This window comes from Tessaracoccus sp., assembly GCF_016714275.1.
In the GTDB taxonomy this organism is placed as follows: Bacteria; Actinomycetota; Actinomycetes; order Propionibacteriales; family Propionibacteriaceae; genus Arachnia.
Genome location: NZ_JADJNP010000001.1, coordinates 338,483 through 395,019, shown reverse-complemented (window position 1 = coordinate 395,019; position 56,537 = coordinate 338,483). Strand labels below are relative to the sequence as shown.

The 56,537-nt window shown below is 67.2% G+C and carries 54 protein-coding genes, 1 tRNA gene and 3 pseudogenes (2 of these 58 running past the window's edge); 33 read left to right on the top strand and 25 right to left on the bottom strand.

Annotated features, from left to right (window positions below; genetic code table 11):
* The 6 genes in view from IPJ61_RS01900 to IPJ61_RS01875 are tightly spaced (at most 25 nt apart) and all read left to right on the top strand, a layout consistent with a single transcriptional unit that may run on beyond the window.
* Positions 1-237 carry the 3' end of a hypothetical protein gene (locus IPJ61_RS01900; protein ID WP_297102450.1) on the top strand. The gene continues 1,164 nt to the left of window position 1, outside the view, so 237 of the gene's 1,401 nt are visible here — the last part of the coding sequence; its start codon lies beyond the left edge, outside the window; its stop codon occupies positions 235-237.
* 25 nt (positions 238-262) lie between these two features.
* Positions 263-1,120, top strand: a complete 858-nt coding sequence (locus IPJ61_RS01895; RefSeq protein ID WP_297102447.1) for a hypothetical protein — start codon at positions 263-265, stop codon at positions 1,118-1,120.
* A 22-nt stretch (positions 1,121-1,142) separates the two neighbouring features.
* Positions 1,143-1,988, top strand: coding sequence for a hypothetical protein (locus IPJ61_RS01890; protein WP_297102446.1), 846 nt, complete (start codon positions 1,143-1,145; stop codon positions 1,986-1,988).
* Positions 1,985-3,037 carry a FecCD family ABC transporter permease gene (locus tag IPJ61_RS01885; protein ID WP_297102444.1) on the top strand — a complete coding sequence of 351 codons (1,053 nt, stop codon included), beginning with the start codon at positions 1,985-1,987 and terminating at the stop codon, positions 3,035-3,037. Before IPJ61_RS01890 ends, IPJ61_RS01885 begins: the two co-directional genes overlap by 4 nt.
* Positions 3,034-4,098 carry a FecCD family ABC transporter permease gene (locus IPJ61_RS01880; protein WP_297102442.1) on the top strand — a complete coding sequence of 355 codons (1,065 nt, stop codon included), beginning with the start codon at positions 3,034-3,036 and terminating at the stop codon, positions 4,096-4,098. The genes IPJ61_RS01885 and IPJ61_RS01880 overlap by 4 nt, the downstream gene beginning before the upstream one ends.
* The gene (locus IPJ61_RS01875; RefSeq protein ID WP_297102440.1) at positions 4,098-4,889 is read left to right on the top strand and encodes an ABC transporter ATP-binding protein; all 792 of its coding nucleotides are present in this window, start codon (positions 4,098-4,100) and stop codon (positions 4,887-4,889) included. Before IPJ61_RS01880 ends, IPJ61_RS01875 begins: the two co-directional genes overlap by 1 nt.
* 59 nt (positions 4,890-4,948) lie before the next feature.
* On the opposite strand, the gene IPJ61_RS01870 is transcribed toward IPJ61_RS01875, so the two are convergent.
* The 4 genes from IPJ61_RS01870 to IPJ61_RS01855 form a co-directional block, all read right to left on the bottom strand.
* A complete protein-coding gene (locus IPJ61_RS01870) occupies positions 4,949-6,742 on the bottom strand; it encodes a hypothetical protein (protein WP_297102439.1) in 1,794 nt (597 codons plus the stop codon).
* 197 nt (positions 6,743-6,939) lie between these two features.
* Positions 6,940-9,033: a hypothetical protein gene (locus tag IPJ61_RS01865; protein ID WP_297102437.1), complete on the bottom strand. Its 2,094-nt coding sequence runs from the start codon at positions 9,031-9,033 to the stop codon at positions 6,940-6,942.
* Positions 9,033-9,896, bottom strand: coding sequence for an Ig-like domain-containing protein (locus IPJ61_RS01860; protein WP_297102436.1), 864 nt, complete (start codon positions 9,894-9,896; stop codon positions 9,033-9,035). The genes IPJ61_RS01865 and IPJ61_RS01860 overlap by 1 nt, the downstream gene beginning before the upstream one ends.
* A gap of 23 nt (positions 9,897-9,919) precedes the next feature.
* On the bottom strand, positions 9,920-11,311 hold the full coding sequence (locus IPJ61_RS01855; protein ID WP_297102434.1) for a hypothetical protein: 1,392 nt from the start codon (positions 11,309-11,311) through the stop codon (positions 9,920-9,922).
* 229 nt (positions 11,312-11,540) lie between these two features.
* Between IPJ61_RS01855 and IPJ61_RS01850 the strand changes: the two genes are divergently transcribed.
* Together IPJ61_RS01850 and IPJ61_RS01845 are read left to right on the top strand one after the other, a co-directional pair.
* On the top strand, positions 11,541-12,920 hold the full coding sequence (locus IPJ61_RS01850) for a UTP--glucose-1-phosphate uridylyltransferase (RefSeq protein WP_297102432.1): 1,380 nt from the start codon (positions 11,541-11,543) through the stop codon (positions 12,918-12,920).
* Positions 12,898-13,248, top strand: a complete 351-nt coding sequence (locus IPJ61_RS01845; RefSeq protein WP_297102430.1) for a hypothetical protein — start codon at positions 12,898-12,900, stop codon at positions 13,246-13,248. Before IPJ61_RS01850 ends, IPJ61_RS01845 begins: the two co-directional genes overlap by 23 nt.
* A 4-nt stretch (positions 13,249-13,252) precedes the next feature.
* Here IPJ61_RS01845 and mscL read toward each other — a convergent pair whose 3' ends face one another.
* From mscL to IPJ61_RS01825, 4 genes are all read right to left on the bottom strand, one after another.
* Complete coding sequence (gene mscL / locus IPJ61_RS01840) at positions 13,253-13,618, bottom strand: large conductance mechanosensitive channel protein MscL (RefSeq protein ID WP_297105462.1); 366 nt, start codon at positions 13,616-13,618, stop codon at positions 13,253-13,255.
* Positions 13,619-13,732: 114 nt separating this feature from the next.
* A complete protein-coding gene (locus IPJ61_RS01835) occupies positions 13,733-14,371 on the bottom strand; it encodes an SAF domain-containing protein (protein WP_297102429.1) in 639 nt (212 codons plus the stop codon).
* A gap of 69 nt (positions 14,372-14,440) precedes the next feature.
* Positions 14,441-14,722, bottom strand: a complete 282-nt coding sequence (locus IPJ61_RS01830; protein ID WP_297102427.1) for an FmdB family zinc ribbon protein — start codon at positions 14,720-14,722, stop codon at positions 14,441-14,443.
* A 10-nt stretch (positions 14,723-14,732) separates the two neighbouring features.
* Positions 14,733-15,335: a 5-formyltetrahydrofolate cyclo-ligase gene (locus IPJ61_RS01825; protein WP_297102425.1), complete on the bottom strand. Its 603-nt coding sequence runs from the start codon at positions 15,333-15,335 to the stop codon at positions 14,733-14,735.
* A gap of 18 nt (positions 15,336-15,353) precedes the next feature.
* On the opposite strand from IPJ61_RS01825, the gene IPJ61_RS01820 reads away from it, so the two are divergent.
* From IPJ61_RS01820 to IPJ61_RS01810, 3 genes are all read left to right on the top strand, one after another.
* A complete protein-coding gene (locus IPJ61_RS01820; protein WP_297102424.1) occupies positions 15,354-16,652 on the top strand; it encodes a molybdopterin molybdotransferase MoeA in 1,299 nt (432 codons plus the stop codon).
* Between the two features lie 81 nt (positions 16,653-16,733).
* A complete protein-coding gene (locus IPJ61_RS01815) occupies positions 16,734-17,510 on the top strand; it encodes a hypothetical protein (protein WP_297102422.1) in 777 nt (258 codons plus the stop codon).
* A gap of 76 nt (positions 17,511-17,586) precedes the next feature.
* Positions 17,587-17,659, top strand: a tRNA-Ala gene (locus IPJ61_RS01810).
* A gap of 565 nt (positions 17,660-18,224) precedes the next feature.
* Here IPJ61_RS01810 and IPJ61_RS01805 read toward each other — a convergent pair.
* The 9 genes and pseudogenes from IPJ61_RS01805 to IPJ61_RS01765 form a co-directional block, all read right to left on the bottom strand.
* A pseudogene (locus IPJ61_RS01805) lies at positions 18,225-18,821 on the bottom strand (recombinase family protein); the annotation flags it as partial.
* Between the two features lie 606 nt (positions 18,822-19,427).
* Positions 19,428-20,120, bottom strand: a complete 693-nt coding sequence (locus tag IPJ61_RS01800) for a hypothetical protein (RefSeq protein WP_297102420.1) — start codon at positions 20,118-20,120, stop codon at positions 19,428-19,430.
* A gap of 48 nt (positions 20,121-20,168) precedes the next feature.
* A complete protein-coding gene (locus IPJ61_RS01795) occupies positions 20,169-21,032 on the bottom strand; it encodes a ParB N-terminal domain-containing protein (RefSeq protein WP_297102418.1) in 864 nt (287 codons plus the stop codon).
* Entirely contained in the window at positions 21,029-21,166 is a 138-nt protein-coding gene (locus IPJ61_RS01790) for a ParB N-terminal domain-containing protein (RefSeq protein WP_297102416.1), read from the bottom strand. The genes IPJ61_RS01795 and IPJ61_RS01790 overlap by 4 nt, the downstream gene beginning before the upstream one ends.
* Positions 21,163-22,122: a hypothetical protein gene (locus tag IPJ61_RS01785; protein WP_297102414.1), complete on the bottom strand. Its 960-nt coding sequence runs from the start codon at positions 22,120-22,122 to the stop codon at positions 21,163-21,165. Before IPJ61_RS01785 ends, IPJ61_RS01790 begins: the two co-directional genes overlap by 4 nt.
* Before the next feature lie 12 nt (positions 22,123-22,134).
* Positions 22,135-22,566 (bottom strand): hypothetical protein, encoded by a 432-nt coding sequence (locus tag IPJ61_RS01780; RefSeq protein ID WP_297102412.1) that lies wholly within the window; start codon positions 22,564-22,566, stop codon positions 22,135-22,137.
* Positions 22,563-23,294 carry a DUF2637 domain-containing protein gene (locus IPJ61_RS01775; RefSeq protein ID WP_297102411.1) on the bottom strand — a complete coding sequence of 244 codons (732 nt, stop codon included), beginning with the start codon at positions 23,292-23,294 and terminating at the stop codon, positions 22,563-22,565. Before IPJ61_RS01775 ends, IPJ61_RS01780 begins: the two co-directional genes overlap by 4 nt.
* The gene (locus tag IPJ61_RS01770; protein WP_297102409.1) at positions 23,294-24,223 is read right to left on the bottom strand and encodes a bifunctional DNA primase/polymerase; all 930 of its coding nucleotides are present in this window, start codon (positions 24,221-24,223) and stop codon (positions 23,294-23,296) included. Before IPJ61_RS01770 ends, IPJ61_RS01775 begins: the two co-directional genes overlap by 1 nt.
* Entirely contained in the window at positions 24,223-25,299 is a 1,077-nt protein-coding gene (locus tag IPJ61_RS01765) for an ArdC-like ssDNA-binding domain-containing protein (protein ID WP_297102407.1), read from the bottom strand. Before IPJ61_RS01765 ends, IPJ61_RS01770 begins: the two co-directional genes overlap by 1 nt.
* Before the next feature lie 388 nt (positions 25,300-25,687).
* On the opposite strand from IPJ61_RS01765, the gene IPJ61_RS01760 reads away from it, so the two are divergent.
* The 15 genes and pseudogenes from IPJ61_RS01760 to IPJ61_RS01690 all read left to right on the top strand — a co-directional run bounded on the left by IPJ61_RS01760 (position 25,688) and on the right by IPJ61_RS01690 (position 40,765).
* Positions 25,688-26,119, top strand: a complete 432-nt coding sequence (locus IPJ61_RS01760) for a hypothetical protein (protein WP_297102405.1) — start codon at positions 25,688-25,690, stop codon at positions 26,117-26,119.
* A gap of 61 nt (positions 26,120-26,180) precedes the next feature.
* Positions 26,181-26,645, top strand: coding sequence for a hypothetical protein (locus tag IPJ61_RS01755; protein ID WP_297102403.1), 465 nt, complete (start codon positions 26,181-26,183; stop codon positions 26,643-26,645).
* Positions 26,642-27,679 (top strand): MAB_1171c family putative transporter, encoded by a 1,038-nt coding sequence (locus tag IPJ61_RS01750; protein ID WP_297102402.1) that lies wholly within the window; start codon positions 26,642-26,644, stop codon positions 27,677-27,679. The genes IPJ61_RS01755 and IPJ61_RS01750 overlap by 4 nt, the downstream gene beginning before the upstream one ends.
* Complete coding sequence (locus tag IPJ61_RS01745; protein ID WP_297102400.1) at positions 27,676-28,812, top strand: alpha/beta hydrolase family protein; 1,137 nt, start codon at positions 27,676-27,678, stop codon at positions 28,810-28,812. Before IPJ61_RS01750 ends, IPJ61_RS01745 begins: the two co-directional genes overlap by 4 nt.
* 126 nt (positions 28,813-28,938) lie before the next feature.
* Complete coding sequence (locus IPJ61_RS01740; protein WP_297102398.1) at positions 28,939-29,196, top strand: helix-turn-helix domain-containing protein; 258 nt, start codon at positions 28,939-28,941, stop codon at positions 29,194-29,196.
* Positions 29,193-29,846 carry an N-6 DNA methylase gene (locus tag IPJ61_RS01735; RefSeq protein ID WP_297102395.1) on the top strand — a complete coding sequence of 218 codons (654 nt, stop codon included), beginning with the start codon at positions 29,193-29,195 and terminating at the stop codon, positions 29,844-29,846. The genes IPJ61_RS01740 and IPJ61_RS01735 overlap by 4 nt, the downstream gene beginning before the upstream one ends.
* Positions 29,843-31,510, top strand: coding sequence for an Eco57I restriction-modification methylase domain-containing protein (locus IPJ61_RS01730; protein ID WP_297102393.1), 1,668 nt, complete (start codon positions 29,843-29,845; stop codon positions 31,508-31,510). The genes IPJ61_RS01735 and IPJ61_RS01730 overlap by 4 nt, the downstream gene beginning before the upstream one ends.
* Positions 31,503-32,297, top strand: a pseudogene (locus tag IPJ61_RS22110) (GIY-YIG nuclease family protein); the annotation flags it as partial. The gene IPJ61_RS01730 and the pseudogene IPJ61_RS22110, both read left to right, overlap by 8 nt.
* A 371-nt stretch (positions 32,298-32,668) precedes the next feature.
* A complete protein-coding gene (locus IPJ61_RS01720) occupies positions 32,669-34,066 on the top strand; it encodes a hypothetical protein (RefSeq protein WP_297102390.1) in 1,398 nt (465 codons plus the stop codon).
* A gap of 262 nt (positions 34,067-34,328) precedes the next feature.
* Positions 34,329-34,565, top strand: a complete 237-nt coding sequence (locus IPJ61_RS01715) for a heavy-metal-associated domain-containing protein (RefSeq protein ID WP_297102388.1) — start codon at positions 34,329-34,331, stop codon at positions 34,563-34,565.
* Between the two features lie 34 nt (positions 34,566-34,599).
* The gene (locus IPJ61_RS01710) at positions 34,600-36,600 is read left to right on the top strand and encodes a heavy metal translocating P-type ATPase (protein ID WP_297102386.1); all 2,001 of its coding nucleotides are present in this window, start codon (positions 34,600-34,602) and stop codon (positions 36,598-36,600) included.
* Between the two features lie 39 nt (positions 36,601-36,639).
* Positions 36,640-37,071, top strand: a complete 432-nt coding sequence (locus IPJ61_RS01705) for a cupin domain-containing protein (protein WP_297102384.1) — start codon at positions 36,640-36,642, stop codon at positions 37,069-37,071.
* 33 nt (positions 37,072-37,104) lie between these two features.
* Positions 37,105-38,010, top strand: coding sequence for an NADP-dependent oxidoreductase (locus IPJ61_RS01700; protein WP_297102382.1), 906 nt, complete (start codon positions 37,105-37,107; stop codon positions 38,008-38,010).
* An 85-nt stretch (positions 38,011-38,095) separates the two neighbouring features.
* Complete coding sequence (locus IPJ61_RS01695; protein ID WP_297102381.1) at positions 38,096-38,785, top strand: Crp/Fnr family transcriptional regulator; 690 nt, start codon at positions 38,096-38,098, stop codon at positions 38,783-38,785.
* 30 nt (positions 38,786-38,815) lie between these two features.
* Complete coding sequence (locus tag IPJ61_RS01690; protein WP_297102379.1) at positions 38,816-40,765, top strand: heavy metal translocating P-type ATPase; 1,950 nt, start codon at positions 38,816-38,818, stop codon at positions 40,763-40,765.
* A gap of 66 nt (positions 40,766-40,831) precedes the next feature.
* On the opposite strand, the gene IPJ61_RS01685 is transcribed toward IPJ61_RS01690, so the two are convergent.
* The 3 genes from IPJ61_RS01685 to chrA form a co-directional block, all read right to left on the bottom strand.
* Entirely contained in the window at positions 40,832-42,574 is a 1,743-nt protein-coding gene (locus IPJ61_RS01685; protein ID WP_297102377.1) for a heavy metal translocating P-type ATPase, read from the bottom strand.
* 167 nt (positions 42,575-42,741) lie between these two features.
* Positions 42,742-43,128 carry an ArsR/SmtB family transcription factor gene (locus tag IPJ61_RS01680; RefSeq protein ID WP_297102375.1) on the bottom strand — a complete coding sequence of 129 codons (387 nt, stop codon included), beginning with the start codon at positions 43,126-43,128 and terminating at the stop codon, positions 42,742-42,744.
* A gap of 60 nt (positions 43,129-43,188) precedes the next feature.
* The gene (gene chrA / locus IPJ61_RS01675) at positions 43,189-44,400 is read right to left on the bottom strand and encodes a chromate efflux transporter (RefSeq protein ID WP_297102373.1); all 1,212 of its coding nucleotides are present in this window, start codon (positions 44,398-44,400) and stop codon (positions 43,189-43,191) included.
* A 67-nt stretch (positions 44,401-44,467) separates the two neighbouring features.
* Here chrA and IPJ61_RS01670 point away from each other — a divergent pair, with 67 nt between their 5' ends.
* From IPJ61_RS01670 to IPJ61_RS01655, 4 genes are read left to right on the top strand one after another with little or no spacing between them, the layout of a single operon-like run.
* Positions 44,468-45,361: a metalloregulator ArsR/SmtB family transcription factor gene (locus IPJ61_RS01670; RefSeq protein ID WP_243831920.1), complete on the top strand. Its 894-nt coding sequence runs from the start codon at positions 44,468-44,470 to the stop codon at positions 45,359-45,361.
* A 48-nt stretch (positions 45,362-45,409) separates the two neighbouring features.
* A complete protein-coding gene (locus IPJ61_RS01665; protein WP_133755708.1) occupies positions 45,410-45,826 on the top strand; it encodes an arsenate reductase ArsC in 417 nt (138 codons plus the stop codon).
* On the top strand, positions 45,823-46,485 hold the full coding sequence (locus tag IPJ61_RS01660; RefSeq protein WP_297102372.1) for an arsenate reductase ArsC: 663 nt from the start codon (positions 45,823-45,825) through the stop codon (positions 46,483-46,485). Before IPJ61_RS01665 ends, IPJ61_RS01660 begins: the two co-directional genes overlap by 4 nt.
* Positions 46,482-47,099: an aquaporin gene (locus IPJ61_RS01655; RefSeq protein WP_297102371.1), complete on the top strand. Its 618-nt coding sequence runs from the start codon at positions 46,482-46,484 to the stop codon at positions 47,097-47,099. Before IPJ61_RS01660 ends, IPJ61_RS01655 begins: the two co-directional genes overlap by 4 nt.
* A gap of 41 nt (positions 47,100-47,140) precedes the next feature.
* On the opposite strand, the pseudogene IPJ61_RS01650 reads toward IPJ61_RS01655, so the two are convergent.
* Together IPJ61_RS01650 and IPJ61_RS01645 are read right to left on the bottom strand one after the other, a co-directional pair.
* A pseudogene (locus tag IPJ61_RS01650) lies at positions 47,141-47,914 on the bottom strand (PRD domain-containing protein); the annotation flags it as partial.
* Positions 47,915-47,972: 58 nt separating this feature from the next.
* Entirely contained in the window at positions 47,973-49,898 is a 1,926-nt protein-coding gene (locus IPJ61_RS01645) for a glucose PTS transporter subunit IIA (RefSeq protein WP_297102370.1), read from the bottom strand.
* A gap of 246 nt (positions 49,899-50,144) precedes the next feature.
* On the opposite strand from IPJ61_RS01645, the gene IPJ61_RS01640 reads away from it, so the two are divergent.
* Together IPJ61_RS01640 and IPJ61_RS01635 are read left to right on the top strand one after the other, a co-directional pair.
* Positions 50,145-51,545 (top strand): MATE family efflux transporter, encoded by a 1,401-nt coding sequence (locus IPJ61_RS01640; RefSeq protein ID WP_297102368.1) that lies wholly within the window; start codon positions 50,145-50,147, stop codon positions 51,543-51,545.
* Positions 51,542-52,597 carry a hypothetical protein gene (locus IPJ61_RS01635; protein WP_297102366.1) on the top strand — a complete coding sequence of 352 codons (1,056 nt, stop codon included), beginning with the start codon at positions 51,542-51,544 and terminating at the stop codon, positions 52,595-52,597. Before IPJ61_RS01640 ends, IPJ61_RS01635 begins: the two co-directional genes overlap by 4 nt.
* On the opposite strand, the gene IPJ61_RS01630 is transcribed toward IPJ61_RS01635, so the two are convergent.
* Entirely contained in the window at positions 52,587-53,864 is a 1,278-nt protein-coding gene (locus IPJ61_RS01630; RefSeq protein ID WP_297102364.1) for an MFS transporter, read from the bottom strand. The two genes, IPJ61_RS01635 and IPJ61_RS01630, sit on opposite strands and share 11 nt — an antisense overlap.
* A 150-nt stretch (positions 53,865-54,014) precedes the next feature.
* Here IPJ61_RS01630 and IPJ61_RS01625 point away from each other — a divergent pair, with 150 nt between their 5' ends.
* Entirely contained in the window at positions 54,015-55,139 is a 1,125-nt protein-coding gene (locus tag IPJ61_RS01625; protein ID WP_297102362.1) for a zinc-binding dehydrogenase, read from the top strand.
* A gap of 13 nt (positions 55,140-55,152) precedes the next feature.
* On the opposite strand, the gene IPJ61_RS01620 is transcribed toward IPJ61_RS01625, so the two are convergent.
* Together IPJ61_RS01620 and IPJ61_RS01615 are read right to left on the bottom strand one after the other, a co-directional pair.
* Positions 55,153-56,019, bottom strand: coding sequence for a formate/nitrite transporter family protein (locus tag IPJ61_RS01620; protein ID WP_297102360.1), 867 nt, complete (start codon positions 56,017-56,019; stop codon positions 55,153-55,155).
* Between the two features lie 153 nt (positions 56,020-56,172).
* Positions 56,173-56,537, bottom strand: the final stretch of a protein-coding gene (locus IPJ61_RS01615) for a transaldolase family protein (protein ID WP_297102358.1). The gene runs 715 nt beyond the window's last position; the window shows 365 of its 1,080 coding nt (coding positions 716-1,080); the start codon falls outside the window, past its right edge; the stop codon is at positions 56,173-56,175.

Below are 56,537 nucleotides of genomic sequence, written 5' to 3'. Positions count from 1 at the left end.
GAGATCCCCCTGCCGACACGGAAGAACTCCCAGCCCACCTTCGGCGAGTGGGCGTACACGCTGCAGCTGCTGACCCGCACCCTCAGCGCGGATCCGTACTACAAGGGCAAGCGGCCGGACCCCTCCCGAAGCGTCGTCACGCCCGAGTTCACCGTCGTCGCGGAGGGCAAGAAGCTGACGGGCGTCGCGCCCGGCAAAGCCGAAGGCCGCCCCGGACCCGCTCCACGCCACCGATGACCTGCCGGCTTCGAAGAAGCGCGGAGTGAAGGTCGCGCAGGGCAAGAAGGAGTGGGCCGTCACCATCCCCAAGGCCAAGAAGGGCGACTGGGTCTACCTCAACGTGTTCGACGGCGACTCCCCACGCTTCCCCTGGGGTCCGAAGTGGTTCAAGGTGGGCTCAGGCAAGAAGGTCACCGCGTCTGTCACGTCGCTGACGCTTCCTTCCGGAACGAACAAGTTGTCGGTTCAGGACAGGAACGGCAAGGTCCTCGGCTGGACGAAGGTCACGGTGGCCGCGCCCAAGAGCAACAGCACGCCCAAGCCCACCCCGCGCCCGGTGCGCTCCACGCCGACCACGACGAAGGTGGGCGCGACGAAGCCGACGGAGGCCGCCGTCGCCCCCGTCACCGCCTATGCGGACCTGAACGACGGCAATGCCGGAATGCTGCCGTCGAAGGCCGACAAGGGCACGCTCACTTTGAGCGTGCCGAAGGTGCAGGGCGGCGCGTGGGTCTCCCTCTTCCTGTACACCGAGGGCGGGAAGGTCGCGCCGGCGGACTGGGTCCAGGTGGGCTCGGACCACATCGTCACCGTGAAGTTCGGCACCCTGCCCAACGGCTCCCACAAGTTGGCGGTCGTCGACGCGAAGGGCGCGCTGGTCGGCTGGGTCGGCGTCGCCGGGCCCGCCCCGCTCGTCGATCCTGTCGCCGGCGTCGATCCCGCGGCACCCGAGGCACCGGTCGCGCAGCCCGTGGCCGCCGTCGCTGAGACGCCAGTGGCCGCCCCGCTCGCCGCCCCCGCCGATCCGACCTGGACGCTCGTCCTAATCGGCCTCGCCGTCCTGGTGCTCGCCGGGTCGGCCACCGGCGTCGTCCTGCTCCGCACCCCCGTGCGCCCCTGAGAAACCCACGAGGAACACCGATATGAACCGCATTTCCCCTGTTCTCCGCCTTGCGCGCGTGGCCGCGGCCGCGCTGCTCGCCCTAGGCCTCGCCGTCACCGTCCCGCTTGGGGCGACGGCGCTGCCGCCCGACGGTGCGGGCCCTGACACGCCCGGCACGAGCTCGTCGGTCTGGCCAAGCAAGGTCAAGTCGGGGGACCGGCTGAACTTCAAGGTCTCGGGCTACCCGGCAGGCGAGACCGTCTATATCAAGATCGACGACGGCCTTATGTGCTCCGACACGTCGCACGGCGCCTGCGTCTACCACACGCAGAAGCTCGACAAGAACGGCTCGGCGACCGGCTCGCTCGTGGTGCCGGACCTCGTGCCCGGCGAGCACTGGCTGCGCATGCTCGCCACCGGCGACGTGTTCGACAAGGAGACGGGCAAGAAGCTCGGCTACGAGGGCTACACGCGCCGCGGCGGCAACACGTTCACCGTCGAGGCTGGAGGGTCGTCGGGCAAGAGTGCCGGGGGCTCGAGCGCGGTCGAGGGGGGCGGCACCACCAAGTCGGACGGCAAGATCGAGGGTGGCTCCGTCGAGGTCGACCTCGGCGAGGAGAGCCCGGAGCCCACTCCGGCGGGGGAGGCCAGCCCGGCCGCCACCGAGTCCGCCGCCGTCGCGCCCCCCGCGCCGACGACGTCCGCACAGGCCGCGCCGGTCACGGCTCCTGCCGCACAGCCTGCCGCGGTGACGCAGTCGGGGGTCCCGGTCGTCGGGATCGCCGTCCTCGCCGGCGCCGTCCTCGTCGGCGGTGGCGCGCTCGCCTGGGCTCTCGCACGCCGCAACAAGCTGGTGAAGCAAGCCGCCGCCGGCCCGCAGGGATGACGGCGGGTGTCTCCGCCAAGCCTCCGGCGCTGCATCAGCCGCGGCTGACCCGGCCGGGAACGGTCCGCGTCGCCGCGCTCGTCGGGGCGCTCGGCCTGCTCGCCGCCGCGGTGCTGCTGTCGCTGTCGCTCGGCTCGAAGGACATCCCGGTGCTGCAGGCGTGGACGCTGCTCCTATCGCCCGACGGGTCCGCTGAGGCGACCGTGCTGCACGAGCTGCGCGTGCCGCGGACGGCGCTGGGGGTCGTCGTGGGCGCGGCGCTCGGCGTCGCTGGCGCACTCATGCAGTCGTTGACGCGCAACCCGCTGGCCGACCCCGGCATCCTCGGCGTCAACGCCGGCGCCTCCGTGGCCGTCGTCCTCGCCGTCGCGCTCACAGGCGTGAGCGGCATGGGATTCTACCTCTGGTTCGCGTTCGCGGGCGCCGCGCTGGCCTCGGTGGCCGTCTACCTGCTAGGCACTGCCCACCACCAGGCGGCGACCCCCACACGGCTCGTGCTGGCCGGCGTCGCCATCAGCGCTGCACTCCAGGCGCTCACGCAGACGATCATCCTCGCCGACCAGACGGCCTTCAACGAGTTTCGGTTCTGGGTGGCGGGCTCGCTGGAGGGCCGGCTTTTCCCGGTGCTGTGGAACGTCGCGCCGTTCATCGCACTCGGCCTCGTCGTCGCGCTGCTCCTCGCCCCCGCGCTTAACGCGCTGGCGCTCGGTACGGAGACAGGCAAGGCCCTGGGGGTCCGCGTACAGCGCACGCGCGTGGGCGCCATGGTGGCCATCACGCTGCTCTGCGGCGCCGCGACGGCCGCCGTCGGCCCCATCGGTTTCGTCGGCCTCGCCGTGCCATTCGCGGCGCGGCTGCTCGTGGGCTCGGACCAGCGCTGGGTCACGGTGTTCTGCGCCATCCTCGGCCCCGCATGGCTGCTGGGCGCCGACGTCCTGGCACGTCTCGTGCTGCGGCCGGAGGAGGCGCCCGTGGGTGTGATCGCGGCCCTGGTCGGCGCGCCGGTCTTCGTCGCCATCGTCCGACGGCGCAAGGTGGCGGCGCTGTGAGCGATCTGCAGTTGGCCCAGCGGAGCCTGTACCGGCGGCACGCCGTCGTGGCTCTCGGCCCTTTCAGCGTTCGGTTCGAGCGGCGGGCCGCCGTCGTCTACCTCGTCCTTGCCATCGCGGCCATCGTGGCGGCGGCCGTCGGCATCACGCTCGGCGACTATCCCGTGAGCCTCGGCCAGATCGTCGAGGGGCTGCGCGGCACGGCCGACGACAGGCTGGCCCAGTACTTCGTGCGCGAGGTGCGGCTGCCGCGCGCGGTCACGGCGCTGCTCGTGGGCGCGGCGCTCGGCATGTCAGGCGCGATCTTCCAGACCGTCTCCGGCAACCCGCTCGGCAGCCCCGACGTCATCGGCTTCACCACGGGCGCGGCGACGGGCGCGCTGGTGCAGATCATCGTGCTGGGCGGCGACACGTTCGCCGTCGCGATCGCCTCGGTTCTCGGCGGCCTCGTCACCGCGGCGGTCGTCTACGGGCTCGCGTGGCGCTCCGGGGTCGCGGGGTTCCGGTTGGTCCTCGTCGGGATCGGGATCGGTGCGGTGCTTGCCGCCGTCAACTCGCTGCTGGTCGTGAAGGCGCCGCTGGAGGCCGCGCAGACCGCGACGCAGTGGCTGGCCGGCTCCCTGAACAGCACGCTGTGGCCCGAGGCGTTGGCCGTCGGCGTGGCTCTCGTGGTGCTCACGCCGGTTGCCGTGGCGTGGTCTCGTCCGCTGGCACAGCTGCCCCTGGGCGACGCTGCGGCCACCGGGCTCGGCGTCCGGGTGGAGCGCTCGCGGCTGGTGCTCATCGTCGTCGGCGTCGCCCTGATGGGAGTCGCGACGGCGTCCACCGGCCCCGTCGCCTTCATCGCCCTCGCCGCGCCGCACCTCGTGCGCAAGCTCACCCGCACCCCTGGCGTTGCGCTGTTCGGCGCCGCGCTCATGGGCGCGGTCCTCGTCCTCGTCAGCGACCTGATCGCCCGCCGCCTGTTCGCTCCGACGGAGTTGGCGGTCGGCGTGATCACCGGGGCGCTCGGCGGTCTCTATCTCGTCTGGCTCCTCGCCGTGGAAAGGAAGCGGTTGTGATGCATTCACGGCTCAGCGGAAGGGGGCTGCGCGTCGCGTACCACCCCGAGCATCCGGTGCTCCGCGATGTCGACGTCGCCGTCCCCGAGGGCGAGCTGACGGTGATCGTCGGCCCCAACGCGTGCGGCAAGTCGACCCTGCTGAAGACGCTCGCCCGGATGTTGTCGGTGCAGGCCGGCGAGGTGCTGCTCGACGGGGAGCCCATCGGCAGGCTCGCGCCGAAGGCCGTGGCGCGGCGGCTGGGCCTGTTGCCGCAGTCGCCGACGGCGCCCGACGGCATCACCGTCTCCGATCTGGTCGCCCGCGGCCGGTATCCGCACCAGAACCTGCTACGGCAGTGGTCCTCGGAGGACGAGCGCGCGGTGCTCGATGCCCTCGCCGCCGCGAACGTCGTCGACCTGGCGAACCGCAGCGTCGACGAGCTCTCGGGCGGCCAGCGGCAGCGCGTCTGGGTCGCGATGGCGCTGGCGCAAGAGACGCCGCTGCTGCTGCTCGACGAGCCGACGACGTACCTGGACGTGGCGCACCAGATCGAGGTGCTGAACCTCACCCGCCGCCTGCACCGTGCGGGGCGCACCGTCGTCCTGGTGCTGCACGAGCTGCACCTCGCCTTCCGCTACGCCACGCACCTCATCGTGATGCGCGGCGGCGAGATCGTCGCCGAGGGCCGCCCCGACGACGTCGTTACCGCCGAGCTGATCGAGCGCGTCTACGACCTGCCCTGCCAGGTGATCCCCGACCCCGTCACAGGCCGCCCGCTGGTCCTCCCGCTCGACCTCGACGCGCGCTGATTGCGTTCGGTGGGAGCTTTTCGTTCAGATCTGAACGTAAAGCTCCCACCGAAGCTCCTCTAGGTGACCTTCAGGGTCTTGGTGACCGTGGCGGACTTGGCGGTCGACTTCGCCGTCGTGCCCGACGGGGTGAAGACCGTGCCGACCTTGTAGCTGCCCGCCTTCGCGATCTTCGGGAGCTTGACCGATACCTTGCCCTTCGCCGCCGCCGTCAGCTTGACGCTGACGGACTTCCCGTTCACGGTCACCTTGACCGTGCCGGTGGGGTTGGCGACAGGGGTGGTGACGGCGACCTTGACCGTGGCCTGCTTGTTCTTCGCCACCGACTTCGGGACGGTGACCTTCACCGTCGCCTTGACCTTCGCGACGGTGACGGCCTTCGAGGTCTTCGACACGCTCGGGTACCCGCTCTTCGAGCCGGTGACCTTGACCGTGATCTTCGTGCCTGCGTCGGCCTTTGCCAGCGTGTAGCTGGAGGTGGTGGCGCCCTTGATGGCCTTGCCGTCGCGCAGCCATTGATACATCAGGGTGACCTTCGACGGCTTCCACGCCTTGACGTTCGCCTTCAGGGTCTTCCCGACGGCGGCGGTCCCCGTGATCGTCGGCGTCGGGGTGCTTGTCAGCACCCGGAGCACCTTCAGTGTGTACTCCTTGCCCCAGCTCTGGTAGTCCGAGGAGCCTGCGACGCGGATGTAGCTGTCGCCCGCGGGGAGGTCGACGGTCATGCGGCGCGTCTTGCCAGGCGGCACATTCTCGAACTGAAGTGTTGCCTGGGAGCCACTCAGGACGCGGAGCTCGTAGGCGGTCGCATCCCCAGCCGTCGGTGCCGTCAGTTCGACGGCGACCTTCGCGGCCGACTCAAGGCTGACGGCGTAGTAGTCGTAGTCCCAGGAGCTGCCGGCGATGAGGCTTGACCCCTTGATGGCCTTGCCGAGGGGGAGCGTCGTGGCGAGGGTGGCGCTCCCGTTCGGTTCCTGCTCCGCGAGGCCCGCTGCGTGCGTGACCTTCAGCGTGTACACCTTGTTCCAGCTGTCCCAGTCGTCGGCAGCGCGCAGCATCAGGGAGTAGCGACCCTCCCGGAGGAAGATGGCCTGGGAGCGGAGCCAGGCGCCGTCGCGGTGGCTCGAGGTGACGGTGAACGACTGAACGGTCCCACCCTTGTCGTTGTAGAGGTACACGTAGTAGGCCGTCGACGATGTGAGCGTGGGGAACCTGAGGTCGAGCGTCACGCGGCCGGCCGCCGGGATGCTGATGCCGAAGTAGTCGTCGTCCCAACGGCTGTTCGATAGCGCCGAACCGGTGATGGTCTTGCCCAGCGGCAGCTCGGTGGCCAGTCTGATGGAGTCGTTGGGTTCGAGCTCCACGTCGCCTGGGGTGTGGGTCACGCGGAGGCCATACGGCTTTCCCCAGCTATCCCAGTCGCTGGAGCCGCGGAGGTTGAGGTAGAAGGTGCCCGGGGGGAGGAAGATCTCCCTGCCTCGGAGCCAGGAGCCGTCGCCGTCCCCGGAGGTGAGCGTGAACGACAACACAGTGCCGCCCTTGTCGTTGTAGAGGTACAGATTGTAGGCGGTCGACGACGTGGTCCTGGCGAATCGAAGGTCGATGGTGGTTCGGCCCGCGGCAGGGATGGTGATGGCGTAGTAGTCGTCGTCCCAGCGGCTGTTGGCCATCTCGGTGGTGCCCTGCATCGTGTCGCCGAGCGGCAGCGCGTTCGCGGTGCGGATGTCCCCGTTCGGTTCGGTTTCGGTACGTGTGGCTCCGGCGGCCGGGCTGAGAGTGGTGGCGACGAGGGCGAGCGCCGCCGCTGCGGCGACGATTCCTCGCGCGACGCGCGTTGTAACTGATCTGGACACGATCTGCCCCCCTGGCATCGTGGATGGTGCGATCTCGGGGGAGAGGCGGGCTCACGGACCGTCGATCTTTGGCAAACCGACGCTATCAAGGAGTTCTGCCCTGTGAACAGGGACACGGCAGGGACAATCCTGGGAAAAAGGCTGTGAGGCCGCCGGATGCGCAACCGGCGGCCTCACAGGTCTAGGAGGGATGGGGACTAGACCACCTTGAGGGTCTTGGTGACGATCTCGGACTTGGCCGTTGACTTGGCCGTCGAGCCCGAGGGGGCGAACGAGGTCTTCACGTTGTAGCTGCCCTTCTTCGAGATCTTCGGCAGCGTGATCGACACCTTGCCCTTGGCTGAGGTCTTGACGGTCTTGGCGACTTTCTTGCCGTTGACCGTGACGGTGACCTTTCCGGTGGGCTTGCTGACCGCCGAGGAGATGGTCACCTTGATGATGGCCTTCTTGTTCCTCTTGACCGACTTCGGGACGGTGACCTTGACGGTGGAGGTCACCTTGGCGATGGTGACGGTCTTGGACGTCTTGGTCGCCTTGGTGTGCTCGGCCTTCGTCCCGGTGACGGTGACGGAGATCTTGGTGCCGGCGTCGGACTTTGTGAGCTTGTAGGTCTTCTTGGTCGCCTTGCTGATCTTCTTCCCGTTGCGGAGCCACTGATAGGTGAACGTGACTCCGGAGGGCTTCCAGGCGCTCGGCTTGGCCGTGAGGGTCTTGCCGACCTTCTTGGTGCCCGTGGCGGTCACGGTGCCTGCCGTGACCTTCTTGACTACTGGAGCCGTGACGGTGAACGCGTCCGACTCAAGGGAGCGCGGGGTGTCGTCGGGCAGCAGCGATCCGGTCAGGAACCGCAGGGTGTGCGATCCCGTCGTGAGGGCGGGGCTCGACCCCTTTGCACCGCTGGTGGTGCCGTCCGGAAGGGGCATGTCGACCTCGAAGGTGCCGTCGGTCTTCGCGTCGATGACGTACCAGATGGTCGTGTTGGCGTGCACCTTGTTGCCCTCGAGGCGGGAGACGGCGCCGTCGTCGATCTTCACGGCGATCCGCGAGCCCTGCGTGGCGTTCGTCAGGTGCGTGAAACCCTCGCCGATGATCCGGATGGTGCCGCCGAGCGTGGCCGAGGCGGCCACCGTGACCGCCGGGGCCACCGGCTCGGGGGCGTCGTCGCGGACGTCGAGCGTCACGGCGATCCTCCCGATGGGCTGGTCGTTGATCACGCCCGTCGGCGGGAGCTGGCAGGAGAGGCCGACGTTGAAGCCGACGGTCACCGCCTCCGAGATGTCCGCAGGCAGCTTCACCGTTCCGCTTGCGGCACCGTTGCTCCCCACCGTCACGCACTTCAGGACCTGCTCGGCGACGACGACGGCGACCTTCTGCGGGGCGCCTCCGACGCCGATGTAGCCGGCCAGGTCGTACGTGATGGTGCCGCCCGGCCGTACGGCCGTCGTCCGGATGGTCGCGGTGGGCGGAGCTGTCACGGTGAAGGCGACGGTGGCCGCCTCGGCCCCAGTGGCCAGCCGGAGCGTGTGCGCGCCCACGGCGATGTCCGCCGGGATAGCGACGCGAGCAGAGTCCGGAAGGGCGCCCTCGGCATCAGTGGTGATCGAACTGGTGACCGGCGCGCCGTCGATTTCGACGGTGACCGGCTGCTCGGGCGCGAAGTCCGTTCCCTGGACGGTGACCTGCGCGCCGGGACGAAAGACCGTGCCGGCCTGGAAGGTGCCCGTGGGGCTGGTCAGGCCTGTGCTCGCGCTGGTGACGGCCACCTCGAACGGGACCTCGAAGGTGATCGGGTTCGTGATCCGGTCGCCCGTCGTGGTGAAGAAGGCTCCCGACAGGATCCGCAGCCAGTGCTTCCCGTTGCCGAGGGGGCCTGCGGCCGTCAAGCCCGTGGGTGCCGTGAGGGTGCCGGTGAACGTGCCGCTCTCATGGTGTGTGACGAACCAGTACTTGGCCTCGCTGGCGGGCGGTTGGGTGGGATTCCCGGGGAAGTGGGCGTCCGCGCCGCCGACGGTCCAGGCGGGCCCGTTGTCGAAGTCGTAGGGGCGCACCGCGACGAGCGGGTCACCGGTGCTGCCCTGGATCGGAGTAAAACCGGTGCCCGAGATCTGGATGGTCTCGCCGGGCTTGATCCTGGCCGAACTCAGCGTGATCGTGGCTCCGGAGACCCGGTCGGTGACGGTGACGGGTTCCGCAGCATGCGCAGGGGCGGCCCCGAGAACGAGGCCGCCCGCAACGAGGGTTGCGGCGAGCAGTGCCGCAACCCCCTTACGTAGTTGACGCAGTGAGCTCACTACTTGGTGACCTTCAGCTTGGCGGAGGTCGATGACTTCGCCACCTCGGCGCTACCGGCGTAGCTCACCTCGATGGTGTGGGTCTTTGCCGAGAGCTTCGGCAGCTTGACCTTGACGGTGCCCTTGTCGGATGCCTTCACCTTGACCGCGGCGATCTTCTTGGAGCCGTCCTTGATGGTGACCGTGCCGGTGGGGGCGTAGCCCTTAGGTGCGCCGCTCACGGTGAGCTTCACGGTGGCCGTCGCACGCTGTGAAGCCTTGATGGTCGACTTCGAGAGCTTGACCGACGTCTTCGACGAGGCCTTCGCGACCGTCACCTTCGCCTCGGCGGAGGAGCTGGACACGTCGGCGTTGCCTGCGTACGTGACCTTGATGGTGTGGGTCTTTGCCGAGAGCTTCGGCAGCTTGACCTTGACGGTGCCCTTGTCGGAGGCCTTCACGCTCGCGGTGCCGACCTTCTTGGAGCCGTCGTAGACGGTCACGGTGCCGGTCGGGGCGTAGCCCGACGGGGCGCCGGCCGCGGCGACCTTGACGGTCATGGTGGCCTGCTGCACGGCGGACGCCTTCGACACCGAGACGGCTGAGTTGGTCGACGCCTTGGTCACGGTGAAGCTCGAGCTGGCCTCGGAGCCGTCGACCCCCACGGTGCCGGAGGTCTTGGCGGCCAGCGTGTGCGAACCCGGCTTCAGGTCGCTCGGCAGGTCGACGGTCGCGGTGCCTGAGGCGTCGACAGTGACGGAGGCGAGGGCCTTGCCGTCCAGCGTCACGTCGACGGCGCCGGGGGCTGCGTCTCCGTCGACGGCCAGGGTGACGGTCGCGGTGTTCGCGGCGCCGAACGCGGCGCTCGCCTTGTCGGCCTTCACGGTGACCGCGGAAGAGGCGGGCGTCAGGTCGAGCGTGACGAGCTGGGCGTCGCCGTTGCCGTATCCGGCGGCGACGACCTGGTAGCCGTTGCCGATGGTGGTGATGCCCCACAGGTAGTCGTCGGTGCCGCCGAGGTCGACGACGTGGGAGGTGCCGGGCTGCCGTCCGGGAGTGTGATCGTCACCAGCGCGTTCGCGGTGCCGCTCGTGCCGCCGATGCCGACGACGCGGCCGTCGGGCAGGATCGCATGGTCGCGGTGACGGTCGCCGCTGTTGTTGCCGTCCTCGCCCACGTGGTAGGCGACGAGGCCCCTGTCGGCCCAGGTGGTGTTCAGGGTGCCGTTGGGCTTCAGCCCGAACAACAGCGCGTCGACGCTGTTGCCTGCGGCTGCGCCCTCCCGGCCGCCACGGTAGCCGTAGGCGCTGACGATGTAGTTGCCGTCGGCGCCCTTGTGCATGCCGTAGGCCTCGGCGAAGCCGCCCTTGCCGCCAGGGTAGGTGGTGGCGAGGCCGTCGTCACCCCACGAGGCGTCCGGCGTGCCGTCGGGCGTGAACTTCTGGATGAAGGGCTGGTTGTTCATGCCGACGTTCGCGTACGACGTGGTGAAGTACGAGCCGTCGTCCAGCAGGCCGCGGCGGAGGTTGTCGCTGAACGGGGTGGGGATGCTGGCCACGCCGCCGTCGCCGAACGAGGCATCGAGCTTCCCCGCTGCGGTCAGCTGCACGGCGGCGGCGTCGCGGCCGGTGCGGTCGGAGCCGGAGTCGGCGCCGATCGCGGCCGAGATGATCGACTTCTGGTTGGGTCGGACGAAGATGTCCCAGCCCGCCGCGTCCGTGACGAGCGCGCCGCCTGCGGGGTTCACGCCGTCGGACAACGAGATGCGCGTCCAGCCTCCGTTGGTGCCGTAGCTGCGGTCCAGCGTGCCGCTGGGGTGAACGCGTGCGACGAAGATGTCGGTGTCGATCGCGGTCGCGGCATCCGACTGGTCACCCTCGACTTCGCCCACGACGAGCAGGCGGCCGAGCTTGTCGACCGCGATGCCCTTGCCGGTCTCCTTGGCACCGGGGTTGGTTGTCACGACCTCGTTGAACTCGCTGACAAGGTCGAGCACCGCGCGACCGTCGACGCCGAAGCTGGTGTCGATCGCGCCGTCAGCGTTGCTCTTGGTGATCAACACCGCGCGGTTGGTGCTGTCGACGACCTGGTAGCCGACGTTGTAGGTGCCGCCGTCAGGTGCGCGAACGATGCCGTTGTAGGCGTCCGCGACGTCGGGTGCGCCATGGTTGATGGCGACTGGGGGAACCTCCGGGCCGGCGGCCAGGGCGCTGAGGGGCGAGGCCGTGAGTGCAAGGCAGCCGAAGGCGGCGACAGACGCCAGGCCCTTCGAACGCCGTGACGATCCGGGATACGTCATTTTCTCCTAGAGTGAGGTTAGGCTTGCCTAAATAAGACTCTGGGAAGACTAGGCAACGGGAGCACGTGAAGGCGATCCCCAAATTTAGGGACATTGCTGTTGCGTAATCTGGGGAGAGGTGCTTGGGGTCGAAAGATCCCGCATGCGACGGGCCGAGAGTGCCGTCCGGGTTTGGTCAGCACGCCCGCGTGGCTAATATCGGTCGGGAGCGCCGACGAAGGGAAGCGAAGTGTCTGAAGCTGGCCTCCAAGCCGCACGCCAGAAGATGATCGACGCCGGGGTGGCCGCCCCTGCGGTCGAGGTGTTCTCCCGGTTCTACGGGCTCCTCGAGACGGGGGAGACCGGAATCATCCGAGAGGACACCATCGAGCCGCTGCTCGATCCGCCGGCGTTGTGCGACGTCGACGTGTCGAACATGGAGGCGCGCGACGCCATCGGCAAGACGGTCATGATCAAGCTCAACGGCGGCCTCGGGACGTCCATGGGGCTCGACAAGGCGAAGTCCCTGCTCGATGTGCGGGAGGGAAAGAACTTTCTCGACCTCATCGTGCGGCAGGTTCTCGCTGCGCGCGACCGCTACGACGCGCGTCTCCCGCTGCTGCTGATGAACTCGTTCCGCACGGAGGCGGACACCCTCGCGCATCTGGCGCGGTACCCCGAGCTCCCCGTCGACGGCCTGCCGCTGAGCTTCATGCAGAACCAGGAGCCGAAGCTCCGTGCCGACGACCTCATGCCCGTCGAATGGCCCGACGATCCCACGCTGGAGTGGTGCCCGCCCGGCCACGGTGACCTGTACCCGGCGCTGGAGGGCTCCGGCGTGCTCGACAAGCTGCTCGCCCATGGCTTCCGCTACGCCTGTGTATCCAACGGCGACAACCTCGGCGCCGTGCCGAATGCGACGGTGGCAGGGTGGTTCGCCAAGTCCGGCGCACCGTATGCCGCCGAGGTGTGCCGCCGCACCGTCAACGACAAGAAGGGCGGGCACCTCGCCATCCGCAAGGCTGACCGCCAGCTGATCCTCCGTGACACCGCCCAGACCGCGCCCGAGGAGATGGTCTACTTCACCGACGAGCACCGGCACCCGTACTTCCACACCAACAACCTGTGGTTCGACCTCCTCCGGCTCCGTGAGCTGCTGACCGCGCGCAACTCAGTGCTCGGCCTTCCGCTCATCCGCAACGAGAAGACCGTCGACCCATCCGACCCGACATCGACGAAGGTGATCCAGGTCGAGTCCGCGATGGGTGCCGCCGTCGAGGTGTTCGAGGGCGCCACGGCGATCTGCGTCGGCCGCGACCGTTTCCTCCCGGTGAAGACCACCAACGAGCTGCTGCTGCTGCGCTCGGACGTGTACGAGCTGAACTCCGAGGGCAAGCTTGTTGCCCGGTCCGACAAGTGCCCCGAGGTGGACCTCGACCCGGCCTACTACAAGATGGTCGACGACTTCACCACGCGTATCCCGCACGCGCCGTCGCTGCGGCGTGCGAGGTCGCTCAAGGTGCGCGGCGACTGGACGTTCGGCGACGGCGTGGTCGTCGTCGGCGACACGGAGTTGGCCGACGGCGGAGAGCCGCAGACTGTTCCCGATGGCAGCCGGCTCGGCGAGTAGCCTCGCGCGCGCCGTCGCGCTGGCCGTGACGGGCGAGGAGCTCGACCTGCCGGGGGAGCTCCCGCTCGCGGAGGAGCTTGCCGTGCGGGGTTTCGATGGTGATCGGCTGCGAGAGATCCGGCGTGCCCGCCAAGAGGCGAGGCTGCCGTGGCCGCACGCGGTGCCGATCGACACGCGGCGGAGCCTGGGATTCGCGCGCTACGACGCCGCCCTTGCCGAGGCGCGCCAAGCCCTCGGCCTGACGGGCCTCGAACCTTCGAGGCCCGCCGAGCGGCGGCTGAACCATGACGAGGAGCGGCTCCTAGCGGACCGGCCCCCGCACTGGTGAGAGATCAGTTGTTCTTCGCGGCCAGCAGGTCGCGGATCTCGGTGAGGAGCTCCTCGGAGGAGGCGGCCGCGGGGACCTCGTCTTCCTTCTTCTCGAGCAGGCCCTTGAGCTTGTTGTACGGAGTGATGACGCCGAAGTAGATGACGGCGGCCATGATCACGAAAGCGATCAGTGCGGTGAGGAATGGGCCGACGCTGATGCCGCCGGGGTTCCATCCGGAGAAGTCCGGCGTGCCACCGAGCTTGCCGAGGATGTCCATGAACATCTTGGTGAAGGACTCGACGACGGTGCCGAAGGCCGCGCCGATGACGAACGCGACCGCCAGGTCGACGAGGTTGCCGCGCAGAAGGAATTCCTTGAAGCCCTGCAGCATATTGGGTGCCTACTTTCGTATGTCTTGGTGCCGTTGGACGAGACCCCCCGCCCGACCAACAGGAGACCTTAGTCCACGTTTCATCGATCTCCTCATCGGCCTAGTGGCGGCTCATTCGACCGTCGCGCCCAGGATCACGCTCAGCTGCCCGCCTTGACCCAGCAGTGCCACCAGCGCCGCCGACGATGCGGGCACGTCGACCAGGAGTGCGCCCTGGTCCGCGGAAGCTGCGACCCGCAGCGCGCCTGGATTTTCCGTCGCCGGAAACGCCACCACCCGCGCGTCGCCTGTGATGATTCGAGGCGACTCGCCGTGGGCGGAGACGAGCGAGATCAGGTCGCCAGGTCTGAGCAGTTCCCGCAGGGTGTCGTCGGCCACGACGATGGGCACGACTGCGCGGCCCTTCGCCGCCGTCGTCGCCCGCGCGAAGACGGCCGGCTGGAGCACGGTCCCGGCCCCGACCGGCACGGCGAGGGCTTGGCCGACGGCATCGTCGGAGGAGGAGAGGGCGCCGTCGGGAATGGCCCCGGGCGGCAGCCTGGTCAAGCGCACATCGGCGGCCGTGACCACCTCACCCGCGGCCACGGTGCGTACGAGGACGACGGCGGGCGCAGTTGGGGGAGGAGCCGTCAGCGACTCGGCGAGCAGCAGTACGGAGAGCGCGGCCAGCAGCGCGCCGACGGCGCGGCGGTGCCACGAGACGAACGAGGCGACGGCCCGGAGGCCTCCGGGAAGAGCAGAAGCGTTCATACTCTCGTTATGTCCAGCCGGACAGCAGAAATCCCGCCTGTCCACAGGCGGGATCTCAGGAATTTACGTTCAGGCCACCTTGTCGGCCTTCGCCGGGCTGCTGGAGCTGGCGTCGCTCTTGGCCGCGGGCGCCGTCGTCGCCGATTCCTTCTTCTTGGAGCCCGCGGAGCCGGAGCTGCGCGAATCGGTCTTGTAGAAACCGGAACCCTTGAACACGACGCCGACGGCGTTGAACACCTTCCGCAACTCGCCCGAGCATTCCGGGCATACGGTCAGCGACGGGTCGCTGAACTTCTGCACGACCTCGAGGTCGCCGCCGCAGCTCTTGCACTGGTACTGGTAGGTGGGCATGAACAACTTCCTAGCGATTCGGGAGACCGTCGCCCATGGTAAGTGACGGGGGAGCCCCCACCCAACCGCGTTCGCTGACGGCCCCGTCGACGGACACGTCGTGAGGGAGGGTCGGCACGGTGTCGATCACCTCGGCCGCCCGGGTGAGGGCGACGAGCGGCGTGCCGGGGCGGCGATGCGGCAGTGCCCGGTCGTACCAGCCGCCGCCCGTTCCCAAGCGCGTGAGGTCGCGCCCGACGGCCAGGCAGGGCACGAGCACGGCGTCCGCTTCGGCCAGCGCTGTCGCGGGGAGCACGGCCCCGGTTGGCTCCGGGATGCCGTACGCGCCGGCCCGCGTCGCGGCCCATCCCTCGAAGTCGGCCCACATCGGTGTCCGCCGGAGCACGGGGAGCAGGACGCGGGAACCGCGGGCCGCGAGGAGGTCGATGAGTTGCTGGGTGCCGGGCTCGCCCGGGCGAGCCGCGTACAGCGCGACCGTCGACGTCTGCCCTAGCCAGGTGGCCAACAGTCGGTTTCTGGCTGTGTCCTCCGCTGCCCAGCCATCGGGGGAGACGAGCGACCGGGCGGTCAGTATCGCGGCGCGCAGCTCCGCCTTCCGCCCGTCAACGCCCATTGGCCTATCGTATGGCGCATGGCTTGGTTCACCAGGAAACAAGAGGAGCCGATCGCACAGGAGACGGAGGCGGTCGTCGTCGATACGCCGATGCTTCCCGATCCTCCCGTCGTCGACGCCGCAGGCTTGCGCAGCGCCGCGGATCACACCGCGTATCTGCTGAGCGTCGTCGAGGCGCTGCCCGCCTTCGGCATGCCGCTGCTGGACGCCTGGAACCAGGTCATGACGGAGGACGTCGACTCGCTGGTCAATGTGCCGCCGGTGAGCACCGCGAAGGTCGCCGGGTATGCCGTGCGCGCGTTCGACCTGACCGACGACGAGGGCGCCCTCTCGACGGCGATGCGCCTCGTCGATGCGGGCGTCGAGCGACTGCCGGAGGGCGGTGCGGTCGTCGTCGCGCCCGGAGACGCGCTCCCGCCCGGTGCCAACACCGTCCTTCCCACCTCGTTTGCCACCGTCGTGGACGGTCGCCTCGACCTGATCGATCGTGTCGCGGACGGAGAGTACGTCCGTGCGGCCGGCGAGCACCTTCCTGTCGGCACTCGGCTGCTGAGCGAGGGGGATGTTCTCAGCGAGCGTGCGATCGGGCTGCTGGCGAGCGCCGGGATCGACCAGGTGCTGGTGCGCCCGCGGCCCCGCGTCGTCGTCCTCGGGTCGGGCGAGCGCTTGGCCGACCACGGCGGCGACCTCAAGCCGGGCGAGACCGTCGACGCCAACTCTTACCTGATCTCCGCCGCGGCGAAGGCTGCCGGCGCGACGGTGTTCCGCGTCACCGTGCACACCAACGACCCCGCGGCCATTCGTCAGACGCTCTCGGACCAGCTGATTCGCGCTGATCTGGTGATCTCCACGACCGGCGGCAAGCGTGAGGACTACGAGGCGGTTGCCGGCGTGCTCGCTGAGCTTGGCGTCGTCGACTCCGCCGACGTCGCGATGTCGCCCGGGCGCACCCACACGTTCGCGGTCGTCGGCGAGGACCGGGTGCCCGTGCTGATGCTGCCGGGAAATCCGGTGAGCGCGTACGTGACGTTCCAGGCGTTCGCGCGGCCGCTGATCCGGCGGCTGATGGGCGCGGGGACCGAGCCGCGGACCGTTCGGGCGATTGCGGGCTCCACCCTGCGGTCGACGAGGGGGCAGCTGCATCTGCTGCGCGGAGTGGTCCGCACGGAGGGCAGCATCCGCTACGTCGACCAGGTGACCATGCCCCACGCTCTCGGCGAGCTTGCCGCCGCCAATGCGCTGATCGTGCTCGACGAGCATGTCGAACTGGTCCGTGCCGGTGAGCAGGTGCCGGTTTGGCTCCTCGACGAGGAGTGAGTCGGCGGATTTCGTTTCCGGGGACGCGCGCCGTCGGCCTGTCGGGCTGCAAATTACACCGTTGTTGTTTACGGTAGGGGCGTGCTCGCCGGAATCCTCATCGCCATCGTCGTCGTTGCCGGTCTCGCCTTCGCTCTGCCGTGGGTGGCGTCCCAGCGCACCCCCGACGACGAGCTCGAGGGCGACCCCACCGAGCGCTTCTCGAACTCCATGCGGATCCTCCGCCACGACGTCCTCGAGTACGGCTCCGATCAGGAGAAGGCGAAGGTCTCCACGCCGCTGACCCGCCGCGCTGATCTCACCGAGCTCCGGCTCATCGCGCGTCAGGCCGCCAATCGTCGCCTTGTGGTGATGGGCACGCTGCTCGCGGCCGGGGTCACGCTCGTTGTCCTTTCGGTGCTCGGCATCACCCCGTGGTGGTCCGTTGCGATCCCGGGCGGGCTGCTCGTCGCGTTCGTCGCCGTCGCGCGGTTCTCCGTTGTCGCGATGCACCGCAGCCTCGACGCGCGCGCGGCCGCGCTGCAGGGGGGCTTCGACGACGCGGAGGACACCACTGTGATCACCCTGACCGACGGCGAGGCCACCGAGTCCGTCGAGATCTCCGTGGACCTCGCGATGCCGCCGACCATCGGCGCCCTGTGGGATCCCATCCCTGTCACGCCGTCGACCTACGTGTCGCAGCCGCTGCTGCCGCGCACGGTCCGCACGATCGACCTGTCGGCTCCGGTCGTCGCCTCGTCTCTCGTGGTGCCGACGGCGGACCACCCGTCGACGGAGGCCGAGGAGACGGGCGAGATCGCCGGCGTCCGGCCGGAGCAGTCGAACGTGCGCTCGTTCCGCCGCGCCGTCGGCGAGTAGCGGGAGCCGTCGCGCGACTGTGATGTGACCGTCCGTCGACGGCGTGGTAGAGTCTCACTCGCTGTTACGGCAACCTGGGGCTATGGCGCAGTTGGTAGCGCGTCTCGTTCGCAATGAGAAGGCCGGGGGTTCGAATCCCCCTAGCTCCACCCCACGCACAAGGCTCGAACCCTTGCCAACGTCAATGTTGGTAGCGGTTCGGGCCTTGTCGGCATCTGCGGCCCAGGTCAGCGCGTTGGCGTTGACCTGCGGGTCGAGCAGCATTTCGAAGGGCCGGTTGTGCTCGACGCGCAGCTCGTTGTCCTCGTCGATGAAGACTTTGGTGAAGAAGGCCTGGTTGCATAGCCGCCGGTTGGTGTCGTCGCAGCGGCTGTAGATGTCGGCGCAGTTCGCGAGGAGACCGAGCGCGTCGTCGAGGTGGGCGCGGGCGTCGGCGTAGTCGCCGTAGTGGGCGTCGATACGCTGGGTCACTTTGTCGAGTTCGGCGGTGATGCGGTCCTGCTCGCGCTTGAGGACGGTCAGCGGGATCGCGTCGGCGTAGTGGGCTTGCATGAGCCGGTCTTGTTCGCCTTCGAGCCGGTCGCGGTTCGCGGTGAGCCGGGTGAGTTCCTCGGTTTCGGAGGCCATGAGGTGGTCGAACTCGTGGTGCAGCATCCCGGCGAGAGCGTCCTGCTGGGCCGGGGTGATCTGGACGCGCGTGTAGTAGTCCTCGACGAGCTTCTCAACGTCTTCGATGAGCATGGCCTGGCGGGTGCAGTCGGTGCGCTTGGAGTGCCGACCCGAGCACACGAAGTAGCAGTAGACATTGCCGTGGCGGTTCTTCGCGTTGGAGACGATGAGCCGCGAGCCGCACTGTCCGCAATGGATCGTGCCTTTGAGGTAGTGGCCGTGCACCTGGGTCGCTTCGACGGCGCACTGGTGCGCGGTCAGCACCGACTGGACCTGGTACCAGACCTCGGCAGGGATCAGCGGCGGGTGGTTGCCCTTGTAGCGGGTGCCTCGATAGACCACGTCGCCCTTGTAGTACGGGTTTGTCAGGAGCCTGTGGACGGTGGACACGGCCAGTGGCTTGGCTGGGCGCGTCGGCGTCGGCAGGCTCCGCAGCCCCCGCGAGGTGAGCTCGTCGTGGAGTTGGCTGACGCTCCAGTCCCCGGAGGCGTACGCCTTGAACGCCCACTCGATCATCGGTGCCCGCTCGGGGTCGAGTTCGATCGTGCGCAGCTCACGTCCCAGCTCGTCGCGCGTGCGGACGTTGAGGTAGCCGATGGGTGCCTTCCCGTTGGTGCCACCGCCGATGGCCTTCTGGTTCATGCCCTTGGCGACCTCGGTGGCCAGGTTGCAGACGGCTTGGGCGGCTTCGCCGGGGTCCATCGTCTGCCAGCCGGGGATGTCGAGCAGACCGCGCGGCGAGGGGTAGTTCGAGCCGGTCGGCCCGCCGAAGAACGCTCGCGCCTGATAGGTGGGGTCCATGAGTTCGGCGACAGTGCCCCAACCCGACTGTGGGCGCATCTGGAACAGACCCAGGGAGTCGTGGTCGGAGCCGTTGCCGTCGTTGGGGTAGTTCGCGCTCTCGGGGTAGGTGCCGGTGTTCGACAGCATCCGCAGCGTGGACTCGGTGAGCGCGGCCATGAGCGCGATCTTGATCCCGGGCCGTCCCACGCCGTCGGTGCTGTTGCCGATGGCGATGATCGTGGCGGCGTGGGTGAGCTGCTGCCGGTTCAGCGTGAACGTCTCACCGTTCGCCGTCGTCACGGTGAGCGAGTCCGGCACGGGCCCAAGGTTGACCACGCCTGTGGTGGTGGCGCAGTTGGCGGCGGCGGGGTTCATCAGTGCCCCGATCCCGAGCAGGAGGACGGGCGGGGCGAGGAACATGAGCGCGAGGGCTGCGATGGCGGCTTTGCGGAACACGGCGGCACCTCAGCGGAGGGGGTTGTCGAGCTGGGACAGCCGCAGCAAGTGGCAGGTCGGGTACGTGGGTGCGCAGATCACGAACACGGTGAACGAGACGGGGTGCTCGGTGGTGACGGGTTGGCTGTTCCAGATGCCGGAGCGGTGGCGGGTGCCCTCGATCGTGACCGCGATCGTGCCGGGTGCGATCTGCCCGGGCTGCGCCTGCGCGACCGCGTCGGCCCACGCATCCGGGACGAACGAGGCGTCGATGACGAGGTACTGGGCCGTGGCGTACTGACGCAGCTCGATCCAGACATCCCGGTTCGGCAGGTAGGTCGAGATGTCGGAAGCGAGGCCCGCCTGCTCGTCCCCGGAGGGGTCACCGACGGCGAGGATCGCCGAGGTGTAGTCCAGCGGCCACAACTCCAGCGCCGTATCCCACGCGAACAAAGTCGTGGCGACACCTTCGGCGAACGTCACCGGATCGGCAGAGCGCGGCACAGATGGAACACGCGGCAACCGCGGTGTTGACGGCCCCGGCGACTGCGGCGTGGTCGCACTCGGCTGCGGTTCGGGGCGCGGATCGTCAGTGCTCGGGTTGCGGGGGCCGATGAGGAGTCCGTAGACACCGACCCCGGCCAGGAGCAGCAGGACGATGCCAGCAGCGATGAGGGCGACAAGTCGGCGACGGGCTCGGGTATCAGTGGGTGCAGGGCTCATGCTTGGCAGGTGCACACCCGCCACCGGCAGAGCGGCAAAGACCTCAGCTCAGAGTGCGCGCAGGATCGGCTTCGCTGCGTGGGCCTCGCGTGCGGTGCGGAGATCGTCGGCGAAGCGGGCGGTGGCTTCGGCGACGGTGAGGAAGTTCTCGTACTGGTCGTCGGTCAGCTCGACGGCGAGCACCGCGATGTCGTAGTGGGTCCACCAACTGGCGAGTTCGCCCCAGGTCTGGACGAACGCCCGCACCGGATACCGCACCGGCGGCGCGTCGTCGGGCACGAACGGCTTGGGTCGGGGCTTGGGCTTCTTGCCCTTCTTCATCGCGTTGGCCCGGGCGACGGCATCCTCCGCGAGGGCGTGCATCGTCGCCTCCCGCACCTCACGCGCAGCATCGGCGCTCTCGCGGATCGCCAGGTAGAGCGGATGCACCGGGTCACCTGCCTCGATCCGCTCCAACGCCGCCGCCGCTTCCGCGCGGAGCGACTCAGGCTGGGCGGGATTGGCAGCGATCTCTTCGATGTAGCCAACCTTCTCCAACGTCTTGTACGACACGCCGCCAGGGATCATCGCCGCCGCCTGTTCCCGAGCCTTCCCGGTAGGGCCGCTTGACGGTGGTGGAAATTTTCCACCACCGTCATTTCCTGGCTGGTTCTCGGCGCTGAACTGGGTGGCGGACTTCCGGCGGGCGGCGTCGTCTGCCATGACTTGCTTGATCTCGCGGTAGAGGCCTGCGGCTTCGAGCTGGTTGTAGGGCTTGTGGAGCATGTTGTCGTCCTGCTCGGCCAGGAGCTTCCCGAGCCGATCCGACAGCCCGCCGCGCACCCACACGCTGACGGTGCGCCACCCGAGCATCTTGATCGCCGCCAGACGGCGCGCCCCGCAGACGAGCACGCCGTCGATAGTGATCGTCAACGGGGCAACAGACCGTCGCGGTCGATGGACGCGGCGAGGGTTTCGATGTCGCCGAGGTCGGTGCGGTGGCGCTTGCCGACGATCAGGGAGTCGACGGCCCGGTCGAGCTGGATACCGGTCTGCGGGTCGGTCATCGTGGCTCACCGCCCTGGGCTCTGGGTGCGGCGAGCGCGAGGGCGAGGATCAGGTCGTCGTCGCGTAGCAGCAGTTCCAAGGTCTCGCCGAGCAGGAGCCGCAGCAGCACCCCACGGCCTGCACTGGTGGTCGCGTAGGCGGGGTGCGGGTTCCCGAGCAGCGCCCGCAAGAGGGCAGTCCAGGTGGGTCGGGGCAGGTCGAGAAGCGCGCGGGCGTGCCGATCCCTACGCAGCGCCTCGTAGGCGGACTGGCGGGTTCCGGCTTTGGTGAGTGCGCCGCAGACGTGCTCGACCGAGGCCCGCGCGGTGTCGGTCGGCCAGTCGAGCAGGCACAGCAGCGCGATCGCGTCCTCTGCCGCCGACGTGGCCGACATGCAGGCCTGCGCCGAACCCAACAGATCATGCGGATCGGCCTCAAGGTCGCTGGGCAGATCGTCGGAGACGTGGAAGGCGGGGTGGTAGTCGGACAGTGCGGTGTCGCGGTCGGAGAACCGTTCGGGGTCGTGGAACGCGGAGACGTGGGAGCGGCGTGCCTGATGCACCGAGCAGAGGAGGCCTTGGGCGCGTTCTTCGTAGATGCAGGTGATCCGCACGGCGTGGGTGATGATCGCCCACGGGTCGTCGGCTTCGAGGGTGGAGCGGTTCTGCATTGCGTCGAACGCCGCCGCGACCGCCTCCCAGGTATCGAGGCGGTGTTTGCGCGCCAGTGCCTTGTACTTCTCGGCGGCGAACTCCATCAGATCGCGCGCGACCGGATCATTGACCCAGGCATCCTCACCACCGTGGTGGAGCCGGTGCAGCAAGGCGCGCAGGCCCTCGCCGGTCGTGAAATCCTCCCGCGAGGACTCGGTGCTGGGGTTGGTGGTTGTGGTCATGGTGTCGGCACCTCCTGGCAGGTAGGTGCGCGCCCGCTCCCACGAACGCGCCCATCCTGCGGTGGTTGCCGTCTGGACCATGACCTGCCACCCTCATCCGATCCCGACCCCAGGCCGTGTCGGGGCCGACGTGGTGACTGTGTGCCGGCCGAACGCCGTGATCGGTGGCAGGCGACGTGCGCGGTCGCGCGCGGCCTGCATCCCGATCCGCAAGGGTGTGCGGGTGCGGCGGGCGAGTTCGGCTTGGAAGTCCAGGCCGCGCCCGGCGACGTTCGCCGAATGCCGGGCCATCAGATCGGTCGGTCGCACCCACTCCACACCCCGACCACGAACCACGACGGCGGCGTGCTGTTTCTCGGTGCGGGCAACCTGCGCCGCACGCACCGCCTCCGACGTGGTCGAGGCCTCGACGGCAGCGTCGGGGCCGTCGCGAGGGACCGAGAGTGCCTCGTCGGCCGGGGTCGGCACGACGTGCTGCGGATCATGGCGGGGGTCGGTGTGCTGCGGGCCGTCGGTGGTGTTCATGGGGTTGTCTCCTCCCGCTCGTCGGCGGACTCGGTGATGTCAGTGGGAAGGTGTGCGGGGGCGAACCAGCGGCCCACGGTCGAGGGATGCACGCCGAGCTCGCGGGCGATCCGCTTGTTCGACCACCCCGCCTCACGCAGCTCCCACCCCAACGCTCGGCGATCCGCCGGATCGAGGGAATCGACGTCGGTAGGCGCGGACGCCAGCTCAGGGACGGCAACGGATGCGGATGCTGCTTCCAGTTCGTCCCGCGCTGGCTCAGCTGAGGTCTCGGCGAGCACGGCGACCTCGTGTCGGTCCGGCGTCTCTGGTTCCGGTGCGGCACTTGGGGTGCGGGTGAGGATGACGGTGAGGTGGGTGATCGCGAGCAGCACGACCGGGGGTACGGCTGCGACGGAGGCGGCGAGGATGCTGGGTACGTCGGCGTCGGCGGCGACAACGGCGTGGATTGCGTTCGCGGTGACCGAGACGAGCGCGCCACCGGTCAGGAGTGCCCAGGGGTACCAGGCGGAGCGTTGCCCGGCGAGCGCGACGACGGCGACGGTCGCGACGACGATGATGCCGTCCACGATCAGCGGCCACGCCCACGCCTGCCCGGTCCCGATCCCCGAACGCGCGGCAAGATCGGCGAGTGAGGTGAACGACAGCCAGAACGCCCCAGCGGCGATGAACACCGTCCCCGCCACTGCCGTCCCCGCAGCCCACCGTCGCGGACTCGTCTCACGCATCACAGCCCCGCCCTCCCGACAGAGGCCACCGGCGATGTTGCGGAGCGGCTGCACCATCGACCCGTGCTCGGTGCCCGACCGGCAGAAGTCGATTCGGGCATCGTGGCGCGGTAGGCCGAACGTACGGTCGTGGCGATCTCCCGCTCGCTGAGTCCGGCCTGCGCAGCGGCTGGGCCGAGTGCATCGAGCGTGTCGGAGGGTGGGGTGCCGTTTTCGGCGAGGCGGCACGCGGCCCAGAACAGGCCCCGGTTCCGTTCGCCCTCACCGCGCCCAGCGACCCAAGAGGCGAGCCGTTCGGCATCCACTGTCGCGGTCGCGCCGTCGCTGTTTCGCGTCGCCGGAGTCGGTCGGGGGTTGAGAAAGTCGCGGAGCCGTGCGGCATCGACGGGTCCGACGGAGTGCGCAGCGAGGTCGGCGATCTCGTAGCGCCGCACGGTGCCATCGATGGTGCGGAGCGAGGGTGGGGCGATGATGTAGCCGCCGTCGCCCCGGAAATCGACACCGGCACCTGCGGCCTGCCACGACCGCTGCTCGGTGCCTGGGGCGGCTGGGAAGTAGGCGTGCGTGCCGCCGGTCGGGGTCTGCACCAGCAGACCCGCCCCATCCACCAGCCCCTCGGACGAGGCCCGATGCCAGGCAGCGCGGCCATCGACTGGGCCGTGCACATCGACCTCCACCACGACGACACCCGACGGTGCGCCGGTGGGGAGGCCAAGGTTGGCATCCGGGGTGCGCGACCACCATTTGGCGACTTGCGCGAGGTCGCTGGTCGCGTCGAGGAACCCTCGGCGGGTGAGCGGCCGCTTCCCATCCGGTTGGCACGGGAACACGGGTACTCCGGCCGTTGCGAGACTGCGCGCTGCCGCTGCGAGGTCCGGGGTGCGGTCTACGCGGATGAGTGCGGCGAGAACGTCGAAGGGGTCAGGCATCACAGCCCCCGTCCCGCCAACACCGGTGCAGCATGTGGCCGGTCAGGCTCAACCTGCCGAGCCGCCGCGCGGGTCGGCTTCTCCGTGGTTGGGGTGTCGCGTTCGAGCCCGGGAGGGGTACCGTCGCCGAGCTGCAGGGTGTCGAGCTGATCGAGGATCGCCAGCGCCGCCTTGCGCACCCGCTCGCCGGTGGCCTGCACGATCTGCGCGGGCTCCTTGTCATCGGCGTGGGCCGCCCAGGTCGAGACGTACGGGATCGTGTAGCCGTCAGTGGTCATGCCGTGCGCGGCACCGATCATCAGCGCCACCGACTCGGCTTCGACCTCGCGGATACCGCGGTGCTGCCGCACCTCCACGTCGTCGGGATCGTGCATCATCACATGCGCGAGCTCGTGCGCCAGCGTCTTCACCTGCGCCGCAGGCGACATGTTCTCCCGTACCGACACCGTCCGGGTTTCGTGGTCGGTCATGCCGTTCGCACCCATGATCGCCATCTCGTCCGGCACCGAGACGACCTCGAACCCGGCTGCTCGAATCTGCGCGGCGAGACCGTCCCAGAGCCCTGCGGGGGCTTCGCCCTCCAACAACACCGGCGCAGGCGTCGTGGGGAGGGATTCGCCGTCGGTCTGGGAGACATCCCAGACATAGGCCGGTCGGGCACCGACCATGCGGGAGCGCACCACCTCACCGGGCTTCGGCTTCTCCCGCGGCCCCAGCCGCCGCCACGAACCAGAATCCGACGGCGTAGAGGTGGCGAACCTGCCCGTGACCGGAGCGAAGATCATGTAGCCCGGCTGGCCCTTCATCACCTGACGCCCCAGCCCTTGCCACTGCCGATACCCCGCAACCAAGGTCGGGAATGGTTCGGGCACGCGGCCGGCCTCGAAACCGGCCTGGTGCTGCACCCAGATCAGCATCGTGTTGTTGAACGAGCGGGAGCGGAACCTGGCCGCGAACGCGAGGGCGTCGCGCCAGTCGTCGCCGGAGACGAGCTGCTCAACGGCGCTCGTCAGCTTCTCGTGCAGCTCGTCGAGCTTCGCTTCACGCGCCGCCCGCTGCTCGGGTGTCGATGCCATGACCGGGTCTCCTCTCGCGACCGCCACGACGCTCGTGGGCGCGGCGGTACACCTTTGAGGTAGGCACCCCCTCCCGCCACGGCGAGAGCGCACCTGCCGGGCCAGCCCTACTGGGCGGCCTGGCATAGCGGCGTGCCCCCGTGAGGAGCCGCGCGGGATGGGCGCGAGAGCCAGCATTGTTCGCCTCCTCTCTGGCGAGAGCGACCCACCCAAGCAGGCAATTGAGCATGCTCAAACGGGTCGGAGTTCCCATTGGAGCACGACCGTTGAGCATGCGCAAGCCTTGATTTGTGCATGCCCAACGAGTAGCGTTGAGCATGCACAACCGCCCTCCGGGGTGGACAACAGCGATGCCTTGCCCGCCACCAGGGAAAGGAGGTCAGCGGCCATGACCGAAGAAGAGAACCAGGCTGCGGCAGTCGATCTCGCCAACCGCTTGCGGCTCCTGATGGACGTTGCCGAGGCCGAGACCGGCGCAGAGCCGACCTACTCGCAGATCGCGGACTTCCTCAAAGAACGCGGCGTCAACCTGTCGCGATCGCGCTGGACGTACATGGTCAACGGCCACCGCCACGTCCAAGACCCCGCCGTCTTCGCGGGACTCGCCGCCTACTTCGATGTCGATACCGACTTCCTCACGGGAGCCGACGGCGCCACCACCCCGGAGAAGGTCACCGCGCAGCTCGACCTCGTTCGTTCCATGCGTGCGGCGAAAGTGAAGTCCTACGCCGCACGTACCCTCGGTGACATCTCACCGAAAGCACTCCACGCCATCACCAAGTTCCTGGATGAGGAAATGACACCCATGCCAGAGCACTGACAGGTATCGCGCAACGCGACGCCGATACCGGCCACGTGCTCTCCACCGAGAGGGGCGCACCGTGAATATCGAACAGACCGTATCGGCGGCCGTCGTGGACCTCCAGCTCGGCCACACCTTCACCCTCGACGACCTGATCCACGCCATCCAGGCCCGACGCGGGCGACCACTGAAGGTCTACGAACGCGACGACCTCGACACCAGCGACGGCATCTGCGCACTCTGGTTCGCCATCGAAGACGCCGACGTGATCCTCCTGGCCCGCACCGACTCGACGCTCCACCGCCAGCAGTTCGTGCTCCACGAGCTCGCACACCTCATCCTCGGCCACTGCGACGGAGAAGACTGCGCCGCCGTGGACATGCTGCTACCCGACATCCCACCAGACACCATCGCCCGGCTCCTCAGACGGCAAGACCTCGACTGCGAAACCGAGATCGCCGCCGAAACGCTCGCCGACCGCCTCGCCGCAGGCATCCGAGGACACGCCTTCGCCGAGTCCCGCTACTGGGAGGTCTTCGGATGACCCAGCTCCTCGTCGCGGCCCTGATGTGGGTACTCGTGGCGAGCCTGCTCATCATCCGCAGGAAACGCCCAGACCGCAGCGTCACCTACGCCGCTATCGCCATCGCGATCGCCATGACCTTGAACGTCGATGCTGTCTACGAGTCCGTCGATCCGCTCCTGGGCGGCACCAACATCGCCACCCTGATCGCCGACGCGGTGCTGATGATCGGGCTGTTCTTCCTCGGCCGCGCTGTCATGCACACCGGCGAACACCGCCCCCGCGTCGTGCGCGCGGCCCTGAGCCTCCCCATCCTGCTGCTGTCACTGGCCGCGATCATCGCCGCGTTCGCGTTCATCGACCGCAGCCCGACCACCACCAGGTTCATGATCGACCTCGGCGCACAGCCCGCGACGGCGATCTACTCGATCATCAACTTCACCTACTGCGGCATCGTGATCGCCGCAATGCTGATCCTCGCCGCCCGCCAGTACCGGGGCAACCACGGCATCCAGCGCCTCCCCGCCGCGCTCCTGACCCTCGGCTCGGCCTTCGGGGTGCTGCTCTGCCTCGCCGTCATCGTCATGGACATCGCCCACGTGACAGGTCAGCTCACCGTGCTGCGGGCAGTCCAGCCCACCTACTCGCCCTTGTCGCTGCTGACCTTCCTGTTCCTGTGCGCAGGCTTCACGGCACAACCCGCGATCCGGCGCGGCCGCCACTATGTGCGCCGTCGCCGCACGGTGGCGCTCTCCGCCGAGATTGAGCCGCTCTGGGAACGAGCGACCCGAGAACGGCCGGGCCTGAGCCATGTCGAACCACTCGCGGCCAGCGACGAGCCAGAAGCACGTCTCCATCGCAGGATCGTCGAAATCCGCGACGCCATCATTGACGGCCGCGTCGTCTTCACCATCACCCACGACGAGCGCGCGCTACTCCAAGCCGCCGAACAGCACCTCCTCGGCCATGCCCAGGCAGACACCACCCCGGCTGAACCGAGCGAGCTGATCGTGGGAGAACGCACTGCCGAGGGCAGTGGGGAGCGTGCCTCATGAAACGCGCCGTCACTCTTGGAGCTGGGCTCCTCGCGGGCGGAGCACTGGGTGCAGGGTGGGCCATCGCACGACGCTTCACCGCACTAGCCGGCCCTCGCATCTTCGACCTCACCATCCGCGACATCGAGCACGACGACGGGACTCAGCGGGTCGTTCTCGACCGTACCCCGCAGACCACCGCCGACGGCATCTACAGCCTCTGGATCGAACAGGGCGGCTGGGCACAACTTTCCGCAGAAGCAACCGATCGCGGCCCGGGCAGGATCGCCCGCACCGTCGTCGGCACCTCGCCGGGCCTGAAACTCGTGGCCGGTGACCGTGCCTCGTGGAGTGGCATCTACTACGCCACCCCGGCCGACGCTGGACTCAATGCACGTGACATCCGCATCACCACGCCAGCGGGTCCGTGCCCGGCCTGGCGCATTGACGGCGACCCCTCGACCTGGGCCATCCACATCCACGGACTCGGCAGCACCCGCGCCGGAACCCTCCGGGGCGTCCAAGTCGCCACCGAACTCGGCTACACGTCCCTTGTCGTCACCTACCGCAATACCACCGAAGGCCCCAGCGTCGGCGCCGGCCGATCGACCCTCGGCCGCACCGAGACCGCCGACGTAGACGAAGCCATCGGATACGCCGTCCGACGAGGCGCCCAACGGATCGTGCTCTTCGGCTGGTCGATGGGAGCCGCCATCGCCCTCCAACTCGCAAACCGACCCCGCCACCCCGGACTCATCACCGCACTCGTCCTCGAGTCGCCGGTCCTCGACTGGACCGAGACCATCAAGACCAACTGCACCCGCAGCGGACTCCCAGCCGCAGCAGGTCTCCTCGCCGTCCCGTGGCTCAGCGCCGGGCGGCTCGCGAGCATTGTCGGGCTGCGCGAGCCTGTCCCGGTCGGCCAGTTCGACTGGATCACTCGCGCCGCCGAGCTCACCACACCCACTCTCATCCTCCACGGCACGAGAGACAGCTCCGCACCGATCCGGCTCTCGCAAGCACTCCGAGACCTGCGCCCCGACCTCGTGACGCTGAAGACCTTCGACGCCGACCACACGCTCGCGTGGAACTCCGATCCCGAGCGGTGGCGCTCCGCAGTGACAGCCTGGCTCCGTGGACAGCTCACGCCCTGATCGCTTCGACTCGCGGCACCGGTCTCGTTCGGCCACGCCCGGACAAACCCAGCTCAAGCGGCACAACTCCCGATACGATGGAAGATGTTGGCCCGCCCGGGTCACGGAGTGCGAGGGAGGGCCAACGTGGCTGAGCCGTGGCTATCCGCAGACGACATCGCCGCCCACCTCGGGATCACCAAAGACACCGTCTACACCTGGATCGCCGAGAAAGCCATGCCCGCACACAAGGTCGGCCGCCTCTGGAAGTTCCAAGCCAGCGAAATCGACGACTGGGTACGCGCCGGTGCTGCCTCCAGCGACTCCCAAGCTCCCACGCCGCAGCCGAATGTCGGTGGTCGCTCGTACGCTCACCACAACGAGGAGAGGGAGGGGCAAGGATGACGCTGAGTGAGGCCCAGCGCTTGGTGAAGTCCAAGCAGCGTGTCGCGGACCACGGAGAGGTCTTCACTCCCGCGTGGATGGTCGAGGACATGCTTGATCTCGTCAAGCATGAGTCCGAGCGGATCGACTCTCGCGTTCTTGAGCCCGCCTGCGGCTCGGGCAACTTCCTCATTCCCGTCCTGTCTCGTAAGTTCGCGACGGTCCAGGCTCGCCACGGCAGGAGCGATTTCGAGAAGCGCCACTATGCGCTGCTGGCGCTCATGTGCGTCTACGGTATCGAGCTGCTCGAAGACAACGCAGAGGAGTGCCGAGAGAACTTGGCCGAGCTCTTCGATGCCTTCCTGGGGATCGACGCCACCGACGAGTGGGCCACTGCGGCACGCGTTGTCCTGGCTGTAAACATTGTCCGCGGCGACGCGCTCACGATGACGTTGCCAAGCGGCACCCCGATCACGTTCGCCGAATGGGGATACTTGGGGAAAGGTAAGTTTCAGCGCCGTGACTTCCGCTATGACGAACTCACCCAGCGTTCCGCGTGGGAGGCGGAGGGGTCGCTGTTTGCTGACTTGGGGGCCGATCTGTTCGCACCGCAGGCGACGTACCCCACGATGACCGTGAGTGATCTGGCCGGAAATGCGGGTGCTACATGAGCATCATGCAAGCCTCGTTTATCCTGCGCGGGCACAACCCAGATGTGTTGACCTGCATTGCGAACCTCTCCAACGACGAGGTGTTCACGCCGCCCGAGTTCGCTAATCAGATGCTCGACACCCTGGCGACAGCGTGGGCAGACGCCAACGACGGCGCGGACATCTGGGCTGATCCGACTGTGACCTTCCTCGACCCCTTCACCAAGTCGGGGGTGTTCCTCCGCGAGATCGTTCGCCGGCTCACTGATGGGCTGATCCTGGAGATTCCCGACTTGGCCGAGCGGGTCGATCACATCCTCACAAAGCAGGTCTTCGGGATAGGGATCACGCAGCTCACGGCACTGCTGGCACGCCGGAGCGTGTATTGCTCCAAGTTCGCCAACGGTCCGCACTCCATCGCCAAGTCCTTCACGACGGAGGACGGCAACATCTGGTTCGAGCGCACAGAACACACCTGGGGCGGAGGCAAGCGCGAGTTCCGTGCAGACCCGCTCACCAGCGACGAGGTCACGGTCTACACCAACCGCAAGTGCATCTACTGCGGGGCGGGGGAAGGCGACTACGCACGTGGCGACGACCTCGAAACCCACGCCTACGCCTTCATCCACACCGACGACATCAAAGCTCGCATTGCCGAGCTGTTCGGAGACAACATGCAGTTCGACGTCATCATCGGCAACCCGCCCTACCAGCTCAGCGATGGCGGCTATGGCACCTCGGCCGCACCGATCTATCAAATGTTCGTCGAGAAGGCACTGGGCCTCGACCCACGCTTCGCCGTCTTCGTAACTCCGTCCCGCTGGTTCGCCGGAGGCAAGGGCCTCGACGAGTACCGAAAGAAGATGCTCTCCGACCACCGCATGCACGACATCGTCGACTACCCGAAGCTCTACGAAGCCTTCCCGGGCGTGAAGATCAGGGGTGGGGTCTCATACTTCTTGTGGGATCGTGATTACGACGGTCCCTGCACGATCCAGACTATGTGGGACGGTCAGCCCGTTGGCGAGAACGCATCCCGATACCTCGACGCTTACGACGTACTTGTTCGCCGCAACGAGGCAGTTCCGATACTAGAAAAGGTGCGGGCGCTCGCCGAACCGACCCTGGACTCAAGGGTGTCCAGTCGTAAGCCATTCGGCCTGCCGACGAACTTCCATGGTCGGCCAAGCCCGACCGCGCTCAAGGCGCCGGTAGAGCTCTTCGGGTCACGCAAGGTGACTTGGGTCGAGCGCGGCGATATCGCCTTGAACGATTCGTGGATCGATGAGTGGAAGGTCCTCATGACTGCCGTGCAAGGCACCAGCGCCGCGATCGAGACGAAGTTCCTTTCTCGCCCGATCCTCGCGGGTCCGGGCACCGCGTGCAGCGAGACGTACCTTGTTGCCGGACGATTCACTTCGGAAGAGGAAGCTCGTCGCTATGCGGGGTACCTGCGCACCCGCTTTGTCCGGTTCCTTGTATCCCTTCGCAAGTCCACTCAGCACGCAACCAAGGACGTCTATGCCTTCGTCCCCGATGTGCCACTGGATCGAGAGTGGACGGATGGTCTGCTATACGAGCGCTATGGCTTGACGGAAGACGAGATAGCGTTCATCGAGTCCCAGGTGGCTCCTCACGACGATGCTCTGTTCGAGGATGACGGCACGGACGTAGACGATGAGTAAGGACATCGACAGCCTCCTGCCTGAGAGGCCGCCGACGCGCCTTCGCATCTATGCGTGGGCGCCGAACGACCCTCCAGTCGGGTATACGGGATTGCTGAAGGTCGGGCAGACGACGAAGGCGGATGTCAACGCGCGCATTCGTGAGTCTCAGGGGCAGATGCAGCAGGCCTACACGCTGCATATCGACGAACTCGCGGAGCGAAACGATGGGTCAATCTTTCGGGATTCCGAGGTGCGGCAGCGGCTGATCGAGAAGGGGTTCGAGAACCCGATCTTCGGTTCGGCTCGCGAGTGGATGCGCTGCACCCCCGCAGACGTGCTCACCGCGATCGCCGAGCTGCGTGAGGGCGTGAAGCTCAGTGGCACCCATCATGAGACGTTTCCGATGCGGCCGGAGCAGGCGAGTGCGGTTGATAAGGCTGAGGGGTACTTCGAGTCGATCTGGGCTGAGGACGCCAGAGCCGTCCCGAGGTTCTTGTGGAACGCAAAGATGCGGTTCGGCAAGACCTTCGCTTCTTACCAGCTCGCCAAGCGCCTAGGCGCGAAGCGTGTGCTCGTGGTGACGTTCAAGCCCGCCGTCGAGGATGCCTGGCAGACCGACTTGGAGTCGCACGCCGACTTCGACGGCTGGCAGTACCTATCATCCGCCACGGGCGGCAGCCCGGACGATGCCGACAAGACCCGCCCACTGGTGTACTTCGGCTCCTTCCAAGACTTGCTTGGGCGTGACCGCAAGACGGGGCTCATCAAGTCGAAGAACGAGTGGGTCCACACCACCAACTGGGACTTGGTGATCTTCGACGAGTACCACTTCGGCGCTTGGCGTGAGTCGGCCAAGGAGCTGTTCGAGGGTGAGGACGAGAGGGTCAAGCAGAAGGAGATCGCCGCCGAGTACAACGACGGCCTCATCGCCTTCGACGAGGAACTCGACGAGCTCGGCAACGACGAGGACGACTTCCTGCCGATCACGACTCGCGCGTACCTGTACCTGTCGGGCACGCCGTTCAAGGCGTTGGCAACCGGTGAGTTCATCGAGGAGCAAATCTTCAACTGGACCTACACCGACGAGCAGCGCGCCAAGGCCGAGTACGCCGCGGCGCACCCTGACGCTTGGAACCCGTACGGTGCGTTGCCGGAGATGCGGCTGTTCACCTACAGATGCCGGACGAGCTCATCGCGGTCGCGAATCAGGGCGAGTTCGATGAGTTCGACCTCAACGCCTTCTTCGAGGCCAAGGGCACCGGTGGCGACGCGGAGTTCGTTCACAAGGCCGATGTGCAGAAGTGGCTCGACATCATCCGTGGCGCGCACCTGCCGACCCAGGTCGACTCGATGCGGATGGGCACCCGCCCGCCGTTCCCGTACTCCGATGTGCGACTGCTGCCCTACCTGCAGCACTCGTTCTGGTTCCTGCCCAACGTCGCCGCGTGCGAGGCGATGGCGAACCTGCTCGCGGAGAAGCAGAACGTGTTCTGGCACGACTACAAGGTTCTTGTCGTCGCCGGGACCCGCGCCGGAATCGGCCTCGATGCGCTCCCTCCGGTGCGTGCGGCCATCGGGGACGGCCACGACACCAAGACGATCACGCTGTCGTGCGGCAAGCTCACCACGGGAGTCACGGTCAGGCAGTGGTCGTCGATCCTGATGCTGCGCAACCTGAACTCGCCCGAGACCTATTTCCAGGCGGCGTTCCGGGTCCAGTCGCCGTGGTCGATCAAGAACCCCGACGGCGACGACCCGAGCGCCGAGGCCGTCTTGAAGCCCGTGTGCTTTGTGTTCGACTTCGCGCCGACAAGGGCGCTTCGTCAGATCGCCGACTATGGGGCTGGACTCTCGCCCGAGACCCCGAACCCCGAACAGGCAGTCGAAGAACTGGTGAAGTTCCTGCCCGTCCTCGCCTACGACGGGTCGAACATGACCCAGGTGGACGCTGGCGGCATCCTCGACATCGCCATGTCGGGCACCTCCGCGACCCTCCTGGCCCGCAAGTGGGAGTCCGCAATCCTCGTCAACGTCGACAACGACACCCTGCGCAAGATCATGAACAACCCCGACGCCCTCAACGCCGTGATGAACATCGAAGGCTTCCGCGCGCTCGGCAATGACATCTTCGAGACAGTCGTCAACAAGAGCGACGCGGTGAAGAAGGCTAAGAAGGAGAAGGGCGAGGACGTCACCCCGGCTGAGAAGAAGGAATTAACGGCCGAGGAGAAAGAGTACAAGTCCAAGCGGAAGCAAATTCAGGACAAGCTCGTGAAGTTCGCTACCCGCATCCCCGCGTTCATGTATCTGACCGACTTCCGCGAGAACACCCTCCAAGACGTCATCACCAAGCTCGAGCCCGGCCTCTTCCGCACCGTCACTGGCCTGACCGTCGAAGACTTCCACCTCCTCGTGAACCTCGGCGTCTTCAACGCCACCCACATGAACCAGGCCGTCTTCGCGTTCCGCCGCTACGAAGACTCCTCCCTGTCCTACACCGGCATCGAGTCCCACAAGGGACTGCGCCGCTACGGCCTCTACGACACCGTCGTAGCCGTCGATGAGCGTGCTTGAGATGCATCGCTCAGCCGCTTGCTGGCATTTCCGTGATCGCCTGCCGTCCAGTCCCGCACTGGAGCAGAACGGTGCTCCGCCCCATGGGTGCCCCCGTAGCCTCCCTGGGCTGGCGCCGTCCTGAAGGAAGTCGCCGGGGTGCTGGCCGCCACGACTTGATCCATGTCAAGGCTGAAATTCACACGCATCAGTAGCGTGGGCAGCACACGTCGGGAAACTATCCCGGTCAACGCCCACGTTGGGCACGCAGAAAGGTACCGCCATGAGTAACACATCCGAAATCACTCACACGCTGCTGCGCGCGGAGGGCTTCTCGTGCCCGTCCTGCGTCACCAAGATCGAGAAGCAGGTCGGCCGCTTGGACGGCGTCGACAATGTGACGGTTCATTTCGCTTCCGGTCGTGTCGAGGTCGATCATGACGGGGCCAAGGTCTCGGTCGACGACTTGATTGCCGCAGTGGAGAAGGCTGGATACAAGTCCAAGGTCTCCACTTTCTGACGCGCACTTAATTGATACGAAAGGCAGCGAGGTCGTGAACGCGGTTCGCAAATGGAGGTACGGCAACTGGTTTGTGCCGGTCGTGTCGGGCGTCTTGATTCTGATCTCGTTCGGCATTGAGCACCTCTTCGGCAGCAGCCTGAACGTGACGGTGTCCCCGCAGTGGTGGGTGCATGCGGGTGAGCACGCACACGGGTCGGGTGACGTGTTCACGCTCGCCAATGCGTTCATGCTTGCCGCGGCGATTGTGGCGGGCTACGGCATTGTCGTCAAGGCGTTTCGTGCGCTGATGGTCAAGTTCATCAGCATTGATTTGCTGGTCTCGATTGCCGCCATCGGAGCGATCATCATCGGCAACTTCTGGGAAGCGGCCGCGGTCACGTTCTTGTTCGCGATCGGTCACGCTCTCGAAGCGGGCACGATGAACAAGACGCGTGCCGCCCTCGCTGCCCTTGTTTCGGTGGCCCCCGACCGTGCCGTGGTGCTCCGAAACGGTGACCAGGTGGAGATCCCCGCGGGGCAGGTGCGCATGGGTGAGATCGTGCTCGTCAAGAACGGTGCGAAAGTGCCCGTTGACGGGCAGGTCGTCTCGGGTACGGGCGCGATCGATGAGGCATCGATCACCGGCGAATCCATTCCGGTCGAGAAGGCCAAGTCTGATCACGTGTTCGCAGGCACCGTCTCGCGCGGCGGATTCCTGCAAGTCATGGCGACGGGCATCGGAGCGGACACGACCCTTGCACGCATCATCCACCGGGTGGAGGAGGCGCAGGATGCGAAAGCGAAGACGCAAGCATTCATCGACCGATTCTCGAAATGGTACACACCGGCTGTAATGGTCCTTGCCCTTGCTGCGGGACTCATCTCTGGCGACGTGGTGCTGGGCTTGACGCTGCTGGTGATCGGTTGCCCGGGAGCCCTGGTGATCTCGATCCCGGTGGCGATTGTCGCGGGGATCGGGCGTTCTGCCCGCAACGGGATTTTGATCAAGGGTGGCGAGTACCTGGAGACCTCCGCGAAGATCTCGGCCGTCGCTGTCGACAAGACCGGCACCCTCACCGAGGGCCGCCCCGTACTCACCGATATTGTCGTGCTCGATCCCGCACTGGAGCGTCGAGACGTGCTGCGCTGGGCGGCGGCAGCCGAGGCCGGTTCCGAGCATCCGCTCGCCCGCCCCATCCTTGACACGGCTCGTGCGGAAGGCGTTGCGCCGGTAGGCGTCCCGGGCACGGTCACCCCCGTGATCGGGAAGGGGATCGTTGCCGACGTTGACGGCGGGCGCGTGTTGATCGGCAATGCGGCGCTGCTTGAGCAGTACGGCATTGCCAACGATGCGGGTTCGGCAGCGGCGGCGAACGAGTTGGCGGCGGCGGGCAAGACGCCGATGATTGTCGCGGTGGACGACGCAGTCATCGGTGTGGTCGCTGTCGCGGATGCGATACGCGAAGACGCGCCTGAGATGATTCGGCGACTGCATGCCAGCGGCGTCAAAAAGGTGGTCATGCTCACCGGCGACACCCGCCTCGTTGCCGAAGCGATTGGACAGGCAACCGGTATCGACGAGATTCACGCATCGCTCTTACCCGAAGACAAACTCGATGCGGTGGCACGAATGCAGCGCGAAGGGTATGTCGTCGCCATGGTCGGCGACGGTGTGAACGACGCCCCTGCCCTGGCGACGGCCGATATCGGGGTCGCCATGGGGGCCGCCGGCTCCGCGGTAGCGGTAGAGACCGCAGATATCGCCCTGATGGGCGACAACCTCCTGAAGCTTCCAGAAGCGATCCGTCTTGCCAAGCGCACCGTGAGCGTGATGCGACAGAACATTGCCATCGCGCTCATCACCGTGATCCTGCTGCTGATCGGTGTCTTCGCCGGAGGCGTAACGATGTCGCTCGGGATGCTGGTGCACGAAGGGTCGGTGCTCATCGTGATCCTCAACGCCATGCGGCTGCTCCGCAACACACGCGGAGACACAGCCCTGCCGAAAGCTGAGCGCACGACCACCACTGCCGTCAGCGCAACATCGCTGTAGAACCCGCTAATCGAAATTCTCAGAAAGGTAGAAGAAAACATGAACGAACAACAACACACGGTCACCGGGAACGTGAAGCACTTCATCATCGATGATGTTGTCAAGGCAAACCCCGACTTCCGTAAAGTGCTCTGGACAGGAGAACACTCCCAACTGGTGGTGATGACGATCCCCGTGGGAGGCGAGATCGGTGACGAGGTGCACGACACCACCGATCAACTCTTGACATTCATCTCTGGCACCGGCCAGGCCGACCTTGATGGTCACACCCATGCCGTCGATGCCGGAGACCTGTGTGCAGTTCCCGCTGGTACCCGCCACAACTTCCGCAACACGGGTGACGAACCCCTCGTGCTCTACACGGTCTATTCACCGCCCGAACATTCGATCGACGCGGTGTATGCCACGAAGGAGCTGGCGGATGCTGCCGAAGCTTCGGGCGAGGACGCGCCTCCACAGGGCGCACACTGAAACCGACAGAGGCCATAGGAAGTGCACACAGCGATGTCGAAAGTACTCGTTTTCACCTCCTACGGTGGACCTGAGACCGAACAGATCATCGAGCGTCCGATGCCCACACCCGGCCCGGATCAGGTCGCGATCGAGGTGAAAGCGGCTGGAGTGAACCCCGCTGACTGGAAGACTCGCGAGGGGCGATTCGGGAAACATCACGCGCTGCCCAAAGAGATGGGGTTCGAGGCGTCAGGAATCGTCACGGCAGTCGGCGACGACGTCTCTGGCTTCTCTATCGGCGACGCAGTCTTGGGAGCTGTGGCAGAAGAGTTCGGAGGCATCGCTGAACACGCAGTGCTGGCGGCTGCACGCACGGTGCAGAAGCCCGAGATAGTTTCCTTTGCTGACGCTGCGGTACTTCCGGTGGCCGGTGCCACCGCATACGACCTCACCCACCAGATCGAATTGGAACCCGGCCAAACAATGCTGATCATCGGGTCAGGTGGTGGAGTCGGACTCATTGCCGCCCAGATTGGTCGCGTTCACAAGTTCACGGTCATCGGGGTCGGGAGTGCATCCAAGCAAGACCTCATCACATCGACCGGCGCAGCCTTCGTCCTTTCAGGCGAAGGTGCCGCCGACCGGGTGCGTGCAATCGCTTCAGATGGGGTGGATCTCATCCTTGACCTCGTTGGCGGTGAGGTTCTGCGCGAGTTCGCCACTCTCGTGAAGAATCCCAAGAATATTGTCAGTGCCGCCGATGCGGCAACCGCGACTGATCTTGGTGGAGCCGGGCTGGTCCGCACCGCTGAGAGCCTCGCGAAGATCACTGGCGTCGTCGAGTACGGACTCGTTGATCCGCACGTGGTGCAGCAGTTCGCGCTCGTGGACGCACGTACCGCGGTCGCCGTCGTCGAATCCGGGCACGCCACCGGGAAGGTCGTCGTGACCCCCTGATTCCACCGCATTGCCATACTGGATAAGAGACTGGAGGAGAAGGAAAGGAGCACCTTTGTCAACATCACTGCCCCCGCCATCAGCGATGAGCGAAGCAGCCGAACTGTGCGTGAGCCTGGTACCCCTGTTCCAGGGGTTGAGCTACGACGAGCAGCTGGAGGTGGCCCGCGTCGCACACCCCACCCAGCTCGACCGCTTACAGCAGGTCTATGGCGCGGGAAGTGACGTGTCACAACTGATGGTGGTGCACACCGGACGCGTCAAGATCTCTCGTACAAGCCCCGACGGCCACGAGCAGATTATCCGGGTTCTCGGCCCGGGAGACTTCATCGGCGAATCCGCGTTCCTCACCGGCACGAGACCCGATCATTCGGCAACGGCGCTCGAAGCCGCAGAGCTGTGCGTGTTCCGTCATGACGATCTCGGCAAGCTCGTCGAGAAGCACGCGAGCATCGGATTGCGGATGCTGCAGGGTGTGAGCAGGCGGCTCGGTGAAGCGGAAGCCCGATTGGCCGCGGTGATATCCGGGGATGTGAGTTCGCGCCTCGCCGACTACCTCCTCGCCCTCCCCGCACAACCCGGGACGGATCGCCTTTCCGTGGTTATGCTCCCGCTCGCCAAGAAGGACATCGCGTCGCTGCTGGATACGACCCCGGAGTCGCTGAGTCGCCAGCTGCGCGCTCTCAGCGACGCGGGAGTCATCCTCCAGGGGGCAGGAGGCCGCGTCACGATCCTCGATGTCGACGCGCTCACGTCACTCGCAGCCCATGTGTAACGGAAACAAGAACGAGAACAAGGCGGCACGGTGACACAGACACTTTCCCCGTTGGAAGCCCCCGCGAAGCCGGGGCTTCTGCGCGAGACGCTGCAGTTCTTGCGGAGCCGACCGCTCATGGTCTTCGTCGTAATCGGCCTGGCAACCGGGGTGACGCTCTGGGCCACAGGGCAGCAGACCGCGCTCGCGATCACGGCGTTCCTCGTCGTTGGTGTGGTCATCGTGACGACGGCAATCGGTATGGTCCGCGACCTGATGAGCGGGCACTGGGGGCTCGACGTGCTCGCCGTCGTCGCGATGGTGGCTACCCTCGCGGTGCAAGAGTATGTTGCAGGGCTCATCATTGCGTTGATGCTCACCGGCGGCGAAGCGCTCGAAGCGGTGGCGGCGCGGCGAGCGAGCCGTGAGCTCGACATGCTCTTGAACCGTGCCCCCGCCTTCGCTCAGCGGGTTGACCCGGTCACCGGTGACGTGCAACGCATTCCCGTCGATGAAGTGGCGGTCGGTGACGAGTTGCTCGTGCGTTCATCGGAGGTGCTACCCGTGGACGGAACGCTCCTCTCCGAGCATGCGAGCATCGACGAATCGTCGGTGACCGGTGAACCACTGCCCGTGAGTTACCAGGCCGGTGACTCGTTGTTGTCGGGAACGGTGAACGGCACCGAGAGTCTCACGATGCGCGCTGAGAAGGTCGCGAGCGAATCGAACTATGCGGGCATCGTGAAGCTCGTCGAAGCGGCCGTCGATTCACGGGCTCCGATGGTGCGGCTCGCTGACCGATACGCGGTGCCCTTCACGATTCTGGCGCTGCTGATCGCGGGTGTCGCCTGGTATGTCAGCGGTGATCCGGTGCGGTTTGCTGAGGTGCTCGTCGTCGCCACCCCCTGTCCGCTTCTGATCGCCACTCCGGTCGCGTTCATGGGTGGGATGAGTTCCGCCGCGAAGCTGAACGTCATCATCAAAGACGGCGGAGCGCTCGAAGTGCTCGCGCGTGTACGCTCGGCCGCATTCGACAAGACCGGCACCCTCACACAGGGCAAGGCCGACGTCGTCAACATTGTGCCGGCGGCGCGTTCTGCGAGAGAAACGCTCCAACTCGCGGCCGCCGCTGAACAGTTCTCGGTACACGTGTTCGCAGAACCGATCATCGCCGCGGCACGGGTTCAGAAGCGCGAACTGCCACAGGTTGCACATGCAGATGAAGTGGCAACGAACGGTGTGCATGCTGTGTTCTCTGACGGCACGCAGGTGCGGGTGGGGAAGCCTGCGTTCATCGAAGAAGTGACCGGGCACATCACTCGCCCCGCCCTGGCTGCGGGCGAGACCGCGGTGTACGTGGCCGTCGGTAACGAGCTTGCCGGGGTGATCGTGTTGTCAGACCCTCTCCGCCCGCAGGCTGCAGACACGGTGGCTCGCCTCCGAGCAGCCGGGGTCGAAGAGATCGCGATGGTGACCGGAGACGTTGCACCGACCGCAGAATCCATCGCGCACGAGGCAGGCATCACGACGGTGCATGCCGAGACGACGCCGCAGACCAAGGTGGAGCTCGTGCAGGCGATGCGGCCCCGCCCAGTACTCATGGTCGGTGACGGCATCAACGATGCTCCCGTGCTCGCTGCCGCCAATGTGGGGATCGCGATGGCTGGGCGCGGTGCCACCGTGGCCAGCGAATCCGCCTCAGCTGTGATCACCGCAGATGACATTTCACGCGTCGCGGATGTGATGTACGTCTCCCGTCGCACCGTCACGATCGCACTGCAATCGATCTGGCTGGGCATCATCATCTCGGTAGGGCTGATGCTTGTCGCAGCCTTCGGGTATCTCCCCGCAGTGGTGGGTGCCCTCCTACAGGAAGTCGTTGATCTTGTCGCGATCGTGTCTGCGTTACGAGCGCTCAGTATCCACCGGCGCGTGAAACGTGAACGCGGGTCTGGAACCCCACTCGGAGCGGAAGCGTTCGCCCAGCCCACGCGTCAATAAGTCGCATCGTCGGACCGTCGGAATACACCCGCTCCGCATAGTCGCAAGTCAGCTGAGCTTTCGTCTTCACTCGTGCGATCGGGTGTTCGCAACTCCAGTGCTCGCCGCCCTGCTCTGTCTGCCGGGGATGAGGCGCGCGGAGTTGAGGATGAACGTCGTCTCGCTCCCGACATGGATGAGGGCTGCCACGACCGGGCTGAGCAGCCCGAATGCGGCGAGTCCGATGCCGATGAGATCGACGGCGATCGTGCCGATGAAGTTGAACATCACGATCCGCCGTGCCCGCTTCGCGACGAACAGTGTGTGGGCGAGGTCGTTCAGGTCTGAGCTGATCAGCACGACGTCGGCGCTCTCGCGGGCGATGTCGGTGCCGGATCCCATGGCGATCCCGACGTGGGCGTGGGCAAGGGCGGGGGCATCGTTCACACCGTCACCGACCATGGCAAGCGTGTGTCCGGCTGCGCGTTCCGCGTCGATCGCGGCAAGCTTCTGCTCTGGCAACAGGCCGGCATGCACGTCATCAATGCCAAGTTCGGCGGCGATGGCCCGTGCGGTTGCTTCCTGATCTCCGGTGATGATGAGTGTGCGCAGCCCGCGGCGGTGCAGTTCTGCGACTGCAGCCTTCGCGGAGTCGCGGAGCGTGTCGGCCAAGAGGATCGTGCCCGCGTAGGTGCCGTCGATACTGACGTAGACGGCGGTGGCGATCCCTTGCTCCGGTGGTGTGTCGGGGGCATCAGTCACCAGTCGTCGGCTCCCCGCCGCGATGACTCTGCCTGCGACTGTTGCGGTCACGCCCAGGCCGGGCCGGTAGGTGAAGTCCTCGGCCGATTCCAGTGGCAGGGCCAGATGGTTGGCATGTGTGATGATCGCTTGCCCGAGCGGATGCTCCGAATAGGCTTCGGCCGCAGCCGCGAGGGTCAACAACTCGTCCTCGGTCACGCCCGTTGCCGTGTGGATCCCGGTAACGGCCGGAGCGCCCATAGTGAGGGTGCCCGTCTTGTCGAACGCGACAGTATCCACGGTCGAGAGCGCTTCGAGATGCGCGCCGTCTTTCACGAACGCCCCCGACCGGGCGATCCGGGCGATCGCGGCGAGCACCGCCAGCGGCGTGCCCGCAACGATGCCGCACGCCCCGGCCACCACGACCACCGCGATCGCAGAGGTGATATCGCGGGTTACGAGGTAGGTGATGACCGCGCCGCCGAGCGCGAGGTACACCAGCCAGGCGGCGAGTTTATCTGCGAGGCGCTGCACGGGCGGTTCAGACTCCTGCGCCTGTCGCACTGCTTCCACGATGCGCCCATATGACGATGCTGCGCCGACTCGCTCGGCGCGGATTTCGACGGCACCGATCTGGTTGATGGACCCCGCGAACACCTCGCTGCCGACCCCCACGTCCACGGGCAGCGACTCGCCGGTGATCCGCGACTGATCCACGGTCGTCTCGCCCATGACCACCACGCCATCAACCGGGATGCGTCCGCCCGGACCAACGACAACCACCTGCCCCGAGACGACGTTGGACAGCGGCACCGTCGCAATGTCTACGCCCTGCCGAACCTGCACGGTGTCGGGGAGGAACGTCATGAGGTCGGTCAGGGCGTCGCGCCCCCGATCCATGGTCAGGTCTTCGAGGATTTCGGCGGCGAGCACGAACGTGGTGATCAGCAGCGCCGTCACCCACTCACCGATCGCAGCGGCTGCGACGATGGCGATCAGCATGGACAGTTCCATGCTCATGCGCCGCGCACGCATGTCGTGCAGCGCTTCCATCAGGATCGGCCAGCATCCGACGATCAGCCCGATCATCGCGACGACGGGCACTTGCGGCCACGGCCAGGTTACGCCGAGCGCAACGGTGAGGGTGCAGGCTGCGACGAAAAGGGTGCGCGCCAGATCGCTACGGTCGATCCGTCGCCACAGGCTTGCCGCGCCAGCTGATGTCACCGCGTCCCGAGCACGAGCATCGGTGACACTCATTCTGCTGCGCCGTTTGTCGTGCCCTGCGAAGCGACTGGGCCACGGTGGTGCGGCGGTAACCTCTCGACAACGTGCTCGGCCTGGAACACCGCGTGCGTGACCAGTTGGCGGGCATGCTCATCGATCAGGCTGTAGAACACGCGGGTGCCCTCCTGCCGAGCTTGCACGACCTTGCCCCACCGCAGCTTCGCGAGATGCTGCGACACCGTGGTCGGTGACTTTCCGACCCGCTCCGCCAGCTCGCCCACCGGGAGTTCACTGTCGCGCAGCGCCAGAATGATGCGGATCCGCGTCGCATCCGACAGCAGTGAGAACACCTCGGCAGCTAAATCGACGTACTGGCTCTCCACCCCAAAGCTGCATACCTTATTATCTTCACGCATAAGAAGATAGTAAGGTACTTGCGGTACTTGTCGGTATACCACAGCGCTGTCAAACCATTGCTACAGCAGGCCCATGAGAATGCCGCCAGCGGCGCCGACGAGCACCACGACCCACGGGGGTAGTTTCCAAGAGATGAGGAGCACGAAGCAGATCACGGCGAGGGTGAATGGGCCGGGTCCGGTGATTGCTGTGGTGAATACGGGTGAGTAGAGGGCGGCGGCGAGGATTCCGACGACGGCGGCGTTTGCGCCGCGCATGACCGCTTGCGCCCATGCGCGGCGGCGGAAGGTGTTCCAGAACGGCAAGACTCCGAGCAGGAGCAAGAAGCCGGGCAGGAACACGGCGATCAGTGCAATCAGCGCGCCCCAGATCCCACCGGGACCGGTGTCAGAGATCGCGCCAAGGTATCCGGAGAAGGTGAACAACGGGCCGGGGACGGCTTGGGCTGCCCCGTATCCGGCGAGGAACTGAGCGTTCGTCACCCAGCCTGGGTCGACCACGCCGGCCTGCAGCAGCGGAAGCACGACGTGTCCGCCGCCGAACACGAGCGCGCCGGCCCGATAGACCGCGTCGAACAAAGCCACCCCGCCGATGCCTGTCGCTGAAGCGAGGGCTGGGCCGCCGACCAACAGGAGAAAGAACACGGCGAGACTGGTGATGCCGACAGCACGTCGCACGGGGAAGTGGAGCATGTCTGGCCGCTGTTCCTCGACAGCCATGCGGCAGAAGATCAGTCCGCCAATCGCGCCGATCAGGATCGCAACGATCTGACCCACCGACCCCACCAGCAGCATCGCGGTAGCGAGCGCGACCACAGCGATCCCGGCGCGAGGGCGATCGGGGGTAAGAGTTCGAGTCATTCCCCAGACGGCTTGGGCGACGATCGCGACCGCGACGATCTTCAATCCCGTGAGCAGTCCGTCACCGATCGGACCGGAAATCCACGCTGCCCCATAGGCGAATGCGACCATCAACACCGCGGACGGCAAGGTGAATCCTACGAACGCCGCAACCGCACCCCAACCGCCTGCGCGGAGCAGACCCACGCCGAAGCCAACCTGGCTAGACGCGGGGCCGGGCAGGAACTGTGACAGTGCGACCAGATCTGCATACTCGCGGTCGCCCATCCACTTGCGGCGTTCGACGAACTCGGTGCGGAAATAGCCGAGGTGCGCGACGGGCCCTCCGAACGAGGTGGTCCCGAGCTTCAGGAACACCCGGAACACTTCCCACACCGTGCTGCGAGCGGTGGCCGTCGAGGCCTGTGTCATGATTGCTCCTGTTCCCCACGGATGGTCTGGCGGACGGCCACACCTCGTTCAAGATAGATTATGGTCTATGGATTCGATGGTGGAGATACCTACGTTGGCGGTGCTTGCTGATCCCACCCGTGCCCGGATCGTCCAGCTGATCCGCGACGCCGAGGGTGAGCGGGCCATGGTGAGCCGCCTCGCCGAGCAGCTCGGGTTGCGGCAACCTACGGTCAGCCATCACATGGCGGCGCTGCGCGCTGAAGGTCTCGTGGTCCGCGAACCCGAGGGGCGCCGGGTCTGGTACTCGATCAACCCCGACAAAGCTGACCACGTCACCGCCCTCCTCGGCGCCCCCGCCATCGGCGGCGAGGAGCCGGATTGGGAGCGGGTCATAGACGACCTCGCCGCGCGCTACAAAGGCTCCTTCAATCGCGAGACAATCGCACGCTACCTGACCGACTCCCGCGACCTGCTAACAGCCCGCGGTGACGCGCCGCTACTGGCCTCACGCGCTGCGGCATTCACCGCATCCCGCCTCGACGACGTTCGCCGCACCGAGGTTCAGTCGGGGTGGCCGCCGTCGGTGCTGTTCGTGTGCGTCCAGAATGCAGGCCGCTCGCAGCTTGCCGCCGGCATCCTGCGCCAACTCGCCGGCGACACAGTCATCGTCCGCTCCGCCGGATCCGCGCCCGCGGCCGAGGTCCGCTCAGCGATCGTGACCGCGCTCGACGAGATTGGCGTCAGCATCGGCGGAGAGTTCCCCAAGCCCCTGACCGACGAGGCCGTGAAGGCTGCGGATGTCGTGGTCACGATGGGCTGCGGCGACGCCTGCCCGGTCTATCCCGGCCGCCGATACCTGGACTGGGACCTTGCCGACCCAGTCGGCAAGCCGCTGAGCGTCATTCGAAAGATCCGCGACGACATTGACCTGCGAGTCCGCGCGCTGCTCTCCGAACTGACCGGCGACCCACTTTCCTGATACATAGATAATGGTCTATGCTTTCTGGTGAAAGAAAGAGAGGCCGTGATGAGTGAGAAACCCACCGTCCTGTTCGTCTGCGTTCACAATGCCGGTAGGTCGCAGATGGCCGCAGGTTACTTGCAGCATCTTGCTGGCGATCGAGTCGAGGTGCTTTCGGCCGGGTCCGAACCGAAGGACCAAATCAATCCGGTCGCGGTCGACGTGATGGCTGAGGAGGGCATCGATATCGCCAGCAACGACCCGAAGCTCCTGACCGTCGACACGGTCCGCGAGTCGGACGTGGTGATCACGATGGGCTGCGGGGATGCATGCCCGATCTTCCCCGGGAAGCGCTATGAGGACTGGCAGCTCGACGACCCCGCGGGCCAGAGCATCGACGCGGTCCGGTCGATCCGGGACGAGATCCGCTCCCGCGTCGAGACGCTGATCGCCGAGCTCCTCCCCACCTGGCGGCCAGCATGAACGCGCCGCGCGGCCAGGACGGGCTACTCTCCCCAGACTCGGTGCTGCACCGTGCCGCCGAACGACTCGCACGGCAGTTCGGCGGGATGGTCAGCGAAGAGACCGCCGAAAGGGTCGTGTTCGAGTCCTACACCGGGCTGGCCCGCACCGCCGCGGTCAACACTCATCTGCCGACGGTGGCGGAAAAGTTCGCCCACGACCGGCTGGTCGCCCTCGCGCAATCGCGCGGGCTGATTGGCAAGCCGGTGCCGGAGATCCTCTACGTCTGCGTCCAGAACTCCGGCCGGTCGCAGATGGCCGCCGCCATCACGAGGCATCTCGCCGGCGATCGCGTCCACGTCCGCTCCGCCGGCTCGCAGCCTGCCGCGGGTGTGCTGCCGGGTGTTGTGGCTGTGCTTGAGGAAGCCGGGATTCACCTTGCCGACGAGTTCCCCAAGCCGCTCACCGATGACGTTGTCCGCGCCGCAGACGCGGTCGTGACGATGGGCTGCGGGGACGCCTGCCCGCTCTATCCGGGCAAGCGCTACCTCGACTGGGATCTGAACGACCCGTCCGACCTTGACTTGGACGGGCTCCGCGCGGTCCGCGACGAGATCCAGCAGCACGTCGAGCAGCTGCTCACTGAGCTCGCCCCTGGTCTCGCGGCACCCCGGTCGTGACCGGGGTCTGGCGGCGCGGCTTCGCAGAGTTTCTCGGCACGGGGCTGCTGGTCACCGTTGTGGTCGGTTCCGGAATCGCCGCGCAACGACTCTCCGCCGACACTGGCCTGCAGCTGCTGGAGAACTCGATCGCCACCGCGCTCGGCCTCGGCGTCCTGATCGTGTTGCTCGCTCCGGTCTCCGGCGCGCACTTCAACCCCGTCGTCTCCCTCGCGGACGCCCTCCTCGGCCGCCGCTCAGCCACCGGGCTCTCGGCGCGAGAGCTCGTCATCTACCTGCCGGCGCAAATCGCAGGCGGGATTGGCGGCGCGGTATTGGCGAACGCGATGTTCGCTACTCCGACCGCGATTTCCACCACTGATCGCGCCGCCCCTGCGACGATCCTCGCCGAGGTCGTCGCCACCGCGGGTCTTGTGCTCCTGATCATGGGCCTCATCCGCACCGGTCGGCCCGCACCAGTAATCGCGGCGGCGGTCGGCTCTTACATCGGCGCCGCGTACTGGTTCACCAGCTCCACCTCGTTCGCCAACCCTGCCGTCACCATTGGCCGAATCTTCACTGACACCTTCGCTGGCATCGCCCCCAACTCGGTGCTGCCGTTCCTCACCGCATAGCTCGCCGGCGCCGGCCTCGCGATCGTGCGTTCGGCCTCGGTAACAGCGGCATCGAACGAGTTGTCGAGATAGGTTGCGATGTGGGAGGCGCAGCGATACACCGGTGGGTGCTGTTCGCGCAGTGTGCGGAAGAAGGCGTCGAACGCGTCGTTGTACGCCTGGTTGCGAGTGACGCGCTTGATCACGAACTTCAGATGAGTGATGAACCGGACGCCCGCTGCCGACGAGCCGTCCACCGTGATGCCGAGGTCGTCGGCGACAATGCCGATAACGTCGCGGAGCGCTGCCGAGAGGGTGATCCCCTGCTCTGGCGCGCGCACGACGCCGGCGTTGACGAGGTGAAGGGTCACGAAGCCCGCCTCGTCGAGGGGGAGCTTGCGGCCGAGCTCACGATGAACGATCGACAGCACCTCGAGCGCGATCGCGAACTCCTGCGGATAGGCGGCCTTCGTCTCCCACAGCATCGAGTTGTAGATCGGTAGACCCTCCTCAAGCCGCGAGATCGCCTGGGCGATGTGGTCGGCAAGGCCCACCTCGGCCGCGGGGGTCAGCCGCGTCCCGTGCACCCGAGCGATGTGGTCGGCCGCGATCGATATGGCGCGGATGGCGGGGTAGGGAAGGTCCAGCAGCACGCGGAACGCCCCGCTCGGCACCAGTCCCGTCGGGTGGAACTCGCGCTCGACGCGGTCCTCGTTCACGGAGTCACCGCGGCTCGCCCGGAAGCCGACGCCCGCGCCCACGAGGATGACGTCCTCGCCGTCGCCGTCCACGGCATGAACGATGTTGTTGTTGAAGACCTTCGTGACAGTGCGCATCTCGTCCCCTCCGGTGCGCCGGCCGCTCGACCGGCGCACCGAGTCGGTGCGATCGAGCCTACTCGGACGCCGCTGGCGCGGTCGTGCGGACGTCGAGGAGGGCGGCGCCCTCACCGACCTCGCCGGAGCCGACCTCGACGACCTCCTGGCCCTGAAGCGCGTTGGTGACGACGACGGGCGTGATGAGCGGGTACCCCGCCGCGGAGATGCCCGCCGGATCGAACTCCAGCAGCACTTCGCCAGCGGTCACTCGCTGGTTCGGGTGGACGAGTGGCGTGAAGTGCGTGCCCTTGAGCCGCACGGTGTCGATGCCGACGTGCACGAGCAGTTCGACGCCGCTGTCGAGCCGCAGCCCGATTGCGTGGTGGCTGTCGGGCAGGGCGACGACGACGCCCGCGGCCGGAGCCACGACGCGGCTCCCGCTCGGCACGATGGCTACGCCAGGGCCGACTAGCCCGCCACCGAACACCGGGTCGCCGGTCTCGCTCAGCGGAACGACCTTGCCTGCGAGCGGGGCGGCGATGACGATGTCGCCCGGGGTGACCTCTGCGTCGGTCCCGCCGGTGAACCCGCCCACGGCGGCCTCGGTCGTCGGGGCCGCGGCCGGGACGGCGGCAGCGTCGTCGGAGGCCTTGTTCTCATAGCCGAAGACCCACACCAGCACGATGGCGACGACAAGCGACGTGACGATCCCGAGGATGCCGCCGATTACCGGGTCCATGATCGGCAAGCTGAGGAACGGTGAAGGGGAGAACCCGACCATGCTCTGGCCGAAGATGCCCATCACGGCGCCGGTGACGCCGGCGGTGGCCATCTGTATCCAGAGCACCTTGCGGTAGCGCAGCACGAAGCCGTAGACGGTCGGCTCGGTGATGCCGCCGATCGCGACCGACAGCGTTGCGGCCGCCGCGGTGTCGCGCGCCTCCTTCTTCCTGTCGCGCGCCGCACGGATCAGCACGGCGACGGCGATGCCCATGATCGCGTACTGGTAGCCCATGGCGGCGCCGAACATCACGGAGCTGCCCGTGGCGGCGAGGTCGGCGATGCCGATCGAGATCAGGGCCCAGTGGATGCCGAGCGCGACGAGGAAGACCCAGAGCGCGGGCACGATGACATAGAAGAGCCACGGGGCGGTGGCGCTCAGCCACGAGACGCCCGAGCCGATGCCGTTGCCCACAACGACCCCGACGGGGCCGAACACGAGCGCGGTGAGCGGCACGAGAAGCAGCACCTCGATCGTGGGGTTGAACACCTGCTGCAGCATCTTCGGCAGGACCTTCTTGAGCAGCCGGTCGAGCGCGGCGAGCGCGAGGGCCACCATCAGCGCGGGGAACATGGAGTTCGCGTAGGTGTACATGAACAGCGGCATGCCGAACGCCTGCAGCACGTCCCCGGTCTGGCCGATCGCGGTGAAGCTCGGATGCAGCAGTGCTGCGGCGATGATCGCCCCGGTGAACGGGTTGGTGCCCAGCTTGCTCGAGGCCGAGTACGCCACGAAGATCGGCAGGAAGTAGAAGATCGCGTTGCCCGACGCGTTGAGGATGAGTGCCGTGGGGCTCTCGGGGTTCAGGCCGCCGAACTGCGTGAGCAGCAGGGTGATGATCTGCACCATGGCCGCACCGGTGATGGCCGGGATGAGCGGTTGGAACGTGCCCCCGAGGAAGTCGAACACGACGTCGATCGGGCGACGCTTCTCCTTCGGCGCCTCGGCGGCCGCTCCGCCGCCCATCTGAGACCAGCCGGGCTGCTTGACGATCTCGGCGAGCACGTCGGCGACGTGGGTGCCGATGACGACCTGCAACTGGCCGCCGGCGTGGACGGCCTTCAGGACACCCGGCGTCGCATTGAGCGCGTCGAGGTCGACCTTGCTTGGGTCGGCCACGGAGAGGCGCAGCCGCGTGGCGCAGTTGCCGGCTCTCGTGACGTTGTCCGGGCCGCCGACCAGCTTGGCGACCTCTTGGGCGAGCGCGGTGTAATCGCTCACGTTCCAACTCCCTTTGGATGAGTGGAGCCGGGCGAGCCCGCATACGCGCAGGGACGCTCAGCTACCTGTGTGGCCAAGGTCTCGCCTGCGAAGCAGTAACAATCCTCGTGATCGGGCGTCCGACGGGCGCCTGCGGCAGATTATCGCGGATGCGCTGCCCGGCGGCAAGGGGGTGGTGGAATCCGAGAAGGCATCCGGCCAGATATAAGTAAGGTAAGCCTAAGTTCCTACTTGAGGGGTGTGCCCGTGACAGATAGTCGAACCGGATTCGTTCGCAAGAGTCTGATGCGCCTGAGCTGGCCCTTGCTTGTGGTGACGGTGCTCACCCTGCTTGCGGCGCTCGGCAATGTGATCGTGCTGAGCATCGCCTCGCCTGAGCTGAACGCGGCGGTCGCAACCGCGAACCAGATGCTCGGCATCGTCTACGACGTATCGGTGCTGTTCAGCATCGGGGCGCTGGTCGTCGTCGCGCAGCAGCTAGGAGCGGGCAAGGAGCGCGACGCGGCACGCAGCTCGCGCACGGCCCTTCGCGCGGGCAGCCTGCTCGGCGTCGGGCTCGCGCTGATCGTCGTGGTCTCAGGCCCGACGGTATTGCGTCTCGTCAACACGCCGGAGGAGCTCGTCGACGACGCCCTTGCCTACCTGTGGGTGATCGCACTGAGCCTCGTCTTCAACGCCTACATCGTGACTGCGACCGCCGTCCTCCGCGCCTATGGCCGCACGCCCGCGATCTTGGTGCTCGCGATCGTCGTGAACCTCGTGGACGTGATGCTGTTGGGCGTGTTCGTGCTCGTGCTGAACCTCGGCGTCGTCGGTGCCGCCTTGCCTTCCCTGCTGGTGCGCGGCATCGGCGTGCTGATCCTGATGTGGTTGCTGCGTAGCCGCACGGGGGTCACCCTGTTCCGCGGCGCGACGCCGAGGGACGGGTCCTCGCGCCGCACGCTCTGGGCGATGATGCGCCTGTCGATCCCGACCGTGTTCGAGAACGGCGCCTACAACCTGGCCATCGTCGCGACGCTCTCGCTCATCAACGTGCTCGGCGCGAACGCCATCAACGCCCGATCCTACGCGCTCACCCTCACGGCCCTGGTGACCGGCGTGATCCTCGCCCTGGCCCAGGGCAACGAGACCATCGTCGGGTGGAACGTCGGCGAGCGCGACGTGCGTCGGGCAAAGCTCACGACGCTGCGCACGGCAGGCTGGACCGCCGTGGCCTCGGCGATGCTCGCGGCCTTGCTCTGGTACTTCGCGGAGCCGACGTTGTCGGTCTTCGGCGCGCGCGAGGCCATCGTCGACATGGCGCGCGGCGCCCTCGCCGTGAGCGTCGTGCTGCTCCCCCTCTCGGCGGCGACGACCGTCATCTACGGCGCGCTGCGCTCGGCGGGCGACGTCGTCGTGCCGATGGCCTACTCGATCGCCGCGAGCGTCGCCGTGCTGCTTCCGCTCGCTTGGCTCCTCGTGTCGCAGCTCAGCCTGGGCCTGCCCGGCCTGTTCTGGGCGCTCGCGGGACACGAGGCCCTGCGCGCCGCCTTGATGATCGGGCGCTGGCTGCGCGGGTCGTGGATGCACCGCGCACCCGTGACCGTCGATGTCCCTCCTGACCCGGCGCACGCGCCCAAGGAAGTCGTCGCGGTGGAGTCTCGTTGAGCACGTTGGACGGTCCGCCGGTTCACCTGGCCGACGCGCTCGGCTCTCACGCCAAGGACCTTGCGCGCGCCGTCTGGGTGAGGCTGCCGGCCGCGTCGCGCAGTCCCCGTGACCGCGCTTTCGCCGCCTACCGGCGTCACGTGCGGCGCATCGTGCGAGGCGAAACGGCGTCCTTCCGGGTGATCGACACGCGCACCGTCGCCGCCTCGCCGCTCAGCAGGGTCGTCGAAATCGAGCTCCACACGCGCGCGGAGGTGGGCGTGGGCGACATGCTCTACGTCTGGTGGTGCAACGACCCCGCGCGCGTCGCGTCGCTCGCCCCCGCGCTGACCGACGCGGAGGTGGGCTACTGGACGACTCCGGTGCCGCATCGTCCTGCGCGGTACGCGCGCGCCACAGCCGCGCATGTTGCCGCGTCCGTGCTCGACCTGAGTGCGCTCGGCGTGGAGGACGTCGCTGCCCTGGACGCGGCCGAGCTGCTTGCCCTGCCGCGCATCACACCCCGCCTCTACACCGCGTCGGAGGCGCGACGCGACGGGGGCGGCCGGTGCATCGTGAAGGTGCAGGTCACGATGCGTCAGGACTGGCCGCGGCGCGCGGCCGCGTTCCTTCATCGCGTCGCGGCCGGTGACGAGGTCCGCGCCTGGGTGATGCCGCATCCGAACCGCGTCCATCGCGTCAGGCCGGGCGTGGCGGTGGTCACGGGCTCCGGCGCCGCCGGGGTGTTCGCGGCCCTTCGCGACGGGGCGGTGGGGATCGACCTCATCTGGGGTCTCGGCGACAAGCGGCTAGAACCTTGGGTGCTCGACGAGTTGCGCGGGTACGAGGTGTCGGGCGCGCTGGCCTCGCTGCGCCTCGTGAACTCGCCGATGCACGTGGGCGCCGCGCTGCGCGAGCTGGCCGACCTGGGTGAGCGCTCCGGGCGCGGCGACTGGCTGTACGTGAGCGGAAACGAGGCCGCCGGAGTGGACGCCCACGCTGCCGTGGCCGACCTGCTCGGCGACGAGGCGGTCGGCCAGGCCGCCGATTCCCTGCGCTACATCAACTCCTGAAGGCTGGGCCTGCGCCCCGCCGGGGGTTGTGCTCCAGGGCCGGGGAGAACAGGAGGATGCCCAGTGCGTACACCGGCACCAGCCAGAGCGCATAGCGAAGCGTGAAGACGTCGGCCAGCGCCCCGACGATGGGCGGCGTCACGAAGAAGCCGACACGCGCGAGCCAGCCCACCAACGTGATGCCGACGCCGTGGGCGACGCCTTCCATGTCGTCGGCGGCGCGAAAGGCGGCGGGGAACAACGTGGCGACACCGAGGCCGGCGCACGCGAAGCCGACCAGCGCCGTCGCCGGATGCGGCACGAGCAGCGCAAACGACATCCCGGCGGCGCTGAGGAGAGCGCCGTATTGAGCTGTGCGGCGGTCGCCGAGGCGGTCGACGACGGCGTCGCCGGTGAAGCGCCCGATCGTCTGCGCCCCCTGCAGGGCGACGAACGCGAGACCCGCCACGAACGGCGTCGAGTCGAAGGTCCGCGTCATGAAGAGGGCTCCCCAGGTGCCGCCCGCGTCCTCCGTAGCTCCTGCGAAGATGAGCACCGCTCCGAGGGCGAGGATCAGGAGCAGGCCTCGCCCGCTGTTGCCGGCCAGCAGCCGACGGCGGACGCCTCGGGCGCGGCTCGGGCCAGGGACGTCGGCCCCGGACGCGGGGGAGGCCGAGGCCACTTCTCGCTCGGTTGAGTCGTGCCCGGGCAGCATGAATCGGTAGGAGGCGACGGCGAGGGTGCCGAAGACCACGATGCCGAGGGCTCCTTGCAGCCACAGGGGTATCCCGACCTGTGCGGCCGAGGCGCCGAGGATGCCACCCGAAACGGCCCCGAGCGACCACCAGCCGTGGTAGCTGTTCATGATCGAGCGGCGGTACCGGCGCTCGACCCTCATGCCGTGCGCATTCATGGAGATGTCGGTGATGGCGTCCGCGGCACTGGCGAGGAACAGCGAGAGGGCGAGCCAGAGCCAGCTCCCCGCGGTGTAGATGAGGACGTGCGACGTGGAAGCGACCACCTGCATGGTGACGGCGGCGCGTCCTGAGCCCCAGCGTGCCATCAACGGCGCCGCCAGCAGGCCGGCGAGGAGACCGCCGACGGGTCCGAAGCCGACGGCCAGTCCGAACGCCGCGTTGCTCAGTCCGATCTGCTCCACCATCTCCGGGTAGCGGGGCAGGATCGCGCAGAACGATGCCCCGTTGAGGAAGAAGATCATCGAGACAGCCCAGCGCGCGCGGCGGGCGTCGGGAGGGATGGGGGAGGGCACGGTACCGGGGGTAGACACGAGTAACCATCTTATGACCATCGGCGGTCGTTCTGCACGGCCGTCGGACCATCCTTCAAATGTGCTATCAAGGAGCTTAAGTCACCCCAATGATGCGACGCAGTACCTGGCCAGATAGCGTTCATATGTCAGTACAAATAAGGAGATGAAATGATTCCTGACACCATGCGAGCTGCAGTGCTGCGTACGCCAGGTGGGGAGCTGGAGGTCGAGACCATCCGGACCCCTCGTCCCCGGGTCAACGAGGTCCTGCTCAAGGTCAGTGCCTGTGGCCTCTGCCACTCCGACCTGCACGTGATCGGCGGGCACATAGCCTTTCCCTCCCCCTGCGTGCTGGGCCACGAGGTCGCGGGAACGATCGTCGAGATCGGCACGGGAACCACGGTCCCTGGCCTTGAAGTGGGGATGCGCGCTGCCGCCGCGTTCCTGATGCCCTGCGGCCAGTGCCGCGCGTGCCGCGCCGGCCGTGACGACCTCTGCGCGCCATTCTTCGCGCTCAACCGGCTCAAGGGCGTCCTCTACGACGGTGAGACCCGCCTGGCCGACCTCGACGGCAATCCCATCTGGATGTACTCCATGGGCGGCCTCGCCGAGTACTGCGTCGTGCCAGCCACCTCGGTGGCCCCGGTTCCGGAGGGCCTCGACGTGGCCAACGCCGCGATCCTGGGCTGTGCAGCCATGACCGCCTACGGCGCCGTCCGTCGCGGCGCCGATCTCCGCTACGGCGAGACCGTAGCCGTGGTCGCGACAGGCGGCGTCGGCTCCATGATCATCGAGTTCGCGAGGACCATGGGCGCGCGTCAAGTGATCGCCATCGACGTCGACGACGCCAAGCTTGAGGCCGCGCAGGAACTCGGCGCAACCGACGTGATCAACAGCTCGCGGGAGGACGCCCGCGCGCGCGTCTTCGCACTGACCGACGGCGTCGGCGTCGACGTCTCGTTCGAGGCGCTCGGCCGGCCGCAGACCTGGACGACCGCGCTCGACGTGCTGGCCGACGGCGGACGGATGGTGCCGATCGGGCTGGGCTCTGGCGTCCAGAAGGCGGAGGTCGAGATCAACCGCACCGTTCGGCGTAGTCAGACAATCATCGGCTCGTACGGCGCCCGCACGCGCGTCGACCTGCCAGCGGTGATCGACATGGCCGCTACCGGCGCGATCAACGTGGACGACGTCGTGAACCAGACCTTTAGCCTCGACGACGTGAACAAGGGCTACGCGCGCCTCCGGGACGGCTCGATGAAGGGCCGTGGCGTCGTCGTCATGTCGCTCTGAAGGGCCCGACTGCTCAGGGGACGTTGAGCTCCTCGGTCTCCTCGTGGAGGTGACGCTTGGAGTCGTTCACGTAGGCGTAGTAGGCGCCGATCAGGAGGCCGCCGCCGACGAAGTTGCCCGCCAGCGCGATGCCGACGTTGCCGAGCGCAAGGCCGACATCGATGCCCTCTCGCAACCCGACCATCAGGAAGAGCACCGTGTTGGCAACGGAGTGCTCGAGACCCAGGAAGGCGAAGATGAAGACCGCGGAGAGCATGGCACACATCTTGGCGAAGTCGGCCTTCACGTAGCCGTTGTAGACCAGCAGCATCGCGACGTTGATCATGAAGTTGCAGAGGATGGCGCGCACGAAAAGGTCGCCCCATCCGGAGGGGCCTGCGGAGACGTAGGCGAGTTTCACCTCGGCGGAGTGCAGCATCTGTTCCATCACGGGACCGGTGGCCAGCGTCGAGAACTTCACGAACACCGCGAGGAGCAGGCCGCCGAGCGCATTGCCCAGGTAGCAGAGGCCCATGATGGTGAACCCGCGCCCCCAGGTGATCTCACGGTAGTAGCGCCCGATGGTCACGACCATCATGTTCGACGTCAACAGCTCTGACTTCGTGTAATAGATGAAGATCAGCGCCCAGCCGAACACGAGCGAGCCGGCGACCTTGCCCAGTCCGACGAGCGAGGTGTCGCCGGCGCTGATGCCCGCGAAGACCGAGACCGTCGTGAAGTAGGCCCCGTAGAACACGCCGATGAGGATGCCCGCCATCGCCGCGCGCTGCAGATAAGGGATGGTCGCCTTGCGCGACATGTCGTCCTTGACATGCAGCGCATCGAGCGTCGTCTCGATGAACTCCTTGCCCGGGAAGATGTGTCCCATGTCTTTGCCCATGGGGCTCCTGTCGTCGGAGGGCTGCCGGTGAGACCGGCTGTCGGCGTTGGTGAGGAGAACCCTACCTGCGCGAACACAGATCTCTCCATGCGGAGGGCCAGGTCTATATGGCCTGGCGCGCCACATGGAGAGATCTGTGTTCGGGTGACCCTGTCAGGGAGCGGGGACGAGGATGTCGGCGACCAGCTGGTCGAGGTCGGCGTCGGCCTGCAGGAACTGGCGCAGCGTCTTGCGGGTGGGGCCGAAGCTCTCGAACTCCTCTTCCGTCATGCCGTCGACCTCGTAGGCGCGGCGGAAGTCCTCGAGGCGGTTCAGCTGCTCGATGTAGTCCTCACGCACCGGCACGTCGATCTTCGGCTCGACGACGTAGTCGGAGCCCTGGATGATCTTCTGCCAGCCGAAGGGCGGGGAGACGACGACGTCGCCGCCGACGAGTTCCGACCACTGCATCACGTTGCGGAAGGCGGCGGAGAGGACGCGCGAGCGGTAGCCGCGCTCCTGGAACACCTGGTAGGCGC

Coding starts and splice junctions, on each gene's coding strand:
- IPJ61_RS01625 (WP_297102362.1), top strand. CDS start 54,015: ATGATTCCTGACACCATGCGAGCTGCAGTGCTGCGTACGCCAGGTGGG.
- IPJ61_RS01730 (WP_297102393.1), top strand. CDS start 29,843: ATGAGCATCATGCAAGCCTCGTTTATCCTGCGCGGGCACAACCCAGAT.
- IPJ61_RS01885 (WP_297102444.1), top strand. CDS start 1,985: ATGACGGCGGGTGTCTCCGCCAAGCCTCCGGCGCTGCATCAGCCGCGG.
- IPJ61_RS01695 (WP_297102381.1), top strand. CDS start 38,096: ATGAGCGAAGCAGCCGAACTGTGCGTGAGCCTGGTACCCCTGTTCCAG.
- IPJ61_RS01665 (WP_133755708.1), top strand. CDS start 45,410: ATGAGTGAGAAACCCACCGTCCTGTTCGTCTGCGTTCACAATGCCGGT.
- IPJ61_RS01660 (WP_297102372.1), top strand. CDS start 45,823: ATGAACGCGCCGCGCGGCCAGGACGGGCTACTCTCCCCAGACTCGGTG.
- IPJ61_RS01775 (WP_297102411.1), bottom strand. CDS start 23,294: ATGCGTGAGACGAGTCCGCGACGGTGGGCTGCGGGGACGGCAGTGGCG.
- IPJ61_RS01700 (WP_297102382.1), top strand. CDS start 37,105: ATGTCGAAAGTACTCGTTTTCACCTCCTACGGTGGACCTGAGACCGAA.
- IPJ61_RS01715 (WP_297102388.1), top strand. CDS start 34,329: ATGAGTAACACATCCGAAATCACTCACACGCTGCTGCGCGCGGAGGGC.
- IPJ61_RS01855 (WP_297102434.1), bottom strand. CDS start 11,311: ATGACGTATCCCGGATCGTCACGGCGTTCGAAGGGCCTGGCGTCTGTC.
- IPJ61_RS01825 (WP_297102425.1), bottom strand. CDS start 15,335: ATGGGCGTTGACGGGCGGAAGGCGGAGCTGCGCGCCGCGATACTGACC.
- IPJ61_RS01780 (WP_297102412.1), bottom strand. CDS start 22,566: ATGAACACCACCGACGGCCCGCAGCACACCGACCCCCGCCATGATCCG.
- IPJ61_RS01785 (WP_297102414.1), bottom strand. CDS start 22,122: ATGGTCCAGACGGCAACCACCGCAGGATGGGCGCGTTCGTGGGAGCGG.
- IPJ61_RS01820 (WP_297102424.1), top strand. CDS start 15,354: ATGGCTTGGTTCACCAGGAAACAAGAGGAGCCGATCGCACAGGAGACG.
- IPJ61_RS01705 (WP_297102384.1), top strand. CDS start 36,640: ATGAACGAACAACAACACACGGTCACCGGGAACGTGAAGCACTTCATC.
- IPJ61_RS01765 (WP_297102407.1), bottom strand. CDS start 25,299: ATGGCATCGACACCCGAGCAGCGGGCGGCGCGTGAAGCGAAGCTCGAC.
- IPJ61_RS01760 (WP_297102405.1), top strand. CDS start 25,688: ATGACCGAAGAAGAGAACCAGGCTGCGGCAGTCGATCTCGCCAACCGC.
- IPJ61_RS01830 (WP_297102427.1), bottom strand. CDS start 14,722: ATGCCCACCTACCAGTACCAGTGCAAGAGCTGCGGCGGCGACCTCGAG.
- IPJ61_RS01720 (WP_297102390.1), top strand. CDS start 32,669: ATGCCGGACGAGCTCATCGCGGTCGCGAATCAGGGCGAGTTCGATGAG.
- IPJ61_RS01680 (WP_297102375.1), bottom strand. CDS start 43,128: ATGCGTGAAGATAATAAGGTATGCAGCTTTGGGGTGGAGAGCCAGTAC.
- IPJ61_RS01620 (WP_297102360.1), bottom strand. CDS start 56,019: ATGGGCAAAGACATGGGACACATCTTCCCGGGCAAGGAGTTCATCGAG.
- IPJ61_RS01750 (WP_297102402.1), top strand. CDS start 26,642: ATGACCCAGCTCCTCGTCGCGGCCCTGATGTGGGTACTCGTGGCGAGC.
- IPJ61_RS01835 (WP_297102429.1), bottom strand. CDS start 14,371: ATGAACGCTTCTGCTCTTCCCGGAGGCCTCCGGGCCGTCGCCTCGTTC.
- IPJ61_RS01670 (WP_243831920.1), top strand. CDS start 44,468: ATGGATTCGATGGTGGAGATACCTACGTTGGCGGTGCTTGCTGATCCC.
- IPJ61_RS01845 (WP_297102430.1), top strand. CDS start 12,898: ATGGCAGCCGGCTCGGCGAGTAGCCTCGCGCGCGCCGTCGCGCTGGCC.
- IPJ61_RS01890 (WP_297102446.1), top strand. CDS start 1,143: ATGAACCGCATTTCCCCTGTTCTCCGCCTTGCGCGCGTGGCCGCGGCC.
- IPJ61_RS01875 (WP_297102440.1), top strand. CDS start 4,098: ATGCATTCACGGCTCAGCGGAAGGGGGCTGCGCGTCGCGTACCACCCC.
- IPJ61_RS01770 (WP_297102409.1), bottom strand. CDS start 24,223: ATGCCTGACCCCTTCGACGTTCTCGCCGCACTCATCCGCGTAGACCGC.
- IPJ61_RS01790 (WP_297102416.1), bottom strand. CDS start 21,166: ATGACCGACCCGCAGACCGGTATCCAGCTCGACCGGGCCGTCGACTCC.
- IPJ61_RS01735 (WP_297102395.1), top strand. CDS start 29,193: ATGACGCTGAGTGAGGCCCAGCGCTTGGTGAAGTCCAAGCAGCGTGTC.
- IPJ61_RS01800 (WP_297102420.1), bottom strand. CDS start 20,120: ATGAGCCCTGCACCCACTGATACCCGAGCCCGTCGCCGACTTGTCGCC.
- chrA (WP_297102373.1), bottom strand. CDS start 44,400: ATGACACAGGCCTCGACGGCCACCGCTCGCAGCACGGTGTGGGAAGTG.
- IPJ61_RS01685 (WP_297102377.1), bottom strand. CDS start 42,574: ATGATCGGGCTGATCGTCGGATGCTGGCCGATCCTGATGGAAGCGCTG.
- IPJ61_RS01745 (WP_297102400.1), top strand. CDS start 27,676: ATGAAACGCGCCGTCACTCTTGGAGCTGGGCTCCTCGCGGGCGGAGCA.